Source organism: Chitinophagales bacterium (assembly GCA_020635995.1).
Taxonomy (GTDB): Bacteria; Bacteroidota; Bacteroidia; order Chitinophagales; family UBA8649; genus JAFMKE01.
Genome location: JACJYS010000008.1, coordinates 57,672 through 107,174, shown reverse-complemented (window position 1 = coordinate 107,174; position 49,503 = coordinate 57,672). Strand labels below are relative to the sequence as shown.

At 32.8% G+C, this 49,503-nt stretch carries 35 protein-coding genes, 1 tRNA gene and 1 other RNA gene (1 of these 37 cut by a window edge); 21 read left to right on the top strand and 16 right to left on the bottom strand.

Annotated elements, in window-relative coordinates; translation table 11 throughout:
* Positions 1–104 precede the first annotated feature (104 nt).
* The 8 genes from gcvT to H6578_11420 all read left to right on the top strand — a co-directional run bounded on the left by gcvT (position 105) and on the right by H6578_11420 (position 13,738).
* Positions 105–1,190 (top strand): glycine cleavage system aminomethyltransferase GcvT, encoded by a 1,086-nt coding sequence (gene gcvT, locus H6578_11455; GenBank protein ID MCB9227766.1) that lies wholly within the window; start codon positions 105–107, stop codon positions 1,188–1,190.
* Between the two features lie 123 nt (positions 1,191–1,313).
* A complete protein-coding gene (locus H6578_11450) occupies positions 1,314–1,703 on the top strand; it encodes a DUF4293 domain-containing protein (protein MCB9227765.1) in 390 nt (129 codons plus the stop codon).
* 183 nt (positions 1,704–1,886) lie between these two features.
* Positions 1,887–8,513 (top strand): choice-of-anchor D domain-containing protein, encoded by a 6,627-nt coding sequence (locus H6578_11445; protein ID MCB9227764.1) that lies wholly within the window; start codon positions 1,887–1,889, stop codon positions 8,511–8,513.
* A 133-nt stretch (positions 8,514–8,646) separates the two neighbouring features.
* Entirely contained in the window at positions 8,647–10,263 is a 1,617-nt protein-coding gene (locus H6578_11440) for a mucoidy inhibitor MuiA family protein (GenBank protein MCB9227763.1), read from the top strand.
* A gap of 6 nt (positions 10,264–10,269) precedes the next feature.
* On the top strand, positions 10,270–10,536 hold the full coding sequence (locus tag H6578_11435; protein MCB9227762.1) for a hypothetical protein: 267 nt from the start codon (positions 10,270–10,272) through the stop codon (positions 10,534–10,536).
* A gap of 75 nt (positions 10,537–10,611) precedes the next feature.
* Positions 10,612–10,685 (top strand) — tRNA-Arg (locus tag H6578_11430).
* Between the two features lie 66 nt (positions 10,686–10,751).
* Entirely contained in the window at positions 10,752–12,665 is a 1,914-nt protein-coding gene (locus H6578_11425; GenBank protein MCB9227761.1) for a RecQ family ATP-dependent DNA helicase, read from the top strand.
* Positions 12,647–13,738, top strand: a complete 1,092-nt coding sequence (locus tag H6578_11420; protein ID MCB9227760.1) for a glycosyltransferase — start codon at positions 12,647–12,649, stop codon at positions 13,736–13,738. The genes H6578_11425 and H6578_11420 overlap by 19 nt, the downstream gene beginning before the upstream one ends.
* Here the strand turns inward: H6578_11420 and H6578_11415 are convergent.
* Positions 13,725–14,078 carry a YraN family protein gene (locus tag H6578_11415; GenBank protein ID MCB9227759.1) on the bottom strand — a complete coding sequence of 118 codons (354 nt, stop codon included), beginning with the start codon at positions 14,076–14,078 and terminating at the stop codon, positions 13,725–13,727. The two genes, H6578_11420 and H6578_11415, sit on opposite strands and share 14 nt — an antisense overlap.
* A 59-nt stretch (positions 14,079–14,137) precedes the next feature.
* On the opposite strand from H6578_11415, the gene H6578_11410 reads away from it, so the two are divergent.
* The 4 genes from H6578_11410 to H6578_11395 are packed head-to-tail and all read left to right on the top strand — an operon-like array spanning position 14,138 to position 19,558.
* On the top strand, positions 14,138–15,115 hold the full coding sequence (locus H6578_11410; protein MCB9227758.1) for a bifunctional phosphoglucose/phosphomannose isomerase: 978 nt from the start codon (positions 14,138–14,140) through the stop codon (positions 15,113–15,115).
* Between the two features lie 7 nt (positions 15,116–15,122).
* A complete protein-coding gene (locus H6578_11405) occupies positions 15,123–16,181 on the top strand; it encodes an RluA family pseudouridine synthase (protein MCB9227757.1) in 1,059 nt (352 codons plus the stop codon).
* A gap of 23 nt (positions 16,182–16,204) precedes the next feature.
* A complete protein-coding gene (gene thrA / locus H6578_11400; GenBank protein ID MCB9227756.1) occupies positions 16,205–18,637 on the top strand; it encodes a bifunctional aspartate kinase/homoserine dehydrogenase I in 2,433 nt (810 codons plus the stop codon).
* Positions 18,638–19,558 (top strand): homoserine kinase, encoded by a 921-nt coding sequence (locus H6578_11395; protein MCB9227755.1) that lies wholly within the window; start codon positions 18,638–18,640, stop codon positions 19,556–19,558.
* Here the strand turns inward: H6578_11395 and H6578_11390 are convergent.
* From H6578_11390 to H6578_11350, 9 genes are all read right to left on the bottom strand, one after another.
* A complete protein-coding gene (locus H6578_11390; protein ID MCB9227754.1) occupies positions 19,555–20,598 on the bottom strand; it encodes a DNA cytosine methyltransferase in 1,044 nt (347 codons plus the stop codon). The genes H6578_11395 and H6578_11390 overlap by 4 nt on opposite strands.
* On the bottom strand, positions 20,568–22,007 hold the full coding sequence (locus H6578_11385; GenBank protein ID MCB9227753.1) for a DUF3883 domain-containing protein: 1,440 nt from the start codon (positions 22,005–22,007) through the stop codon (positions 20,568–20,570). Before H6578_11385 ends, H6578_11390 begins: the two co-directional genes overlap by 31 nt.
* On the bottom strand, positions 22,004–23,041 hold the full coding sequence (locus H6578_11380; GenBank protein MCB9227752.1) for a DNA cytosine methyltransferase: 1,038 nt from the start codon (positions 23,039–23,041) through the stop codon (positions 22,004–22,006). Before H6578_11380 ends, H6578_11385 begins: the two co-directional genes overlap by 4 nt.
* Positions 23,031–23,369 (bottom strand): helix-turn-helix transcriptional regulator, encoded by a 339-nt coding sequence (locus H6578_11375; protein MCB9227751.1) that lies wholly within the window; start codon positions 23,367–23,369, stop codon positions 23,031–23,033. Before H6578_11375 ends, H6578_11380 begins: the two co-directional genes overlap by 11 nt.
* A 144-nt stretch (positions 23,370–23,513) precedes the next feature.
* Positions 23,514–23,891: a transfer-messenger RNA gene (gene ssrA, locus H6578_11370) on the bottom strand.
* 73 nt (positions 23,892–23,964) lie between these two features.
* Positions 23,965–24,369 carry a YXWGXW repeat-containing protein gene (locus H6578_11365; GenBank protein ID MCB9227750.1) on the bottom strand — a complete coding sequence of 135 codons (405 nt, stop codon included), beginning with the start codon at positions 24,367–24,369 and terminating at the stop codon, positions 23,965–23,967.
* A 167-nt stretch (positions 24,370–24,536) separates the two neighbouring features.
* Entirely contained in the window at positions 24,537–25,265 is a 729-nt protein-coding gene (locus H6578_11360) for a shikimate dehydrogenase (protein ID MCB9227749.1), read from the bottom strand.
* Positions 25,258–26,193, bottom strand: a complete 936-nt coding sequence (locus H6578_11355; GenBank protein ID MCB9227748.1) for a DUF368 domain-containing protein — start codon at positions 26,191–26,193, stop codon at positions 25,258–25,260. Before H6578_11355 ends, H6578_11360 begins: the two co-directional genes overlap by 8 nt.
* A gap of 20 nt (positions 26,194–26,213) precedes the next feature.
* Complete coding sequence (locus H6578_11350) at positions 26,214–27,632, bottom strand: tetratricopeptide repeat protein (protein MCB9227747.1); 1,419 nt, start codon at positions 27,630–27,632, stop codon at positions 26,214–26,216.
* A gap of 176 nt (positions 27,633–27,808) precedes the next feature.
* On the opposite strand from H6578_11350, the gene H6578_11345 reads away from it, so the two are divergent.
* Positions 27,809–28,996: a hypothetical protein gene (locus H6578_11345; GenBank protein ID MCB9227746.1), complete on the top strand. Its 1,188-nt coding sequence runs from the start codon at positions 27,809–27,811 to the stop codon at positions 28,994–28,996.
* Positions 28,997–29,054: 58 nt separating this feature from the next.
* Here H6578_11345 and H6578_11340 read toward each other — a convergent pair whose 3' ends face one another.
* Complete coding sequence (locus H6578_11340; protein MCB9227745.1) at positions 29,055–30,341, bottom strand: citrate synthase; 1,287 nt, start codon at positions 30,339–30,341, stop codon at positions 29,055–29,057.
* Positions 30,342–30,505: 164 nt separating this feature from the next.
* Here H6578_11340 and H6578_11335 point away from each other — a divergent pair, with 164 nt between their 5' ends.
* The 3 genes from H6578_11335 (at position 30,506) to H6578_11325 (ending at position 32,446) form a co-directional block, all read left to right on the top strand.
* The gene (locus H6578_11335) at positions 30,506–31,072 is read left to right on the top strand and encodes a hypothetical protein (protein ID MCB9227744.1); all 567 of its coding nucleotides are present in this window, start codon (positions 30,506–30,508) and stop codon (positions 31,070–31,072) included.
* 123 nt (positions 31,073–31,195) lie between these two features.
* On the top strand, positions 31,196–31,630 hold the full coding sequence (locus tag H6578_11330) for an Hsp20 family protein (protein ID MCB9227743.1): 435 nt from the start codon (positions 31,196–31,198) through the stop codon (positions 31,628–31,630).
* A gap of 87 nt (positions 31,631–31,717) precedes the next feature.
* A complete protein-coding gene (locus H6578_11325; GenBank protein MCB9227742.1) occupies positions 31,718–32,446 on the top strand; it encodes a hypothetical protein in 729 nt (242 codons plus the stop codon).
* On the opposite strand, the gene corA is transcribed toward H6578_11325, so the two are convergent.
* The 5 genes from corA to H6578_11300 form a co-directional block, all read right to left on the bottom strand.
* The gene (gene corA / locus H6578_11320) at positions 32,447–33,517 is read right to left on the bottom strand and encodes a magnesium/cobalt transporter CorA (protein MCB9227741.1); all 1,071 of its coding nucleotides are present in this window, start codon (positions 33,515–33,517) and stop codon (positions 32,447–32,449) included. It lies immediately after the preceding gene.
* Positions 33,510–34,346 (bottom strand): mechanosensitive ion channel family protein, encoded by an 837-nt coding sequence (locus tag H6578_11315; GenBank protein MCB9227740.1) that lies wholly within the window; start codon positions 34,344–34,346, stop codon positions 33,510–33,512. Before H6578_11315 ends, corA begins: the two co-directional genes overlap by 8 nt.
* A 30-nt stretch (positions 34,347–34,376) precedes the next feature.
* Complete coding sequence (locus tag H6578_11310) at positions 34,377–36,128, bottom strand: long-chain fatty acid--CoA ligase (protein MCB9227739.1); 1,752 nt, start codon at positions 36,126–36,128, stop codon at positions 34,377–34,379.
* Between the two features lie 313 nt (positions 36,129–36,441).
* Entirely contained in the window at positions 36,442–36,669 is a 228-nt protein-coding gene (locus H6578_11305; GenBank protein ID MCB9227738.1) for a hypothetical protein, read from the bottom strand.
* Between the two features lie 156 nt (positions 36,670–36,825).
* Positions 36,826–38,199, bottom strand: a complete 1,374-nt coding sequence (locus H6578_11300; protein MCB9227737.1) for an MFS transporter — start codon at positions 38,197–38,199, stop codon at positions 36,826–36,828.
* Between the two features lie 72 nt (positions 38,200–38,271).
* Here H6578_11300 and H6578_11295 point away from each other — a divergent pair, with 72 nt between their 5' ends.
* The 5 genes from H6578_11295 to H6578_11275 all read left to right on the top strand — a co-directional run.
* Positions 38,272–41,808, top strand: a complete 3,537-nt coding sequence (locus tag H6578_11295) for a gliding motility-associated C-terminal domain-containing protein (protein MCB9227736.1) — start codon at positions 38,272–38,274, stop codon at positions 41,806–41,808.
* 35 nt (positions 41,809–41,843) lie between these two features.
* Positions 41,844–47,351: a PKD domain-containing protein gene (locus H6578_11290; GenBank protein ID MCB9227735.1), complete on the top strand. Its 5,508-nt coding sequence runs from the start codon at positions 41,844–41,846 to the stop codon at positions 47,349–47,351.
* Positions 47,352–48,491, top strand: a complete 1,140-nt coding sequence (locus tag H6578_11285) for a PorP/SprF family type IX secretion system membrane protein (protein MCB9227734.1) — start codon at positions 47,352–47,354, stop codon at positions 48,489–48,491. It begins immediately after the preceding gene.
* Positions 48,492–48,574: 83 nt separating this feature from the next.
* A complete protein-coding gene (locus H6578_11280; GenBank protein MCB9227733.1) occupies positions 48,575–49,207 on the top strand; it encodes a hypothetical protein in 633 nt (210 codons plus the stop codon).
* Between the two features lie 193 nt (positions 49,208–49,400).
* A protein-coding gene (locus H6578_11275) for a T9SS type A sorting domain-containing protein (GenBank protein MCB9227732.1) crosses the window boundary here: on the top strand, positions 49,401–49,503 show its 5' end (the start). 383 nt of this gene lie beyond the right edge of the window; the window shows 103 of its 486 coding nt (coding positions 1–103); the start codon lies at positions 49,401–49,403; the stop codon falls past the right edge of the window.

Genomic DNA, 49,503 nt, shown 5'->3' with positions numbered 1-49,503 from the left:
TCGTGGCACGAATATTACAACCTTATCACAACCTGACTGCTTATTAACAAATTGATATTCCTATTTTGTTTGAATTAGTCTTATTTTTGCAAAAAATAAAATAAATGAAAAGAACTCCTTTATATGCTAAACATACTGCTTTAGGTGCTAAAATGGTTGATTTTGCAGGTTTTGAAATGCCCGTTTCTTACAGTGGTATAAAAGATGAGCATTTAGCGGTGCGTAATGATGTGGGTATTTTTGATGTTAGCCACATGGGAGAGTTTTTAGTAAAAGGAGCAGATGCTACGGCTTTATTGCAATGGATTTGTAGTAATGATATTAGCAAAATGCAAGATATGCAGTGTCAATACAACTGTATGCCAAACAATGAAGGCGGTATAGTAGATGATTTAATTGTATATAAATGGGATGAAAACGAGTATAATTTGATAGTAAATGCCGCTAATATTGATAAAGATTTTAACTGGATAGCCAAGCAGATGAAAGAAAAAGGTTTTGATGTAGAACTGCAAGATATGTCGGACGATTTAGCATTAATAGCCGTGCAAGGTCCTAAGGCAAAAGATTTAGTGCAAGAATTAACGGAGTTAAATTTAGATGATATAGCATATTATTGGTTTGATGCTTGTGAATTAGCAGGAGTGGTAGATGTAGTTATTTCAAACACAGGCTATACAGGCAGTGGAGGTTTTGAAATATATGTATGGAATGAAGATGCTGAAAAAGTTTGGGAAGCCTTAATGGATAAAGGAGCAAAATATGGTTTAAAACCTTGTGGCTTGGCAGCCAGAGATACTTTGCGGTTAGAAAAGGGATTTTGTTTGTATGGCAATGATATAGACAATACTACTTCGCCAATAGAGGCAGGATTAGGCTGGATAACCAAGTTTACCAAAGAATTTGTAAATAGTAATTATCATAAAAATTTAAAAGAAAATGGAGTTTCTAAAAAGTTGGTGGGTTTTGAAATGATAGACAAAGGTATTCCAAGAAAAGATTATGAAATAGCAGATGAAAATGAGAGTGCAATAGGAGTGGTAACTTCTGGTACGCAATCGCCCAGTTTGGACAAAGCCATAGGTATGGGATATGTAAATGTAGAAAATGCAAAAGTGGGAAGTACTATTTATATAAAAAACAGAAACAAATTATTAAAAGCAACAGTGGTAAAAATGCCATTTTTGTAGTTGGATAGATGTAAGATATAAGATACAAGATGTAAGACATAAGACATAAGATGTAGGATATAAGTACAAAGTATTAAGTCTGACTACTGGCTACAGAAAACCGATAACCGATAACAAGAAAAAATGATACAAAGAATACAAACCATATATTTATTTTTAGCAGGCGTAATGGCGGCAGTATTTTCGTTTATAAGCGATTATGCTCTTACTCAACTCCAAAATCTTGATTTGCTTAAAGTGAGTTCCTCTTTGAGTTTAATAGTTAGTGCGATTATAGCCTTAGTAACTATTTTCTTATTTAAAAACAGATCCTTGCAAATAAAATTAATTTGGTTGAGTATTATTGTTGCGTTAGCGGGAGTAGTCTTGTATATTTATACTGACGGTGTGCAAAATTTTTATTTAGACTGGCAGTTTTACCTTATTCTTGTGGTAATTTTGTTTTTGTTTTTAGCCAAAAAAGGCGTTCAAAAAGATGAAAATTTAATCAAATCGTCTTATAGATTGAGATAGTTATCCAAAAGATAATAACATGATTTAATAGCTTATCAACATTTAGATGTATTTTATTCACATTTTATTATCATTTAATATAGTTAAATATAGATTTAACTATTTCTTAATCAAAAAATGAGTTTTTAGGTAAAAATTAGCACAGTAATTGTTAGTAATTTTGCAGAACAAAAATTTACTACCTTGAAAAAATTACTACTTTTTAGTTTAACTATTTTATTGTTTGGATTTGGGTTTGGGCAAACAACGGTTACTTACGTTTTTGACGACCATTATACCAATGCTACTGCTTTAGGATCTGGCAGTATAGATGCAAATATTTCATTTTCAACTGCAAAAAATTCTTCCAGTACAAATCCAACCTATTATACCTCAGGTTCTGCTGCCCGTTTTTATGGAGGTAGTGGTAATGGGGGGGCTATGACTTTAAGTGCAAATACCGGCATTACAATTACGGATGTTGTTATTACTGCAAATTCAAGTTCATATGACCCTACCATAGATTATAGCATAGATGGAGGAACAGCTATATCAATAAATGCAACTTCTCTAGTTTATAGCATTAATGGAATTTCAGCCAGTACTTTTAGTTTTTTAAATGCTGCCTCTGGAACAAGTCAACTTAGAATAGTAAGTGTGAAGATAACATATACAACTGGCTCAACTCCAACCATCACTGTTTCTCCTTCTACTTTAACCGGATTTACTTATGTGGCAGGTTCAGGCCCTTCGGCAGAACAAACATTTACGGCAAGTGGTAGCAATTTAACGGCTAATATTTCCTTAACTGCTCCTACAAACTACGAAATTTCAACTACTTCGGGTAGTGGTTTTAGTAGTTCTTTAAGCTTAACGCCAAGCGGTGATACAGTTACTAGTACTACAATTTATGTGCGTTTAAAAGCGGGCTTAAGTGCTGGTACATATAATAGTGAAAACATTGCTTGCTCATCAACTGGTGCAACAACTCAAAATGTTACTTGCAGCGGAACAGTTACCGCAGCCTGTACCACACCAAGTGCACAAGCTACGTCTTTGGCTTTTGCTAATATTACATCTTCATCTATAGATGTAAGCTACACCGCAGCTTCGCCTGCTGCCGATAATTATTTGGTAGTACAAAGTACTTCTGCTACATTAAGTGGAAATCTCGTAGATGCTACAACTTATACTGTTGGTACGTCTTTAGGTGGCGGTACGGTGGTTTACAATGGTAGTGGCACTTCATTTACGGCAAGTAGTTTATCTTCATCTACTACTTATTATTATTTTGTATTTGCTTATAATAATGCAGCTTGTAGCGGTGGTCCCAAATATTTAAGCCCTGCATTGAGTGGGAGTGAAACGACAACTACCGCTCCTTGGGAAGATTTTGAAGTAGGTTCTAAGGGTAGCTATGCCGCAGCAAATGTAACTTGCACAGCAGGTAGTTGGAATTTTGATAATGCACTAATAAGTAATTCCGGTAGTGATTTTTATTATGATACACAAGGGGCAAGAATACAAGGGGGCGGAAAAATTGAAATGAATTTTAACTTAACTACGGGTTTGGGAGTTGTTACGCTTAGTCATGGAATGTATGGTTCTGATGCAGATGGTACATGGCATTTAGAAGCATCAACAGATAATGGTGCTACTTGGACAGCATTTGTAAGTTCAACATATACAGCGACTAATACAACTTTTGCCACACAATCTATGACTGTTAATTTAGCAGGAAATGTCCGATTTAGAATAGTTAATTTATCTTCTTCGGGTAGAAGATTAAATATTGATGATATTTATATTACACCATATAATTCTCCAGAAATAAATATTCAAGGTAGTAGTGCAGATATTGTTAATGGAAGTACTATCCCATCAACTTCAAATCATACCGATTTTGGTTCCACCTCTGTAACAGGAGGAACTGTTACAAGAACATTTACCATTCAAAATACAGGTTCACAAAATTTAAACCTTACAGCCACCAGTCCTTATGTTACTATCTCAGGAACAAATGCTGCCGATTTTACGGTAACAGCAAATCCTTCTACACCTATTGCAGCATTGGGAAGCACTACGTTTTCTGTTACCTTTGATCCTTCTGCCGTGGGAACAAGAACAGCAACCATTAGCATAGCTAATGATGATAGCGATGAAAACCCTTATACTTTTGCTATTCAAGGCGAGGGCGTAAACAGTAATCAATCGGATATTATAGAAAATAGCACCTTTGGTTATACAAGTAATATTGATTATACGCTATATCAAAGTGCCGGTCCGTTTACAAATACGAGCGGAAACATTGGTGTTTTTAAATTTGATATTAGAGATGGAGGCGGTAGTGCAGATGCCGATGCTTTGGGTACGGAATTAACATCCATTACCTTTAGCTTAAATCCTACACACGCTGCCTATTTGCGTGCAGCAGCCTTGTTTGATGTAAATACAATGGTGGCAAATAACCCGACTATTAATGTAGGAGCAGGAACAATTACATTTACAGGCTTGAGCGGTGCAAATTTTACGGCAGCAGATGGTGGCGTTAAATCACTTACCTTGCGTGTTAGTTTTTTAACAGCGGTAGATGATAATGCACAGCTACAATTTACCGTTACTTCTGCAACAGCCAATACGGCAGGGTCTATTTTTGCTATGGCAAATGCAGGCGGAGCAGTATCAAGTATTGTAGGCGATAGAAATAGATTGGAAGTTACGGCTTCTGCTTTGGCTTTTGCTCAGCAACCAAGTGATGCCTTAATTAATATTGTAATGTCGCCTGCGGTACAAATAGAAGGAGTAGATGCTAATGGTAATAGAGATATAGAGTGGACGGATGATGTTTCAATAATTTCTACTGGTACTATGACAGGTTCTCCTTTATCTGCTACTACAGTTGCTGGTGTTGCCACGTTTTCATCAGTTATTCATACAGTTGCAGGTACAGGATTTACTTTAACTGCCAGTCATACATCTTTTACATCAGTTATTAGCAATACTTTTGATATTACAGATTTGCCAGTTACCAATGGAGATTATAGAACTGTGGGTTCAGGCACATGGTTAAGCAATAGTGCCTCACCTGCTATTTGGGAACGTTTTGATGGAACAGCATGGAATGCTTCAAATTCACCAACCTTTAATACAACTAATAAAATTTTTGTTCAAAGTGGAGATATAATAACAAGTGGAGGCTCGTTTGGTTCAAGTGTAAAAATGTATGTGTTGGGTGGAGGTTTGTTTAATTGCAATCATCCAGGTACTATTAATGAACTTTATATTTATGATGGAGGCGAAGTGCAAGTTAATGCTAATTTATCTATTTCATCTTCAGGAGGTATATTAGAGGTATATGATAATGGTAATTTAATTTTAAATAATGAATATAGTAATCCGGTAACTTCTATTTGGAGTGGAACTGAAATTTTTCATCCAAATTCTAATTTAATACTAAGAGACTGGGATGCTGCTAGCGATATTTTAATTCCCGATAATACTTCAATTAGTACAAACACATACAATGGCTATACAGCCACTTTTGGAAATATAATTTGTGATTTCCAATCAAATTTAGGGGCAAGTGATGATATGACCTTTTTAGCTTCAGGAGTTAATATAAATATGGCTCATAATGATTTAATTTTTAGGACTAACAATCCACCAGTAACTTGTTCCGGAGCCAATAAGTTTAGAATTTCTACAACAGGAACTGTTACTTCTGGTATAGGTGGCGATTTTATAGTAGAAGATGATTTTTCTTTTACAGGTTGTTATAATACTATTAATTTTAAAACATCTGGTACATTTAATTTTACTATAAAAGGCAATATGATATTAGATCAAGCCACAACTAGACTTGGGGCAGGCACAAATACTATAACAACACTCAATATAGAAGGAGATTTAGAAGTGTTAAGTGGTGCGTTTTTTGATATGCAAGGTGTTGTATCTGGAACAAGTTCTCAAACTATAAATTTATATGGAGATTTGTATGCAGCTTCAAGTGGACGATTAAGTTGTACAAGTTCCACAGTAGTTAATAATAACTTCAATTTTGTTGGTGTGGGAGATGGTTTAACACCCGAAACAACTCAAACTATTGATATTGCCTCTACTAGTTCTGCGGAAAATAGTGGTATTTCATTTAATGTAAAAAATGGTGCTTACGCTCAAATTATTAACAATGATTTTGAACTTGGTCAAAATTCAAAACTAACCGTGGAAGACGGAAGTGTTTTTGATTTTGGGTTTAATGGCACTACTGCTTTATTAGTAGCTATTTCTGGCTCTCAAACAGGAACACAATTTGCTTCATTACAAGGAAGTACTTTAAAAATAACATCGCCTGATGGTATTACAACCACCTCGGGTACTGGTATAGGCATAGGAAATGTTCAAGTTCCATCTTCTAATAGATCTTTTAATCAAGTAGCAACTTTCCATTATATTGGCAAAGAAAATCAAGTAACAGGAAATGCAATTACAACTGGATCAACGGGCAAAATTATTATTTGCGACTTGGTGGATAATAACACTCAATTAACTTTTACTAATTCTACAAGTATTACCAATAACACAGCTATAAGCTCTACTGGTGGTAAACTTGATATTAGAAAAGGACAAGTTATTGAAACTGCTACTGAATATATTACAGGTTCTACTGGCACTTTATATATGTCTTCGGGTACGCTTTATCAGATAGCAAAAGGAAGTTCCAGTTCTATTGACGCCTATGCAGATTTAATTCCAAGAATGAATGGTGGAAGTTTCCCTTATATACTTAATGGAGGTACTATTGAATTAATTGGAAGTGGTACAGATGCTTTTCAGGTTTTGAGAGGTTCTCAATCTAGACCAAATTATGTTAATGTAAAATATAGTGGAACCAATACTTATGGAACAGATTATAAAGCATTAAGTACAGCTACAGTAATAGATTCGGCTTTAATTCTAACAGGAGCAACAGTTGTTGATTGTATTAATTCAGTAAATCAAGCAGCATCATTTTCAGGTAGTGGTGCATTAGTTATGGATGGTGGAACACTTAGAATTAAAAAATTAAATGATGCCAATCCGGAGTTGGACGGAACAGCTACAGCCTATAACATTACCGGAGGAACAGTAGAGTGGTATGGCTCGGGAGCTACACAATCACAATTAATTAGAGGAACAGACGGAAATAGCAACACCATTTCTTACCATAATATTGAGTTAAATGCCGTAGCTGCCAATACGCCAACCTATAACGTTAGCCTTCAAGCAGGCATAGAAATAACAGGCGTTATGAATGTAAATAAACCTACGGTTTTTCAAACGGATGAAGCAGAACATATAGACGGAACAGGTACATTTAATGTATTGGATAGTGCTACCTATAAATATGGCAACCCCGATGGAATTACCTTAGGTACTTCAACCGTAGGGGCATTGCGAATGACTACAGCAAGAACTACGGCTAACTTCTCTGAAGATGCTTCTTACGGTTTTGTAGGCAATGGCGATATGGTAACAGGCGATGCACTGCCGCCTACCATGGTTAATATGTATGTAGATAAAGCAGCATCGGGAGATAAAGTAACATTAACAAACAGTGCGGAAGTGAAGCAAACACTTGAATTTGTAAGCAAAGGAATAGTTAAAACAGACGCTAACTTACTTTTTGTTTCAAATGATGAAACTACGGCTATAGTAAATGGGCAAACTTCGGGCGTAAACAATTATGTAGAAGGCAAACTACAATGGACTACCGATGGAACATCTGCTTACACATTTCCAATAGGGCATGCTACGCAAAACGCACAAGGATTTACTATTGACGTAACAGGAGCAAGTGGCTCAAATATATTGGGATATTTGGAAACAAATAGCACGGCTCCTATACAGCCTTATGCTTATTGCGATATGGAAACACCTAACGGTGGTACGGGACAAATAGGTACAGGAACAAGCACACCGGATGGTACACTTGACCAAATAGAGTTTAATATTCATTCGCCATTGCAGTGGGATATAACCAATCCTAACGGAGGTATAACTGCGTATGATTTGGTAGTATTAGCTAATGGCGGGCAAGATATTTCGCCTATACAATCAACAAACGGAACGGATATACGTTATTTAATGAAAAACGGACAGCCGGGCAATCCTACCGTAGCTACCACCAACGGAGCACCTGCATTTAATGCCACAGGGTTTGATGCTTGTCCTAATCAATATACATTAACAGGTTTAACTAGTTTCTCTAAATTTACCTTAGACGGTGCCACACAAAGCAACACAACACTGCCTGTAGAATTATTGTATTTTAATGCTAAAGCAGTAAATAATAAAACAGTTGCTTTAACTTGGGCTACAGCCACAGAAATAAACAACGATGGTTTTGAAGTACAAAGAAGTAAAAATGGCGTTGATTTTGAGAAAATAGCATGGGTGCAAGGAGCAGGAAGCACTACAGAAACCCAACATTATCAATTAACAGATAAAGAACCATTTAATGGCGTTTCCTATTACAGACTAAAACAAATAGACTTTGACGGGCAGTTTGAATATTCTAATATAGAAGCGGTTAATTTAAACCGAAATAATAGTGATGAAAATGTAGTTAATTTTATGGTTTACCCAAATCCATTTAAAGATAAAATAGAAGTAAAAGTTGAAGGAGAAAATAGCTTTATGGCTACTTTATATGATTTAGCTGGTAAGAAAATTTATACTAAAAACTTTGAAAAATACACTACTCTTAATTTAAGTGAATTAGCAAAAGGTACATACATTTTAAAACTTGTTTCTGATAATTTTAGTCAGAGTATTCAAGTGGTTAAAAAGTAAAAAAGATAAAAAACAACTTTAAAAAATCCGAATCTTATGAGGTTCGGATTTTTTATAGGGAATAATGGTATAATATTCGCTTATGTTTTATGGAATTTAAACCAAAATGTATCTTTACAATAAAGAATAAAAAATGAGAAATTTCATAAGCATATTGTTTGTGTTAATTGCAATGTCAATTTCGGCACAAAATCAATTAGAATCTAAAATAACTAAAGCTACAGTTTATAAAAATAATGCTAAACTAACCAGCGAAGCAGGAGGAAAACTACCTGCCGGAACATCAGAAATAGTTATAAGAAATATTCCAACTACAATAAATCCGTCAAGCTTGCAGGTGGCTTTAAAAACCATAGGGAAAGTTAGTTTGTTATCTGCTGTTTATGAAAATGATTACTTAAATCAAAACAGTTTAAACGATAAACAAAAACAACTTAAAGCGGAGTTAGATAAACTAAACGATGATTTAAACTGGATAAAAGAACAAAAACAAATATATACAGATTTAGAAAGTGTGCTTAATGATAATAAAAAATTAGGTGGAGCTAATGTAGGATTAGAACCCACAGATTTAAGTCAGCTTTTAGATGTATATAAAACAAAACAGTTTGAATATAATAAAGAATATTTAAGCTTGCAGAAGCAAGAAAAAGACTTAACAGAACAGAGAAATAACATTCAAAATCAGCTAAATGAAGAAAATGCTAAGTTTAACAAACCAAGTGGCGTTATTAAACTTCAAGTAAGTGCTTTATCGCCTGTTTATACCGATTTTAAGTTAGATTATCTTATATACAATGCAGGTTGGACACCAATTTATGATTTGCGTAGCGAAGGAACAGATAAACCCGTTGATTTGATTTATAAAGCCAATATTTATCAAAATTCTGGTTACGATTGGGAAAGAGTTGACTTAACTGTATCAACAGGCAATCCATCTCAAAACAATAACAGACCAGTGCTTAATCCTTTGTATGCTAATTATTATCAGCCGTATTATGGAAGTGGAAATGTGGAAATAAATGAAGTGCAAGTACGTGCTTATAAAGTAGAGAAAAACATGGCTTATGCCGATGCCGTAGAGCAAGAAGCTAGTTTTGATGAAGGATTTGCTTACAATGCACAAGAGCAAAATTCAACATTTAGCACGCAATATGAAGTAGCTTTGCCACAAAGTATTCCAAGTGATGGCAAGGAGCATTTAGTTGGCTTAACTACCTATCAACTTAATTCTGTTTATCAATATCACAGTGTTCCAAAATTAGATAAAGGAGTGTTTTTGTTGGCAAAAGTTAGCAATTGGGGACAGTATAATTTATTACCGGGAAAATCAAATATTTTCTTTGAAGGAGCTTACGTGGGAGAGTCCACTATTAATCCAAATGTAAGTAATGATACATTATTGCTATCTTTGGGGCGAGACGAGGGAATTAAAATAGAAAGAACAGAACTTAAAGACTTTACTAAAACAAAAATTTTAGGAGCTAATAAGGTTGAAACCTATACTTATGAAATTGAAATAAGAAACAATAAAAATAAAAGTGTAGAAATAGAAGTGTTAGACCAAATTCCTGTAAGTCAGCAAAAAGATATAGTTGTAACTTTAGACGAAGGAGGAGGAGCTACTTACAATAGTGAATATGGAAAATTAGAATGGAAAATAAATTTAGCAGCTAATCAAAGCAAAAAAGTTAGGTTTACATATTCTATAAAATACCCTAAAGACAAAGTAATATCAGGTAAAAAATAAGAAGAGATGAAAAAAATAGTAATTATAATTTTATTGATAGTAGGTTTAAATGCCTGCAAATCTACTCAAAGTGCCAGTACAAGTACAAGCGAGCAAAAGACAGTGCAAACCAATCAATTAAATAAATCTGAAGGCTTAGATATGAGTAAAAAGGTAGATTTACAGCCTAATAATAGTATAAAAGCTAAAGAACCAATGAAAGTAAATACAATGGATAAATCTCAAATCAGAAAAATTTCAATTGAAAAAACAAATAAAGTGGGCAATAATTAATTTATTTTAATTACTTTTGCACTCCATTTTTGAGGGGAAGGTAAAAATTTATTATGTTACTCTCAAAAAGAAAATGGTCCGGTAGCTCAGCTGGATAGAGCAACTGCCTTCTAAGCAGTAGGTCCTAGGTTCGAATCCTAGCCGGATCACTTGAAAGTCTCATGTAAAGCATGGGACTTTTTTGTTTCATATTACTTCGCTAACTTCGTATTTTAATGTCAACACCTTTAGAAGTACTAAAAAAATATTGGGGTTATCCTGCTTTTCGTCCTTTGCAAGAAGACATTATTAATAGTGCTTTAGCTAAAAAAGACACTTTAGCCTTATTGCCTACAGGTGGAGGAAAATCTATTTGTTTTCAAGTGCCTGCCATGTGCCAGCAAGGTATTTGTATTGTTATTTCGCCATTAATAGCTTTAATGAAAGACCAAGTGTATCATTTAAAACAAAAAGGCATAAAAGCAATAGCTATATACTCGGGAATGAGCAAAAGAGAAATAGATATAGCTTTAGATAATTGTATTTATGGTAATATAAAATTTTTATATGTTTCGCCCGAACGACTAAAAACCGATATTTTTATAGAGCGAGTGAAACAAATGAACGTGAATTTATGGGCAGTAGATGAAGCACATTGTATTTCCCAATGGGGCTACGATTTTCGTCCACCATATTTGCAAATAGCCGGAATAAGACAGTTTCATCCCACAGTACCCGTTTTGGCACTAACCGCCACAGCTACACCCAAAGTAGTAGTAGATATTCAAGAAAAGTTAGTTTTTAAAGAAAATAATGTATTTCAAAAAAGTTTTTCGCGAAGCAATTTAAGCTATTCAGTACTGTATGAAGATGCTAAACTAACAAAGTTGGTAGATATTCTTCAAAAAGTGAAAGGAACATCGGTAGTTTATGTGCGAAATAGAAGAAAAACCAAAGAAATAGCCGATTATTTAAAGCAATGTAAAATTAGTGCAACGTATTATCATGCGGGTTTAAAAAGCGAAGAAAGAGCAAGAAAACAGGAGGATTGGATACAAGGAAAAGTACGGGTTATGGTATCTACCAATGCTTTTGGTATGGGAATAGATAAAGCAGATGTTCGCACCGTAGTGCACATGGATTTGCCCGATAGTCCGGAAGCATATTTTCAAGAAGCAGGACGAGCCGGTAGAGATGAAAAAAAGGCTTATGCCGTACTTTTGTTTAATAATGCCGATAAGCACGAAGCTATAGAGAAATTAGAAGAAACTATGCCTACTATTCCCGAAATAAAGAAAGTGTATAACGCTTTAGGCAATTTTTTTCAGATAGCAGAAGGAGCGGGAATAGACATGGTTTTTGATTTTAATATTACAACTTTTAGCAAAAGATACAATTTTAGTGTGCTTAAAATTTATCAATCATTAAAGTTTTTAGAGCAAGAAGAATATTTATATCTCTCCGAAGGAATTTATCAGTCATCTAAACTTATGGTACTGTACAATAAACAAGAATTGTATAAATTTATGCTTGATAATTTGGAGCTTGAACCAATTATGAAATATATTTTGAGAGTTTATGGCGGAGTGTTTGACGGATACGTTAAAATAAAAGAACGACAATTAGCCCAGCACTTAAACTCAAATGTTAAAGACATTATTAAAACATTGCAAATATTAGATAGAGTGGGTGTAATAGCTTATGAAAAATATAAAGATGAACCTTTTATACAGTTTTTAAAACCAAGGTTGTCAGAACAAAATTTGTATTTGAATGTTGAGCAAATTAAAGAAAGAATTAAAGTATTTAAAGATAAATTAAATGCTATGATTAGCTATGCTACAGAAACAACAAGCTGTAGAAGCAAAGTGTTATTAGCTTATTTTGGCGAAAATAAATCTGAAAATTGTGGTGTTTGCGATGTTTGTTTGGGGCGAAATGAAAAAGAGGTAGATGAAAAAGAATATCAAGAAATATCTATTTTAGTAAAAAAATATATTAAAGACCAAGCTTTATCTTTAAATCAAATTAATAAAAAAATCCCCTATCAAAATAAAGAAAAGCTAAATAGAGTTTTAAAAATGCTATTAGATTATAATTTTTTACAAAAACAAGAAAACGATACCTATAGTTGGAACAACAAAGCATAATATTATTAAGTACAAGTGATATTTTGTATGACCAGCGTTTAATTAAAATAGCTACGGCTTTACAAAGTTTTGGAGCTAATGTTTCATTAATAGGTAGAAAATTAAGTGATAACCGACAAAATAATTCAAAAAAATATACTGAAAAACGAATTGCGTGTGTGTTTAATAAAGGCGTTTTATTTTATGCCGAAATAAATTTGCGTTTTTTCTTTTTGCTTTTGTTTTCAAAATATAACAAAGTTTGTGCAAATGATGCAGATACATTATTTGGAGCTTGGTTAGCCTCTTTTTTTAAGAAATTTGAATTATACTACGATGCTCACGAAATATTTACTGAAGTACCGGAATTAGAAGGAAAGTTTATAAAAAAACGAATTTGGGCGTGGGTTGAAAAAAAAGGAATGCGTAAAGCAAAAAAACTATATACTGTAAATGAAAGCGTAGCTGTTTTTCTTCAAGAAAAATATGGTAGAAAGTTTGACGTAATCATGAATGTTCCGGAATTAAAATATCAAAAAGAAACCAATGAAAATCAGTCTTTTATATTGTATCAAGGAGCATTAAATAAAGGGCGTGGCTTAAAGGAGTTAATAAAAGCTATGGGAAAAATTGACATGCCTTTAAAAATAGCTGGAAGTGGAGATATAGAAAATGAACTTAAAATTTTGGTAGCTGACTTAAATTTAACGGATAAAGTAACTTTTTTTGGGAAATTATTGCCTAAAGATTTAGAGCAGATAACACAAAAAGCATACTTGGGAGTAAATTTATTAGATAAAAGCAGTATGAATTATTACTATTCTTTAGCTAATAAATTTTTTGATTATGCCCACGCTGGCATTCCTCAAATTGGCATGAATTTTCCCGAATATGAAAGGATTAATAAGGAATTTGAGGTTAGTTTATTAATAAATACACTGAGTGTAAAAGAAATAGAAGAAACTATTAATAAATTAATAAAAAATAAAGAATTATATAACAATTTAAAGAATAATACATTAGCTTTAAGTAAAAATTACAATTGGGATAAAGAAAAAGAAAAGTTGAAGTTAATTTATCTTAGTCAATTATAAAAAAGGCATCTTTAATATGGTGCAATTCATTATGATGATTAATAGCTATAATATCAAAACGAATTTCATTTTGCCAATTATTTTCTTCTATAAAATGTTGGGCAGCTTTAGTAATTCTTTTTTGCTGAGCTATGCTCAAAAAATCTTCGGGATTGCCATAAAAATCAGTAGTTCTGGTTTTCACTTCCACAAAAATTAAAAGTTTATCGTTTTTTGCAATTATATCTATTTCGGCTCTATCAAACCGATAGTTTTTTTCAAGCACGCTATATCCATTTGATAATAAGAAGTTTGTAGCTAATTCTTCTCCATTTTCTCCTATGTCATTATGTTTAGCCAAATTATTTTTTAAAGTTATAATGATTATCTTTGAACCTCAAATTTAAGAGAAAAGTGAATATGTTACAACTGATTGAGAATTTTCCTAAACAGATAGACGAAGCTATAGAAATAGGGTTAAATTATGATTTTAAATTAAAAGAATTTGAACCTCAAAATATAGTAATTTGCGGTCTTGGTGGTTCTGGAATAGGAGCTAATTTTGTTAAAGATGTTGTTTATTCTAAAATTTCTATTCCTTTAGAAATAGTAAAAGGATATACTTTGCCGGCTTATGTAAGCGAAAAAACTTTGGTTATTATTTCGTCATATAGTGGAAATACAGAAGAAACGGTAGCTTGTTTTGAACAGTCCATAGACCGAAAAGCTATGATTGTGGCTATAAGTTCTAATGGGAAAGTTGAAAAAATAGCTAAAGAAAATAACTTGGATTTGATAGTAATTCCGGGAGGAATGCCACCACGGTCTTGCATGGGGTATTCAAGCACTCAAATTTTCTTTATTCTTAATCATTTTAAATTAATAGATAATAGTTTTATAAAACAACTTCAAGAAGCAAAACAATTAATACTTGACAATAAAGAATCTATTAAGCAAGAAGCAAAAGAATTAGCTGAAAAAATTTACAATAAAATACCAGTTTTATATTCTGAAAATACAATAGAGTCGGTAACAGTAAGGTGGAGACAACAGATTAATGAAAATGGTAAGCAACTGTGTTGGCATCATGTAGTGCCGGAAATGAACCATAATGAGTTAGTAGGTTGGAGGCAAAAAAATGAAGATTTAGCCGTTATTTTATTAAGAAAAGAAGATGATTATAAAAATAATCAAGTGCGTTTTGAGTTGAATAAAAAAGAGTACGAAAAATACACAAGCTCTATTTTTGAAGTTTGGAGTATGGGAAATTCATTAATAGAACAATGCATTTATTTGATAAACATAGGTGATTATTTATCTTATTATTTATCTCAATTGCGTGGGTTTGACACTACGGAAGTAGATGTAATAGACAGATTAAAGTCTAACTTAGCATAAAAAGCTAATGGGCAAAATAGATATTACTAATATTGATTTTGAAAGTCAAGAAGAAGATGATTTGTTTAATGTCATTGAGCTTGAGGCTGATAAAGGGCAAAATCCTTTGCGTATAGATAAATACGTAATGAATCAAAGCGATGTAGTGAGTCGCACCCGAGTTCAGCAGGCAGCAAAATTTGGTAATTTATACGTAAATGGTCAAACCGTTAAATCAAATTATAAGGTAAAACCTCACGATAAAATATTAATGGTTTATCCAAAATCTATTAATGAACCAGATTTAACACCCCAAAATATACCTTTAGATATAGTTTTTGAAGATAAGGATATTATTGTACTCAATAAAGAAGCAGGATTAGTAGTACACCCGGGCGTAGGCAATAGAAATGGAACTTTGGTAAATGGACTCCTTTATCACACCAAAAATTTGGGTGGAGCTATTGAAGAAAGAGCGGGAATAGTACACCGTATAGATAAAAATACTTCGGGATTATTAGTAATAGCTAAAACCGATGATGCTATGACACATTTAGCTAAGCAGTTTTTTGATAGAACCATAAAACGCAGATATTGGGCTTTAGTTTGGGGCGATGTGGAGCAAGATGAAGGAACTATTGAGGGAAATATTGGTAGAGATCAAAGAGACCCTAAAATATTTACAGTTTACCCTCGTGGCGATTTTGGAAAACATGCCATTACTCACTATAAAGTTATAGAACGTTTTGCTTATGTAACATTAGTAGAATGTAGATTAGAAACAGGTAGAACGCATCAAATTAGAGTACACATGAAACACATAGGGCATACCTTATTTAATGATGATACCTACGGAGGAGATAGAATACAAAAAGGGACTATTTACTCAAAGTACAAACAGTTTGTAGAAAATTGTTTTGAAATATGCCCGAGACAAGCTCTTCATGCTAAATCTTTAGGTTTTGTGCATCCCAAAACAGGAAAAGAAGTCTATTTTGAAAGTAATTTGCCGGAAGATATGTTGCAAGTAATAGAAAAATGGCGTATTTATGCTCAAGATATTTATAGAAAGAATGAAGATTTATAATAGCATAAATTTTTAGATAGCGTATGAAAGTTTTAAAATTTGGGGGAACATCAGTAGGTAGTGCCAAGGCGTTTCAGTTAGTGGCAAAAATTGTACAGCAGCAAAAAGAAGATGTTTGTGTGGTGGTTTCAGCTATGGGAGGCGTTACAAACTTATTAATACAAGCCGGAGAGCAAGCCAAAAATAAAGACGAAAAATATGTAGATACTTTTCTGTTAATTAAACAAAAACATATTGACGCAATCAATGCGCTGTTTGCATGGGAAAATAGAACGGCTATTTTAAGCGAAATAATTGTAAGGCTTAACGAGATAAATTCTTTTCTTGAAGGTATTTATTTGTTGGGCGATTTATCTGAAAAATCATTGGCACGTTTAAGTAGTTTTGGTGAATTGCTTTCCTCTTATATTTTAAGTGAATATTTAAAAATAGCTTACAATAAAGATGTTAGCCTGCTTGATGCTACGGCATTAATAAAAGTTGAAGGAAATTATTTAGGAGCAAAATTAAACCAAAATCTCAGCTATAAAAACATTAAGAAAGCCATAAAAACAGGTGTTCATATTATGCCCGGGTTTATTTGCAGCAATGAAGCCAATGAAATTTGCACTTTAGGTAGAGGAGGCTCAGATTATACGGCTGCTATTATTGCAGCAGCTTGCTCGGCTAAAGTGTTAGAAATTTGGACAGATGTTAGTGGTATGTACACCACCAATCCCAAGTTGGTATCGTCTGCTTTTCCTATAAAACACATTTCCTACCAAGAGGCAATGGAACTGTCTCATTTTGGGGCAAAAGTTATATATCCGCCCACTATTCAACCCGTTTTAGACCTTAAAATTCCTATTTTAATTAAAAATACTTTTGATGCAAGTGGAGCTTTTACAGAAATTTCACACAAGGTAAATAATCAAAGTGTAGTTTCGGGCATTAGCCATATAGAAGGCATAGCGTTGCTTACATTAGAGGGAGCCGGTATGGTAGGTGTTCCGGGTTTTTCTATGCGGTTATTTAAAACACTGGCAGAGCAAAAAATAAATGTCATTTTTATTACCCAAGCATCTTCGGAGCATTCTATTTGTTTTGGTATTTTGCAAGAAGAAACAGCCAAAGCCCAAAAGAGCATAGAGGAAGAATTTGCTTATGAATTATCCTTAGGCAAAATAAATCCATTAATTTTAGAAAATGATTTAGCCATAGTAGCTTTGGTAGGCGATAATATGAAAAATCATCAAGGGATAAGCGGCAAAATGTTTAATACCTTAGGTAAAAATAATATTAATATCAGAGCCATAGCACAAGGAGCTTCAGAACGTAATATTTCTACCGTAATACATAAAAAACATATTTCTAAGGCACTAAATGTTTTGCACGAAGCCTTTTTTGAAGACCACAGAACGCAACTTAATGTATTTGTAATAGGCGTAGGAAATGTAGGGGCAAAATTGCTTAATCAGTTTGAACAACAAAAAGAATATCTTTCTAAAAGCATGCACCTAAATTTAAACGTAGTTGGTTTGGCCAACTCAAAAACAATGTTTTTTGATGAAGAAAGCATTAATCTAACTAATTGGGAAAAACTGCTTAAACAAGGGAAAGACTTTGATGTAAAACGGTTTTTGAGTGAAATTAAAAAGCGAAATTTACCCAATTCAATAGTGGTAGATAATACGGCATCGGAGCAAATAAGCGATGCCTACGCATTATTTTTAAAGGAAAGTATAGCTTTAATAACCTGCAATAAAATAGCTTGTTCATCTTCATTGCATAATTACCAATATTTAAAAACATTAGCACGAAAATACAATGCTCCGTTTTTGTATGAAACTAATGTAGGAGCAGGTTTGCCTATTATAAACACCCTACAAAATCTTATAGCTTCGGGCGATAAAATTATAGAAATACAAGCCGTACTTTCGGGGAGTTTAAATTTTATTTTTAATAATTATAATGCTACTACTTCCTTTGCTCAAATAGTAGAAGAAGCCGGCAAGCAAGGCTATACGGAACCCGACCCACGTATAGATTTAAGTGGGGTAGATGTAATGCGTAAAATATTGATTTTGGCACGGGAAAGTGGTGCATCTATTGAAATGGACGATATAAAAAGTGTAAGTTTTTTGCCTGAAAAGGCGTTAAAATCAAAATCTGTTGCAGATTTTATGCAAACATTGCAAGAAGATGAAGTTTATTTTAAAAATTTATATACAAAAGCAGTAAATAAAAATGCACAGCTTAAAGTGGTGGCTAAATATACGGAGAAAGGTGCACAGCTTGCTTTAGAAGAAATATTGCCGGAAAATCCGTTTTACAATTTGAAGGGGAAAGACAATATGGTACTTTTTTATACAGAAAGATATAAAGAGCAGCCTTTGGTTATAAAAGGGGCAGGAGCGGGGGCAGACGTAACAGCCAGTGGCATTTTTGCAGATATTATAAAATTGGCAAATCAGTAAATGGAGCAGATTAAAATATTTTGTCCTGCCACGGTGGCTAATATTTCTTGCGGTTTTGATGTCTTGGGTTTAGCACTAAATAATGTGGGCGATGAAATGGTTTTTACTAAAAACAATTCAAATAAACTTAAAATTACTAAAATAACGGGAGCGGATTTATCTACTGATTTAAAAGAAAATATTGTAGGCATTGTGGCGGAAGCTATGGTGGAAAAACACAAAATAGATTTTGGTATAGATATAGAAATACACAAAAAGATAAAACCGGGAAGTGGTATAGGAAGCAGTGCTGCCAGTGCCGCAGGAACGGCTTTTGGGGTAAATGCACTAATGGGAAATGTGTTTTCTAAAAAGCAATTAATAGAATTTGCCATGCTGGGCGAAGCCTTTGTGGGAGGCAGTAAAGTGGCAGATAATGTAGCTCCGGCATTGTTGGGAGGTATTACGTTAATAAAATCGTATCAACCTTTTGCGTATTTTTCATTGCCTGTTCCGGCAGCATTATTTGTAGTGGTGGTGCATCCGCAAATAGAGTTAAAAACGCAAGATGCCCGAAAAATTTTGCCTAAGCAAGTGCCTATGAAAAACGCCATAGCTCAAAGTGCCCATTTAGCAAGTTTTGTGCATGCTTTGCATACTAATAATTATAAATTATTGGGTACTTCATTGCAAGATTTTTTAGTAGAACCCCACCGTAAAATCTTAATTCCTTTATTTGACGAAACGAAGCAAGAAGCACTAAAAAATGGAGCGTTAGGCGGTGGCATTTCGGGAGCGGGACCTTCACAGTTTTATTTGTGCAAGGGAAAAGAAACAGCCTTAAAAGTTGAGCAATCTATAGCTACACGCTACCAAAAACACAATATTCCTGCCCATGTCTTTCATTCAGAGGTTAATAGGGAAGGGATTTATAGTTTCTAATAATTTATATTTTTTTCTGTAGATTTTTTTAATTCCATTTTTGTCTGAATGAAATTTGGTAATGACGTGAATGATATAGCTATTTGCCACATTAAAACAGGTGGAACAGCATTTCCAATTGCTCGGTATTGTCTATTGTCCGATACACTTTCTAACTTAAATGTTGTAGGAAATGATTGAATACTCGCTGCTTCTCGTGGTGTAAACCTTCTGTATCGTTCATTTACCATTAAAACCGGGTCAGTTCCGTTTAAACTTACTTTTGCCAAGTGAGAACTAATAGTATTACAAGGTTGGTTTAGGTCTTGAACTCTGCCTTTGTTCATTTTTTCACGTACTCGCAACATTCCCTCAACAGCTCTTTGGCTGAAAAACCATTTTTCGTCTTTGTCCGCTTTTTTGTCAATGACTTGTTTCAACACAATTTTAGAGCCGTTTAGCGTGTTTGGTAATGGAAATTTGAAGTTGAAATAATCATCAAAATCTCTAAAGCCTATAATAAAAACACGTTCACGTTTTTGTGGAACGCCAAATTCAGACGCATTTAAGAGTTTATAATGGATGTGATAACCTGCTTTTTCAAACTCTTTCACAATCATTGGAAAGGCTTTTCTTTTGTTTGCAGAAAGTAAACCTTTTACGTTTTCGCCAATAAAAAAACGTGGTTGTTTTTCTTTCAAAACCTTTACCATTTCAAAAAATAGTTTTCCTCTATCGTCTTTGTAACCCAATCTTGGCGGATTTTGAGCAATAATTGAAAATGATTGGCAAGGAAAACCACCCAACAAAATATCGTGGTCGGGAACTTCGCTTGGGTTAATATCCCGAACATCTTTTGTTTCACATTGATGAGCGAAATTATCGTTGTAAATTTTAGTTGCGTAAGCGTCATTATCAACCGCATACACAACTTCAAATGGTAATTCTGCATAGTGCTTGTCAAGGAAATTAAAACCTCCTTGAATGCCTAAATCCATTCCTCCGCAACCACAAAAGAGCGAAGCAACTTTTAACTTGCTATTTCCAAAAGTCTGTGCCATTGTCCTGATGTTTTTGAAAATTCAACAACTAAATTTTTATCAATTTTTATGTTTCCTAACTCAAATTGTTTGATAGGATTTTGAATAACGAAAATGTTTTTCCCCTCGTCATTTATCACTAAATAGTAAACGAAATAATTATCACCTAATGTCTCGGCTGTATCCCATTCGTTTGGCGTGAGTTTAAAACGATTATTATTAATTGCTTTTCGTGATTTGGTAGTTTTCACTTCTATGTAGCGTTTCTTTTTTTCGATTTCTATACTTTGTAAGTCGTAGCCAACACCAAGTGGCGTTGGAATTTTATTTATCAAATGTTGACGATTTGAGCCGTCTTTTGTTCTTAAATATTCGTGAGCCAAAATTAAAGTTTCTCCATAATCCCCGAATATTTTTGTAGGTACTTTTCTGTCCTCTTTCATTCGAGAATAATACTCTTGAATGAGTGTAGAAATGTTTTCAACTTCTCGTTCTTCTAAATGCGGAGCAAATGCTTCGATGTTATCAAAGCTGTTTACAAAGTCAAACCAAACTTCTTCTAATGCTCCAATTTCAGGATTTGTGATTACATCTACATTGTAGAATTTATCGTATTCGTCAAACCAAACATCATTTAGCAAATGAAAGTTGATAGCTTCTTTGTTTTCTTCATTTAGGTAATAATAGTAACCTGTTCCTTTGTGTTGCAAAAGGTTAGCTAAAACCATATAATCCAAAATGTCTCCAGCATAACGATTGGTGTCTCCTTTAGAAGGAAATTCGCCTGTACGTTCGTTTCTTAATGCTTCGTAATCATACTCATATTCTACTTTTTCTTTTCTATTTTGTAGAATGAGTTTTGCAACTTCCTTTGCTTGTCTTTTTCCTGTAGTAACTCGCAGATCGAAATAAGCACATTGTGTAAGTTCTTCGGCTGTTATGCTAAATGGTTTTCCTGTTAATTTTTCGCCCTCTATAAGTAAATTAAGTATGAATTGACAAGGTTTAAATCTTACACCTGCTTCAATTTGTTTGATTACATTTTGAGATTTTATGTGTCCTGCTGGATATTGAAAAGAATACAAAAAGTAATTAAAAAACTCGTCCAAATATTGATTATTGGCAAGTCTTTTAGCCATTAATCCGGGTTGAGAATAGCCGTTTGTTTCTTGAATAAACCCAAATAAAGCGGAAATTTCTGTTCGCCAATTATCTATTGTTTTTTGTGTAGATGTTGCGTTCTTTTTAAAGCCAAATAATACTTTGTTTAGTTCGTTTTTGAAATCGTTGTTTGGTAAAACCGTCATTTCTGAAATGGAAGTTGTTACATACAACAAAACTTCTTCCACATCATTTTTAAAACGTGGTCTAACGTGGTGCAAACGAAAAAAATACTCGTCTGGTATTCTGTATGTTTTTATTTCGCTCATAGATATTTCTTAATTTCTGTTGCCAATACCTTTGCTAAAATTGGCGGAACAGCATTGCCAACTTGTTTGTATTGGCTTGTTTTACTTCCTAAAAAAATAAACGTGTCGGGGAACGACTGTATTCTCGCACTTTCTCTCACGGTCGGAACACGATTGTATTTATAATGAAAATGATGTCTGTGTCCTGTGTCAATCGTAAAACTCGGTTTTTTGCTGTTCAATCGTGTCCAAGCAATATTTACATTTCTTGTTTTTCGTAATTCTTCGGGTAAGTCTTTGTAATTTCCACCGTCAGGAACAAGCGAAATAATGCTTGTCGTTTGTTCGCTGTGGTTGGTTATTTCGTGGTTGTAAACTCCGACAGAATTTTCTCTAATTAGTTTTTGATAATCCGATTTTGGTTCTGTTTTGTATTTTGTTCCATCTTTTATTGAGTTTTCGGACAAATCCGAAATTGCTTCTTTTGCACTTATTGGCTTTTCGGTTGTCGGTTCGGGAAAAGCAAACTCTTTATTGTTTTTTGTACCAACAAAAAATGCTCTTCTTCTGTTTTGTGGAACACCAAAATCCGAAGCCAATAAAACTTTATAAACTACAGAGTAGCCGAGTTTTTTAAAATCTTCTATAATGCTATCTTTTATAATACCTTTTCCCATAGAAACAATGTTTGGCACATTTTCCATTAAAAAAACTTTTGGTTGAAAATATTTTACAAAGCTCACAAACGATTTATAAAGTTGGTTACGTTCATCATCAATTATTCTTTTTCCTGCAATGGAGAAACCTTGACAAGGTGGTCCTCCAATAATTAAATCGACATCCTTTATTCCCATCTGTTTAGAAATTTCTTTAGGTGTTTTCTTAAACAAATCTGCAACAATTCCTTTTGCATTTTTGTGTGTATTCTCAAATGTTACAATCGCATCTTTCCAATGGTCAATCCCCCAAAGCACGTCATAACCTGCTTCTATGAACCCATAAGAAAGTCCACCACAACCGCAAAACAAGTCTATTACTATTGGTTTATTTTTCATCCTCAAATCTTATTTTTGCTTGTTTTGCGTTTATATTTTTTAGATAATTAACCTTTTCTTCTGCTACAATTAGTGTTTCGGGAGAACAATTATACTGATACATTTTCTTTGCAAATTGGTCTGCAAAATACTCTGTTTTTAGTTGGTCAATGTCAAGATTGAAAGCAGTTGCTAATTTTTCTAACCGCTTTTCGTCAAATTCTCTTTTCCCGTTTTCTATTTTACTCAAATTTGCACTATCAAGGTCAAGCTGAAATGCAAGTTGAGTTAAGGTCAAACCGCTACCTGTTCTTAGTTGTTTAATATATTCTCCAAATGTTGCTTTCATGTACTTGTAAAATAAAACTTGTCAATAATTGACAAAGTTACCTAAATGCTTTACTTTTACAAGTTTTTTACTAAAAAAAGTGCTACAATGGATTTGGAAACTGTGAAATAAAATTTTAAATGTATGGTAGCAGTTTTCTAAGAAAAGTGGAGCTGCAGGGATTCGAACCCTGGTCCGGTCAAGTTGTACATATACTTTCTACAAGCTTAGTAAAATGTAAAATTTCAAAAAACAACTACACACTTTACAAAGCCATTGTTTTTCTAGTTCAATTTATTACAATTTATAACAGCAGCTGAACAAACTTCTGCTTAAAAGGACCCGATATTATGATGCCCAAAACTTCTTATCGGATGTCAAAAGAGTGGACAAAGGCTTACTAATCTCTTAGATTAGGCAGCCATGGCAAAGTTATTCTCGCCATTTAAAATAAAGATTATGCATTGGGATTTACGAGTGTAACGCACAACACTCGGCCTGCGGGTATATACCCAATTCCTGCCGTCAATTCCGGTCAGCCCCATAAAACAAAGAACGTGCTACAAAGGTAACACGTTCTTTTGAATTTTAGTTCTGTTCTGTATGTGAAAATAAACTATTTAGTAGCGTCAGATAGCATATTGTTATCAGCATACATTTCTACTGTACTTAAGTTTGTTATTACACCAGGAGCATAGGCTATGCCATTATGCATTATAACTCCCGCATCATTTTTCCAGTATCCGGAAGCATAATGATACATTTGAGTTTTGTTGTTAAATACCCATTCGCCATCTACCCAAGAGTGATTTTCTAAGCCTAATACATAAGCACCCTCTACCCAATAGTATTTTCCTGATTTATATTCGTAATGTCCTTTTACCCACACATGTTGAGAAGTAGGAGCTTCGGGTACAAATTCGCCAGTGGCGTGATCAGGTAATGGAAGTGGAGTTTCTTGAGCTGTTAAAGCCGAGAAAGAAAAAAATAAAATTGCTGTTAATAAGATAAAATTTTTCATTGCGTGTATGTTTTGATTTAGTATGTTTTACGGCAATGTTTTTTATATTGTTTCAAATAGTTTCATTTTTTTTTAAAATGTATTTACTAATTGTTATTTCATACAGATTAGGAATATATAATAACCTAAATTCTATTGACATTTACCATTGTAAAATACAAAATAGTTTAGTTATCCCATATCCTCCAGCTTTCTTCTGCTTGGAGTTCTAACATCTCTAATCCATTTTTTACCATAGCTCCCTTTTCTTGTGCCTTTTGTATCAATACAGTTTCAGCAGGGTTGTATATCAAATCGTAAAACAAAAATGAACTATTTATCTTATCAAAATTAATAACAGGACACTCAGTTATATTAGGATACATGCCCAGTGGTGTAGTATTTACCACTATATTAAAACCAGTAATTATTTTGTTCATTTCTTTATAACTAATGCTATCTTCACTTTTGTACCGTGAAACTAATTGAAAAGAAACTCCTAATTTTTTAAAAACATATTGCACAGCTTTAGCCGCTCCTCCTGTTCCTAAAATTAAAGCTTTATTTCTTCCATTTAATAAAGGAAATATTGATTGCTCAAAACCAAAAATATCGGTGTTATATCCTTTTGCTTTACCTTTTCTAAATCTTATGCAATTAACAGCATTAGCCATCTTAGCTTCTTCGTCTATTTCATCTAAATACTCAATAACAGCCTCTTTATAAGGTATAGTAACATTAAGTCCTTGTAAATTATTTTTATCAACTAAACTTCTAAAATCTTTAATATCTTTTAATGGGAAAATATCGTATTGAGCTAAAATGTTCTCTTTTTCAAACTTTTGCTTAAAATACGCAGGAGAAAATGAATGCGATAAGGGATATCCTATTAATCCGTATTTTTTTAATTTATTCAACTTTTTTATTGCTCATTTTATCCATGGCAAGTATAAGCACAAATCCCACAACCATCATAAGCACCGCCATAACTACCTGTGGTTCTCCGGCAAAACTTGAAGGCAATATACTTTTGGTTTGCACCGCTATTTCTTCTCCATGGCTGTTAATTCTTGTGGTAAGTACTTGTTTCCACGGCCATACTTTGTTTAAAGACCCAATTAAAAATCCTGTTAGAGCAGCTAAAGTAGGTGTTCTATAATTTTTAAATGTCCACGAAAGTACTCTTGAAAAAGTTAATACTCCGGCTAAACATCCTAAGCCAAAAACCAGTACTACTACTAACGATTCTGTATTAAAATTAGAAATTAGTGCTTTTACATTATCGGTAACTATGTATTGGTACATTCCCATTAATAATAGTAAAAAACTACCCGAAACACCCGGCAACATTAAAGCACAAATAGCTATAAAACCGGCTAAAAATACAAACCAAAGTTGTTGAGGTCCTTGGCTGGGTGATGCTATAGTAATATAATAAGAAAGTGCTGTGGTTAGTATCAACAATACTATTTCTGTTAAAGTCCATTTTTCTATTTGCCTTGCTACATAAATAACAGATGCGGCTATTAAACCAAAAAAGAACGACCACACTAAAATAGGTTGTGTTTCTAACAAATGAGAAATAACAAGCACACCCACTACTAAGCCCATTAACATTCCTGCAAATAAACCTAAAAGAAAATTGCCATTTATAGCTTTCCAAAACGAAGCAAATCCTTCATTTTTTAGCAATAAAAGTTTTTTAGGCGTAAGACCTTTTATTGTATTTAATAGTTCTTCATAAATACCTGTTATAAAAGCAATAGTACCTCCCGAAACGCCCGGTACTACTTCTGCCATACCCATAGCCATGCCTTTTAAGGCAAGTGTTACATATTTAATCATGCCTCAAAGATATAAATAGATTAGTTTTCTTTTTGGTAACTTTCAATTATTGACATTACAGCGTTGTCATTTTCCATTTCCGGAATAAGTTCAAACAGTTGGCTATAGTCTTCCGGATTGTTTTCTAATGCCTTTAACAAGGCTTCGTACATCTGATTTTTTTTGCCTAAATCGTACAAAAATGCTGTTTTTATATACAGCAAATCTGATTTATTATCATCAAACAAGGTAATAGCCAAATCAATTAATTCTACAGCATCTTGCACACTACCGTTTTCATACATTATGCTTATAATATTTAGATAGATTCGCTTATCTAAATTGTTAATTTCAAGCATTTTATAATAAATTTCTACAGCTTTATCTTTTGCTTCGTTTAAAAAATAAGCTGCTGCCATGCTATTTAAAAACTCATAATTTTTAGGTTCTAATTTTACAGCTTTTTCCAATGGAGAAAGTGCATTTTTAGGCAATTTACTTTCTAAATAATTTAAGCCCAAACTATGAAAAGCCTTAGCAAAATAGGGATCTAAATTTATAGCTCTTTTAAAATTTTCTCTTGCTTTTATGTATTTATTAGTACTTTGATACGCTTTAGCCAACTGGTAATAAATATCTTTAGATTCTTCGCCCAATTCAAGCAAATCTTCATATATAGCTATCCCTTTATCATATTTTTTAGTTTCGCAGTACAAACTTGCCGCATCTACAAATGCAGGAATATAATCCTCATCTATTACCATTGCAAATTCAAATGCTTCTATAGCTTTATCATAGTTGTTTAATGCCTGATAGGCATGAGCTATATTATACCACGCCAATAAATTGTATGGATGATGCTCTATTAATTGAGCATGTATTAATACACTTCTTTCGTAACTCTTAGTAAGCTCTACACTAAACCACATTCTATTTAGTGCCTCTTCGTTTTCTGGGTTAAGTTTTAAACATTCTTCTAAACAGTCTATTACTTCATAGTTTTTATCCCATTCTTCATATATATCTGCCAATTCTAAATACAAGTCTATTTTTTCCTCTTTATCTGCATTATGCATAGCATTTTCTACTAAATTTATGGCTTCCTTAAACTTTGATAATTGAAGCAAAGCATCTGCTTTAAGCAAAATAATACTAATTTCGTTTGGCGAAAAAACAAGAGCTGTTTCTATACTTTCTAAAGCATTTTCAGCTTGGTTTAAGTCTAAGTATATTTCAGCCTTCTTTACATGAAAAGTATCGGTATATTTAAAACCCTTTATGCATTCATTGGCTACAGACAAAGCTGCTTCATATTCCTTTTTAAAGGCATAATAGTCAATTATTTCTTCATATTCTTGTTCCGTAAAAAATACAACCTCACCTTTTTCTCGTGCAGATTCGTATTTTTTAGCTAAAGAAGCAGACTCATCATATTCATCTTCAAATTCATTGCTTAGCATAGCATTAATTTATAGTATAAAGTAAAGAAAAATAGTTCAAAAGTAAATTCAATCAATATTAGGCTTTATATTTGTTTTTGTTGAAAAATAGCTTTACACATAGAAAACTTAGATATTTTTGCTTCGCTTTATTGTGCATAACTTTAATAAATAGTAGTTTATATTCAAACGAAAATATGGATAGTTTAGTTTCCGTAAATAGTTCAAAAACAAAGTTTTTTAAATTAACAGCAAAAGAAAAGTTTGAACGCATAAAAATTCCTTTAGTTAAAAAGGAAAGCAAAAAAGTTTTTTGGCTATTGCCTGCTATAGCTTGGAATAATTACGACAAAACTCAAATTGGATTGCTATTAGGAGCAGATTTAGACAGCGTTTTTTCTATAAAAGCCATACCCATGTATGGTACAGGCAGCAAAAACTTAACAGGTGTTTTTAACAGCACTTTTTATATAGCTCCCAAAAGAAAATTTGCTACATCTATTTCTTTAAATGCCAAACGATTTAGCTATTTGCTTTTCCCCGAAGATTTAACGTACAATAAAATTGCTCCGGAAATTTCAGTTTTGGTATATAAAAATGACAAAGCTACCATACACGCCAATTTTAAGCACAGCTCTATATGGCAAGAATATTTATATAATGGAAGAAAAACAACTTATTCCTTTTTAAACGAACTTAGTGTAAAACATCAATGCAAAAGGGAATATTTGCAACTAAAAAACTCTTTGAGCTTTAAAAGTGGAAAGCAGTTTGGTATTTTGCAATTAGAAAATAAAACGCAATACAATTATAAAAAACTGAAAAGCAATAGTTTATACGCAGGATTTTTATTAGGAGGTTTTTTATACAACACCAAAGCCGGCAATAATATAGAAGCTCCCGCTCCGCTTTTATTACTAAGTGGTACTTCTAATTTTGGTATTCATTGGCTACAAAAAGATTACGGTTTCAATCAGTATTATTTTGACAGAAATGCCGAAGATAATTTTTTTAGAAGGCAAAGCAATACTTCTGATGGAGGTTTTAAAAGTATAACCAGTGCCGGAAATGCCAATAAATTTATGTTTGCTTTAAATTTAAAAAGTGATGTAGGTATTCCGTACAAAGTAAAGCGGTTTTTAAATGTGCAACCTTATTCTAACATTGCTTTTTCTAAAAATGGAAACTTAAAAGGAGCTTTTTATGCCGAAGCAGGAGTTTCATTATTATTTTTAGATGAAGTAATTGGTTTTCATTTTCCTTTTGCTACCACTAAAAATATACAAAATAACCAAGCCACTATTTTAGGCACTCAAAAAGGCGATTGGGCTAAAAAAATAAGTTTTAGCTTTGATTTAATGAGGCTTAGAGATAAACTGAAATAAGTGGGAGAAACAAAGAAGGAGGCAATTTGCCTCCTTTTTACTAATTTATCTATAAGAATTATCTCTTTTCTATATCTACATATTTTCTTTGAGGAGAACCTGTGTAAATTTGTCTTGGTCTGCCTATCGGTTGTCCTTCTTCTCTCATTTCTTTCCATTGTGCTATCCAGCCCGGCAAACGACCTAATGCAAACAATACGGTAAACATTTCTACAGGGAAGCCTAAAGCTCTGTATATTATACCTGAATAAAAATCTACATTAGGGAATAATTTTCTTTGTACAAAATATTCATCTTCTAATGCCGCTTTCTCTAATTTTTTAGCAATATCTAAAACTGGGTCGTCAATACCCATTTTATCTAAAATTTCATCAGCAGATTTTTTGATAATTTTAGCTCGCGGATCAAAGTTTTTATATACTCTGTGTCCAAAACCCATTAATCTAAATGGATCATCTTTATCTTTTGCTTTATTTATCCATTTTTCAGTATCGCCACCGTCATTTTTAATAGCTTCAAGCATTTCTAATACTTGTTGGTTAGCACCACCATGCAGTGGTCCCCAAAGTGCCGCTACACCGGCAGCTACTGAAGCATATAAATTAGCATGAGATGAACCTACTAATCTTACTGTAGATGCTGAACAGTTTTGCTCATGGTCGGCATGCAAAATCAATAGTTTGTTCATAGCCGAAATTATTACAGGATCTATTTCATACTCTTCTGTAACGTGCCCAAAAGTCATTTTCATAAAATTTTCTACATATCCTAAGCTGTTAGTAGGATATACCATAGGATGCCCGGCACGTTTTTTCATTATCATGGCAACTAATGTTGGCATTTTAGCTATTAATCTAATAATAGTTAATTTTCTATCCGTATCATTTCTATGAGGGTTTAAAGCATCTGGATAAAAAGAAGAAAACATACTTAACATAGTCATCAACTGCCCCATAGGATGTGCTCCATTAGGAAATGCTTCAAAAACATATTTTACATCTTCATGTACTAAAGTATGCCTTGTTATTTCTTTTTCAAAAGCGGCAAGTTGCTGTTTAGTAGGAAGTTCGCCTTCTAAAAGTAAATAAGCTACTTCTAAAAAACTGGCTTTATTGGCTAATTCTTCAATATCATAACCTCTGTAGCGCAATATTCCTTCTTCTCCACTTATGTATGTAATAGTACTTTCAGTAGCTCCGGTATTTTTATAGCCTACATCAAAAGTTACGTATCCCGATTTTCCTCTTAATGAACTAATATCAATCCCTTTTTCTTTTTCAGTACCTTCAATTACAGGAAACTCGTATGATTCCCCATTTAAAATAAACTTAGCAGTTTCAGACATATTTGTGTAAAATTTTGTTGATTTAGTAAAATGAGATGCAAAAATACAAAATAACTTATAGAAATTTTACTAAAATTTATTAAAGTACTATTGCTTTTATTCAGCTTTATTTTTCCAATAATTTATATAACTTTGTACTTTTACTAAAAGAATTAAACTTTAAAATGAAAAATAAAACCTTATTCTATTTATTAATAACAGCGATTATATTATTTAGTGTTTTTGCCCGATTTATTCCTCATTTCCCCAATTTTGCTCCTATGGGTGCCTTAGCTTTATTTGCTATAGCATTTTATAAAAGAAGCACTTGGGCAGTAGCTATTACAGCTTTAGTATGGTGGGCATCAGATTTTTATTTGAATAATTTTGTTTATCATTTGAATGACAGCTTAGTTTTCTTTACTCAATTTCAAGCTTTTACACTATTGTCTATATTGGCTATTGTAGCTTTGGGCAAATTATTGTTCAAAAAAATAACTATAGCTAAAGCCTTACTTGGCGGGGTGGCAGCTTCTTTAATTTTCTTTATTATAAGTAATTTTGGCGTGTGGCTACAAGGCACTATGTATCCAATGACTTTTAATGGTTTAGTAACTTGCTACCAAATGGCTATTCCTTTTTACAAGGCTACTTTTGCTTCCGATTTAATTTTTACCACTGTATTCTTTGGCTTAATGTTTTTAGTTCAAGCTAAAATTTCAGAAGAAAAACAAATTACTTTAGCTCAATAAGACTTTTTGTCATAATTTTTCTTTTTAAAATGTCATTTTGTCGCTAAAAATATAGTTTTTAGCCGTGGCATTGATATTGATTAGTATCTGTTAAACAATTAATCATCAAAAAAATAAACAGATATGATAACTTTAAAGAAAACAAACCCAAGAACAGTTTCTACATTTCCATCTTTATTTAACGACTTAATATTCAATGGTTTTGACAATAATTTAATTGCTCAAAGACCAGTTAGCGTTAATGTAAAAGAAAACGAAAACCAATTTAATTTAGAGCTTATAGTTCCCGGATTTAAAAAAGAAGATATTAACATTGAATTGAAAAACGATTTGTTAACTATATCTTCCGAAACCAGCAACTCTGCTGAAGAAACAGATAGTGAAACTTATTTGAGAAGAGAATATTCTAAATCAAGTTTTAGCAGAAGTTTTAATATTCCTGAAACTGTAGATGCAGAAAAAATAGATGCCGACTACAAAGACGGTGTTTTAAATATTATACTTCCTAAAAAAGAAGAAAGTGTAATAAACAAAACAAAATCAATAGAGATTAAGTAGTTTTTTTCATAGTTTAAAGAAGAAAAGAAGTCTCACTTTTGGAGACTTCTTTTTTGTTTCTATAAAAAAGCATCATAAATTTAAGGCATGGATAAAAAACTGTTAGACAATATTATTGACAATTACAGACAAATGGTTAATAATAGGTACGAATATGACTACCTTAAAAATAATTATGAGCTAGATAGTTCTATTACTAAAGAACTGACCGATGAGGTTAAATTATATTTTTTAAACTACGTTTATCCCGATGCCGACCAGCGAGATATGTTAAACAAAGCTTTTAGCGATTTAGATAAACACATTAAAAATCCGCTACACATACTTAAACTTGTAGGCGATGCTTCCGGGTTAATTTTAAAGTTTGGTTTTCAGTTTCCTAAAGCTTTAAAAGCGGGCTTGCAAACTTTAAACAGTTTTAAAACAGCACGAGAATTAGAAACTGAACTTTCTAAAAATGCAGAAAAACTCAAGTTGAAATATCCAATAGAAATAAAAGATGTAGAACATTTAATTTCTAAAATTGAGCCTAAAAAATTAGAAAATTTTATAGATAGTTTTGATGATTTATTAAGCTCCTTAACCGATACAAAGCTGCTAAAGAAAACTATAGAAATAATGGATGCTCTTACTGCAAAAATGAAACTTCAAAAAGATTTTTTTAGCCCCGATGAAATTAAAGCTATTGATTTAGGCAAAAACATTTTAGAAGCCGGATACAGCATTTTTAAAAATCTTGATGAAAACCAAAAGAAAATTATGATAGAATTAATTTTAACTAATGAAAGAAATTTTATCAGCAATTTACAAGACTAACTAAAACCATTTTTTTCTTTTAAAGTAGTACAGCATTATTAAAAAAATAAAAAACATAACTACTATAAGTATAGGGTAAGCGTACTTGTATTTTAGTTCGGGCATGTATTCAAAATTCATTCCGTATATGCCTGCTATAAATGTAAGCGGTATAAAAATAGTGGACATAATAGTTAGCACTTTCATAATATTGTTCATTTTATTACTTATGAAAGTCATGTGTAAATCCACTAAACTCATAGTTATTTCTCGGTAGCTTTCTACTGTTTCTATTATTTGAACGCTATGGTCTTGTATATCTCTTAAATAAGGTTTTACGGTTTCTGTAATTAAAGGATGCTCTGTTCTTGATAGTTGATTGGCAACATCTCTTAACGGAAATATAGCTTTTCTAATTAAAAAAACATCTTTTTTCAAATCTTGAATATTTCTAACAGACGATTCGTCATCTCCATCTTCAAAAATTACCTCTTCTATTTTTTCTATATTATCGCTTAAATTTTCAAAAACAATAAAATATTTATCTACCAATTCATCTATTAAAGCATAAAATAAATAATCTGCACCTCTTTCTCTTATCCTACTTTTTTCGTCTTTTAATCTTTCTCTTACACCATTAAATACATCTACCGGCACTTCTTGAAAGGTAATAACAAGATTTTCTTTTAAAATAAAGCTCACATGTTCTGCTACTAAATTTTCATCTTGATAGTACATCATTTTTAGCACCACAAAAATGTAGTTGTTGTTTGCTTCAAACTTTGGTCGGGAGGTGGTATTTAAAACATTTTCTAAAGTAAGTGGCTGAATATCAAATACTTTACCCACTTCTTCTATTTTATCAATATTATTTAACCCTACAACATTTAGCCATTGATATTTAGCTTGCCCTGCACTTAGTTTTTGAACATCTACATTAGCTGTTTCTATTAACTTATTTTCATTTGTCAATTCTATCAAATCGGCATGAAAAGGAATATCCTCATTGGTGCCTGTATATACTAAATATCCAGGTGGTTTCCCCGCTATTTTGTGGGATAGCTTTTTTCTTTTTGTTCTTTTTTTAGCCATTTTTCATAGCTTTTTGTACTATTGTTCTGTGTGGAAAAGGTATTTCTACGCCTTCTTTATCAAAACGTTTTTTTATACTTTCTAATAAATCGCATTTCATTTCAAAAGCCGAAGGTGTGTCTTTTGCCCACAACCATGCTTTTATATCTACCGAAGATTCATTTAAAGTTATTACTCTTGTATTTACCAATGGTTTTTTCTCTTTTTTATCTTCTGGTGTTCTTACGTCTAATAAGTTAGGATGTTTTACAGCTTCCTCAAAAATTATGGTTTTTGCTTTATCTATATTACTATCGTAACTTATGCCTATAACCAAATGTACACATACTTTTTCATCTACTAAATCATTATTGGTTATAATTTCTTTACTTACTATGGAATTAGGTAAAATTATTCTTTTGTTTTCAAGATTTCTAATAATAGTATGACGCAAAGTAATATCTTCAACCACACCAAATTTAGTTCCTATTTCTACTCTATCATTAATTTTAAATGGCTTAAAAAGTACTAAAAATATTCCCGAAACAACATTCCCTAATGCTTCTTGCGAAGCAAAACCCACTGCCACCGCTATAATACCAGCTCCTGCCAACATTGAATTGGCTAAAGTTTTTAACTCGGGCACACTGTGTATGGCAAAACCCAAACCTAAAAGTGTAACTATTGCTATTATTATATGACGCAAAAATTTGTACTTAGTTATATCGCCTCTTATAGAAACAACATTAGAATTTAATGCTCTTTTTATAAAAAAGTTAAATATATAAGCTATAATAAAAGTGCCAATAATATAAACTATTGGCACTATAAATTCTTTATAATATTCCATTTAAAATGGGTGTTTCAATTTATTCCAAAATTATACGTTATAAATATTTTCAATAACGTTTTTATACTTTTCTAATACTACTTTTCTCTTTACTTTAAGTGTAGGTGTAAGTTCGCCTGTATCTATAGACCATTCATCGGCAAGCAGTTCAAATTTCTTAATTTTTTCTACTTTACTAAAATGCTCGTTTATTCTTTCCACTTCTTTTTTCAGCAATGAAAGTACTTCCGGTGTTTTTATTATTTGCGATTTATCGCCATAATTTATAGCATTTTTCTGACACCATTCTTCTAAGTTTATAAAAGACGGAACTATTAAAGCACTTACAAATTTTTTGTTTTCGCCCAGTACTAATATTTGCTCTATAAAACGGCTTTCTTTCATTTTTTCTTCAATAACAGAAGGAGCTACATATTTTCCACCCGAAGTTTTGAATAATGATTTAACTCTGTCAGTTATTTTTAAGAATTTACCATCTATTATTTCTCCCACATCACCCGTGTGTAACCAGCCGTCTATTACCGTTTTATCCGTTTCTTCTTGATTTTTGTAATATCCCAACATTACATTAGGTCCTTTACACAATACTTCGCCATTTTCGGCTATTTTAATTTCTACTCCCGGAATGGTCATTCCCACTGTTCCAAATTTAAAACCACCTTGCTCAAATCTATTAACTGTAATAACCGGAGAAGATTCTGTTTGCCCATATCCTTCTCTAATAGCTATTCCTGCCGCACTAAATACTCGGGCTAATCTTTCTTGAAGTGCCGCTGCTCCTGTTACTATTCCTATTACATTGCCCCCTAAGGCTTCTCTCCATTTACTAAATATTAATTTATCGGCTATTTTAAATTTCAATCCCGGTTTAAAATCTTCTGTATAATCATCCGTTAAATCTAACGCCCAAAAGAATAATTTCTTTTTAAAGCCTGTTAATTCCATTCCTTTGCTCACAATTTTTTCATATACTTTTTCAAGCAATCGTGGTACTGTGCTAAAGAAATGTGGTTTTACGTCTTTTAAATCATCGCTTATGGTTTCTAAACTTTCAGCATAATAACATCCTACACCTGCTGTAAAATAGGAATAGGTAACGGTTCTTTCAAAAATATGGCACAACGGCAAAAAACTTAATGCTATATGTTGTTTTTCTACAGGTAAAAGAGATAAAACCGATTTTACATTACTCACTATATTATTGTGCGAAAGCATTACTCCTTTTGGTTTTCCCGTAGTTCCCGATGTATAAATAAGTGTAGCTAAATCGTTTGGCTGTATTTTTTTAGAAATGTTTTCAACTTCTACAAAGTCCACATTTTCGCCAAATTTTAAAAATTCTTCCCAATGTTCGCATTTGCTTATTTTATCAAAAGAATAAATTTTATCTAAAGTAGGCACGGCACTTTTTATATCGGCTATTTTATCGTACAAATTAGCATCTGCCACAAATGCCATTTTTATTTCGGCATTGTTAAATATGTATTCATATTCTTCTCTGGAAATAGTAGGGTAAATAGGCACATTTATAATACCTGCTTGCATCATTCCATTGTCTATAAAATTCCACTCAGGTCTATTGTTAGAAATTATAGCTACTTTATCGTTAGGTTTTATGCCTGTACCTATAAATGCTTTACTTACTTTGTCTATAATTTCATTAACTTCTTTAGTGCTGTAGTTTCTCCAAACACCATCGTATTTGTAGTTTAAACAATCGTGTCTTGGGTATTTTGATTCTTGAACCTTTAAAATGTCAAATAATCTGGTAAAGTCTTTCATATAATAAAACTGTTGGTTAAGGTTTTTTTAATTTGGTCTTAAAGATAATGTAATATAGTTTTTACGCAAAATAAATCACTTATACTTTAACTTTTCTTTTGAAAAATTAGAGTTATCTTAAAAATTTCTCCGTCTTTCTGAGCGAAACAAAATCTCTATTATAGACTTTTAGATTTTGAGAGAACAGACTTTTAGACTGACAAAATTCAGAATTATTTTCTACTCGTGGCACGACTTGGAGTGGTGGCACGAGTATATATTATTCACTAAATTTTTCGCAATTCTTTTTTTGCAAAGTCCGTCCAAAATATTTTTATTGCCATTGCTTAATTTCAGAAAGTAATTTACCAGATTCAGTAACTCTTTCATTTTCAGAATCTTTTAGTGATTCATCAATTCTTGTGTTAAATTCGTCAATGGAGAAAGGAGTAAATTCGTCCTCATTATTTTTTAATATTCTTTCAAGACGAGAAATTAATTCCTCACTTTGTATTTTCAAAAATTCTTTAATAAATTCTATTTTTCTAGTTTGGATATCCATCTTAAATTCATTTAAATCAAATGTACAAATTTATTTTCAAACTTCCATTTCACACTCCATCTTTATCGGCTTGCAGATAAACTATTAAATTTTGAGAGAACAGACTTTTAGACTATTTCTACTTGTGGTACGACTCCAAGTCGTACCACAAGTATATTATTCTATTTCAATTAAAGCTTCTTTGCTTTGTATAAAAGTTTCTTCTTTGTAATTTCTGTTTACTATAAAAAATAAAACTGCCGCTACAAGCATCAAAATAGTAAAAAACCAAAAATACGATGCTCCTTCTAACCACAGTGAACCATCTTCTTTTATCATAAATAAATTAACCAAAGCTGTAAATAAATTGCCTATAGCTACCGCTACCAACCAAAAACTCAAAATAAAAGATTTCATGCTATTAGGTGCCTGCGTATATGAAAACTCTAAAGAGGTAATAGAAACCATAATTTCTGCTGCTGTTAATAAAATATAGCCCAAAACTTGCCAAGAAATATTCATAGCTATTCCATTATCCATTTTTACTTGTACCCAAGCTATAACAGCAAAACTCAAAGCTCCAATAAACAATCCTATCCCTATTTTTTTGATGTAATTAAGCTTTATAAATTTACCTAAAAAAGGATACACAAAATAAGAAAATACAGGAATAAAAATTAAAATAAAAAGTGAGTTTAAAAATCCTAATTGCGAAGGATATACCGAAACGGTGGTAAAGAATAAATTTATGTCTTTTATCATTAAATCTGATTTGGCTTGTAGTACCCACGCCCCACTTGTTTGGTCAAACAAAGACCAAAAAACCGCTAAGAAAATGTATATGGGAAGTAATTTAACGACCATTTCGCCCCCTTTTTTGCTAAATAACTCCTTTTTATACAGTTGCCACCCGGCAGGTTTTATAGAAATATACTTATTTCGTCCCAACCAAAATACAAATAAAGCTATAGCCATTAACACGCCCGGCAAGCCAAATGCTACCGCCACATTTAATCCTTTAGAAATTAAAAATTCGTTTTTCAATAACGGCTCGGCAGATAAATAAGCAATTATAGCTCCTGCATTTATAGCAAAATAAAACCAACTATACATTTTCTCTATTAGGTGCGTATTGCTTTCGTCAAATTGGTCGCCTACATGAGCCGATACGCAGGGTTTTATGCCTCCCGCACCTATAGCTATTAGCGTACAACCCACAAAAAATCCCGTAACGGTTTCAAAAAATGCCAATACAAAATGCCCCATTACATACACTATGGATAATGTAATAATAGTTTTATATTTTCCCCAAAGCACATCAGACAATAAAGCTCCAGCAAAAGAAAAACCATAACTGGCAAACACAAACATGTGCAACCAAAATTTTGCTTTTTCATCAGAAAACAATTGAAGTTCTCCAGCAGCGTTATGTATAAAAGTAGTTAAAAAAACTACAAATATGGCTTTCATACCATAAAAGCTATATCTTTCGGCTGCCTCATTTCCTATTATGTATGGAATACCGGCTGGGAATTTGTTAGATTTTTGCATTAGTTAACTTAAATGAATTTTTAAGAAGCTAAATATATGTATATTTATTCTTGTTTTTACTAAAACAAACTTATGAATTATTTAAAACTCATTTTAATATTTGCTCTTACTCTTTGCTTAAACAATGGTTTACAAGCAAAAGATAGCAATATGCGTTTTATTGAAAACAAAGGTCAGTGGGATAAAACAATTAAATACAACACCATTTTAAACTTTGGCAATATCTATTTTGAAAACAATGCTTTTGCTTTTGATTTACACGACTTTCAAGATGGAGAACACAAGCATGAAAACGAACAGAAACAAGGACATTATTTTAGAATGGAATTTGAAAATGCCAATGAAAATATCTTTTTTACCTACTCGGGAAAAAGTAATCATTATTACAACTTCTTTTTAGGAAATGATAAAAGTAAGTGGCAGTCTAAAGTGCATGAATATGAATCTATAACTTACAGAAATTTATACAACGGCATAGACTTAAATGTAGAAGGTAGTGGAGAAAATATGAAATATACTTACTACGTAAAAGCTAATGCCAACCCAGATGAAATTTTGGTAAGATACAATGGTATAGAAAAACTAAATTTAAAGGACGGTTCTTTATATTATGAAACAGCTTTTTGCCCCATAATAGAAGAAAAACCTTATGCCTACCAAATTATAAAAGGACGAAAAGTAATAGTAAAATGCGAGTATAAAATAATTAATGGCAATCAACTTACCTTTGTTTTCCCTAAAGGTTATAATAAAAATTATGAACTAATAATTGACCCACAGTTAGTTTTTGCAAGGCTTACAGATTCTTCAAGTGATAATTTTGGATTTACAGCTACTTATGATGATGCCGGAAATTCTTATGCCGGAGGTATTGTATATGGCAGACAAGGAACTTACCCTACCACTACAGGTGCTTATGACAATACTTTTAATGGGGGCACTAATTCTGGATTTAACAATGCCGCTATAGATATAGGCATATCGTGTTATAATGGAAACACAGGAGCTTTACTTTATGGTACTTATGTGGGTGGAAGCAGCAATGAAATTCCTAATAGTATTATTGTAAACCATGCTGGCGAACTTGTAGTTTTAGGAACTTCTAGCTCAGGTAATTTCCCCATTTCTGCCAATGCTTATGACAATACTTTTGCCGGTGGAACATCTATTGACTTATCAACTAATGGTGTTTATTTTCCTTCCGGTAGCGATATTGTAGTTTTTAAACTAAGTAATGGCGGTTCTAACATAGTTAGTAGCACTTTTGTAGGAGGCACAGGAAATGACGGTATAAATGAAGATAACAGTGCCTTAGATATTTATGATGGCACCGACTTAAATTTTAACTATGGAGATCCTTTTAGAGGGGAAGTCATTGTAGATGAGTTTGATAATGTTTATGTTACATCATCTACCAATTCAGACAACTTTCCAAGCATAGGCGTAGCAAGTTCTTTAGGTGGCGAGCAAGATGCCGTAATTTTTAAGTTAAATTCCAGTTTAAGCACCATGCTTTTTTCAAGGTATGTAGGCGGAAGCAACGATGATGCAGGATATTCTATGAAATTAGATAATAACGGAAATTTATTTGCCGTAGGCGGAACTATAAGCTCTAATTTTCCTACAACTTCTAATACACTTTTTCCCTCGTACAGAGGAGGTAGTGCTGATGGTTATTTAATAAAATTGAGTAGTAATAACGGCAGTATAATTAGAGGAACATTTTTAGGTACAAACAACTACGACCAAGTTTATTTTGTAGATTTAGATGAAGAAAATAATGTTTATATAGTAGGGCATACTTTAGGAGACTACATTTCTACTACAAATGTTGGCTTTAACCAACCCAATGGAAAACAATTTATTCATAAACTAAACAACGATTTATCTCAAACATTTTACAGTATGAAATTTGGGACAGGAGGTAGTTTAGTAGATTTATCTCCTACAGCTTTTTTAGTAGATGTTTGCGAAAGAGTTTATGTTTCCGGCTGGGGAGGGCAAGTGGGCTTAAACAGAAATCCCAACAATCTTACGCCATACATAACTGGATTACCTACTACTTCCGATGCACTTCAAAGTTCAACAGACGGAAGCGATTTTTATTTCTTTATTTTAGATAAAAATGCTTCAGGGCAATTATACGGTTCTTATTTTGGAAGCAATGTTACAGAAGAACACGTAGATGGCGGCACCAGTAGGTTTGATGAAAGAGGCGTTATTCATCAAGCAATATGTGCAGCTTGCAGAGGTTCTTCTTTCCCTTCATCAGCAGGTTATAGTAATACTTCAGGTTCTCCAAATTGCAACTTGGGAATTTTAAAACTCAATATGGATTTACCTATTACCAGTGTTGATATAGATGCTTTCCCACGAGCAACAGGCTGCGTGCCTCTCACCGTTAATTTTGAAAGTATTTTGAATGATGTAGTTGATTTTAGCTGGGATTTAGGCGATGGAAATTCTGCTTCTGTTCAAAACCCTGTTCATACTTATACCGATACTGGAACTTATACCGTACAATTGATTGGTATAGACTCCAATTCTTGCAACATTAGCGATACGGCATACATAGATATTTGGGTAAGAGATGATAGCATTGTAGCAGATAAAATAGATACACTTTTTGTTGATTGCGATAGCTTAAATATATATGTAGCCACGCCTTTAGGTCCAAGTACACATACTTACAATTGGATAATGGGCGATGGAACGGTTTATAACAATGATACCAATTTTATTTATCATCACTACGACACCACAGGAACTTTCAATATTATACTTAATACCGTAGATACCACAAAATGCGATATAGAAGCTTTTGATACTATTTCTTTAGATTTTCCTCATCGCGTTAAAGCCGATATTGGCACCAATGCAGGCTGTATAAATATACCTTTACAAATGCAAAATTACAGCAACCCTAATGCCGAAACTTTTATATGGGATTTAGGAAATGGAGAAACATCTACTGAGTACGAACCATACACTATATATCCAAACGGAGGCGAATACACCGTATATTTAACCGTTATAGATTCGGGTACTTGTAATTATATTTCTAAAGACACCAATATTATTTCCATAATACCGCCTCCTGTAGCTAATTTTAGAACAGATTCAAATTATTATGTTTATCCCGATTCGGTACAATTTACCAATTATAGCTTTAATTATGATGCTTTTATATGGAAATTTGGCGATGGAGAAACCGACAGCATAGAAGTAGATCCTTATCATTTTTACCAAAGCTTATGGGAATTTACACCGTGCTTAGAAGTTGAAAACGAAGGCTGTAGAGATACTATTTGTAAAGAAATATACATTGATTTTATACCTTTAATAGGTGTGCCTAATGCTTTTTCGCCAAATGGAGATGGACACAACGACCGTATTTATGTAGAAGGTTTAGGTATAACAAAACTCAGTTTTAAAATATACAACCGCTGGGGCGAACTGGTGTATGAAGGTACAGACCAAAACGAAGGATGGGACGGTAAGTATAAAGGCGTTTTACAAGAAATGGAAGTATATACTTATGTAGTAAATGCCCTGCTCTTAGATGGTAGCAATCCTATTTTAAAAGGAAATATTACCCTACTAAAGTAAACCGAGTTTTATATTTTTACGTATATTTATATTTAATGAAAGCCCCTATAGCCATACAAGTTTTTTTATTAGCTATTTTATTGGAGTTTTGCACGCCTATTTTTGCCCAAGAAAACATACAATTTATACAAAACAAAGGGCAGTGGAATAATAATATTTCATACAGCACGCCATTACAGTTTGGCGATATTTATTTTGAAAAAGATAATTGGTCTTTTTTACTGCAAAGTACCAAGCACAGCCATACTGATGAGCATAATGAACACGAAGAAGAAGTACATGACAATGAAATAACAGGGCATTTTTATAAAATGATATTTCAAAATGCTACAACAGAAAATGTTTTGCCTTTAGGAAATGCAGCTACTAATTATTACAACTATTTTATAGGACGAGATAAAAACAAATGGGCTTCAAAAGTGCCGGTTTATACATCATTATTATATAAAAATATTTATCCTAATACTGATATTGTAGTAAAAGAAAATGGTGGTAATTTAAAATACGACATACATATTAAGCCCGGTGGAAATCCAAAAGATATAGCCATTCAATATGATGGAATAGAAAATCCACGTGTTGAAAATGGAAATTTTGTTTATGAAACATCATTAGCAAATATTACAGAACTTAAACCTTATGCTTATCAAATTATAAACGACAAAGAAGTAGAAATAGCTTGCGAATACAGCTTTAACAAAAAAACAAACACACTTAGCTTTAAAATAAATGAAAAATACGATACCAATATTGAATTAATTATAGACCCAACACTAATTTTTTCTCGTTTAACAGAGTCTTCAAATTCTAACTTTGGTTTTACAGCCACTTACGATAGTATTGGTAGAGCTTATGGCGGTGGTATTGTTTTTAATTCCGGAGGGCAATATCCTACTTCTGTAGGTGCTTATGATACCAGTTATAATGGAGGAATTATTGACATTGCTATTTCTTGCTACCACCAAACTACTGGAGCACAGATATACGGCACTTACATAGGCGGAAATGAAACAGAGTTGCCTAACAGTATGATAGTTAATAATGCAGGCGAACTGGTAGTGCTGGGTACAACAAGCTCGTCAGATTTTCCTGTAAGTACAAACGCTTACGATACTACTTTTTTAGGTGGAGATACTGCCGATTATCCTAACAATGGTGTGCATTTATACAGTGGCAGCGATATGGTTTTGTTTAAATTAAGCAATGACGGAAGCACGCTAAATGCCTCTACGCTATTTGGCGGCTCAGAAAATGACGGATTGAATGACGATACCATTTATCAAAGTAGTTACAACCTTAGCGATTTGAATTTTAACTACGGAGATGCTTTTAGAGGCGAAGTGATAATAGATAGTAGCGATAATATTTATGTGGCAAGTTCTACCAATTCTAATGATTTCCCTATAATTAATTCTACAAGCGTTTTTCAAGGAGCACAAGATGGAGTGGTTTTAAAATTTACTACAGATTTAGATTCTATAATTTTTAGTCATTATTTAGGTGGAAACGGAAATGACGGAGCTTACTCTATGAAAATTGACCATAATGGAAATTTATTTGTAGTAGGTGGAACAATGAGTAGTAACTTCCCAGCTACCAATGGTTATAATGGTGGCGTTGCAGATGGATTTTTAGCAAAATTAGATGGCAGTACGGGTACTATTCAAAATGCCATTTATATTGGAACAGATAGTTTTGACCAAGTTTATTTAATAGATGTAGATTTAAACGACAACGTATATATAGTAGGGCAAACTTTAGGAAATTATCCTATTGTAAATGCCACTTATGGCGTAGCTAATACCAAACAGTTTATCCATAAATTTTCAAATGATTTAAACTCCACATTTTATAGCACATGCTTTGGTTCAGATTCTGTTAAAGTAGAAATTTCTCCTACAGCTCTTTTAGTAGATATTTGCGAGCGAGTATTTGTATCGGGCTGGGGTGGATACACTAATTTTTTTAGAAACAGCTCTTACACCACTTATATGTTACAAAACCTACCTGTAACTTCCGATGCCGTTCAGCCTTTTTATAATAATTATGGCGATTTTTACTTTTTTGTGTTAGATAAAAATGCTGCCGGATTAGAATACGCTACCTTTTTTGGTGGCACAGCACAAGAGCATGTTGACGGAGGTACTTCTCGTTTTGATGAAAATGGAATTATTTATCAAGCAGTTTGTGCTGCATGTAGTGGCGGTACATTTAGAACCACTCCCGGATATACCAATTATGCTTCTACGCAGTGCAACTTAGGCACTATAAAATTTGATATGGAGCTACCTTCTACTAATGTAGAAGTAGATGCCTTTCCCCGAGCTACAGGATGTACACCACTTACGGTTAACTTTTTTGCCGATACCGTAAGTGTAAGTTCTGTTACGTGGGATTTTGGCGATGGTAATTCTTCTAACTTACTTTATCCTGTGCATACTTATATGGATACAGGTACTTATAATGTAGTATTGATAGGTATAGATTCCAACTCATGCAATTTAGCAGATACAGCCAGTTTGAGTGTAGTGGTTAGAGATGATTCTTTATCTGCCATTTTTTTAGATAATGCAGTAATAGATTGCCACAATCAATCTTTTAGTGCCAGCACTACAAATTATCCTACTACACAATATTATTGGGATATGGGCGATGGTACTTTTTATTATACCGATAGTGTTTATCACATTTACGATACAGCCGGAGATTATACCGTAAAATTAAACTTAGTAGATTCTACATCTTGCGAGCTTGAAGATTCTGCTCAAACAACCATACACATACCGCCACTTTTTAATGCCGAAGTTCAGCTAACCGATACTTTCGGTTGTATTCCGCTTTCGGTAGATTTTGAAAGTACCTATACTAATTTTAATTCTTTAGAATGGAATTTTGGCAATGGACAAACCGCTTCTAATAATTTAGATACCAATATTACTTATTCGCAAGTAGGAAATTTTCAAGTGCAATTAATTATTGTAGATTCTACTACTTGCAATATTTCCGATACCGCATACACTAATATTCAAACCATTAATGACAGCACAAGAGCCAATATAGCTTTAGATTCTGTTTATTTTGATTGCGATAGTATGCAACTCAACGCCACTTCTTTAAATGCCGGGGCAGATAGTTATACTTGGATTTTTGATAATGGAGATTTTTCTACCAATGCCAATGCTTCTACAATTTATACCGCAGGAGATTATAACGGTATGTATATGGTAACAGACAATAGTAATGTTTGCTACCCAACTGATACCGCTTATTTTGATATACATTTATTGCCACGCTTTGAAACGGCAATTTTAGCTTCTGATACTTTCGGTTGTATTCCACTTTCGGTAGATTTTGAAAGTACCTATACTAATTTTAATTCTTTAGAATGGAATTTTGGAAATGGACAAACCGCTTCTAATAATTTAGATACCAATATTACTTACTCGCAAGTAGGAAATTTTCAAGTGCAATTAATTATTGTAGATTCTTCTACTTGCAATATTTCCGATACTGCATACACTAATATTCAAACCATTAATGACAGTACAAGAGCCAATATAGCTTTAGATTCTGTTTATTTTGATTGCGATAGTATGCAACTCAATGCTACTTCTTTAAATGCCGGGGCAGATAGTTATACTTGGATTTTTGGTAATGGAGATTTTTCTACCAATGCCAATGCTTCTACAATTTATACCGCAGGAGATTATAACGGTATGTATATGGTAACGGACAATAATAATGTTTGTTATCCAACCGATACCGCTTATTTTGATATGCACTTATTGCCTAAATTAGAAGGTAGTTTTATAGTAGATACATTTGGTTGCTTGCCTTATACTTCTAATTTTAATGCAGAAAGCAACAGCGATAGTGCCACTTACTTTTGGAATTTTGGAACAGGCGATTTTTCTAATCAAGAAGATACAAGCTATACCTACAATAATGTAGCACATTATCCGGTTAGCGTTTTGATTACCGATTCTGCTACTTGCAATATTGATACACTTTTACAAACTACCGTAGTTGTAGAAGAAGGACAAGTTTATATAGATATACAAATAGATGAAATAAACTACGGTTGCGATTCTATTCAAGTTCACTTACAGGCATTTTATGTTGGTGGCATACATGAGTGGGATATGGGAAATGGAGATATTTTGTACGGAACAGATTTATACTATACTTACACTCAATTGGGTTCTTATACTATTCAATATAATATAAATGATGCTACGCAAGATTGTAAACCTACAGACACCACTTATTATGAAATAGAATTTTATAGAATTGATGCCATTTTAGAAGCATCAAATACTGCGGGATGTATTCCTCTTGAAGTGGAGTTTGAAAATTTAACACAAGGAAATAACACCTACTGGTGGACAAACGGCTTAAATAATGTAAGTACATCTCCAACCATTCCAAATTTTACCTATACCGCTGTAGGAAATTACACTTTCACTTTAGTAGCTATAGATACAAACTCTTGCAATATTAACGATACGGCTACAATAAACATTACTACAAATGATGATGCGGTTTTAGCTGATTTTGATGCTGTGATTTTAAGCCAATGCGATTCTAATTTGCTGATAACTGTAGATAATACCAGCCAAATGGCAACAGATTACTTTTGGGATTATGAAACAGGCACAAGCATTTTAGAAGAAATAGATACTGTTCAGTATAATTTGCCCGGCACATACACTATTACCTTAATAGCTACAAACGAAAATTTATGCCATCCTGCCGATACCGTTTCGCAACAATTTACCATGCTTCCAAATGTAAAAGCTTCTTTTAGTGCTACTGCCGGATGCGAAGGGAAACCAATTGAACTAAGCAATACAAGCGAACCTAATTTAGAATACGCTTGGAATTTTGGAGCTAATCAATTTTCTACAGATTTTGAACCAGAGCTTACTTATGAAAATGCAGGTTCTCACACTATACAATTAATTGTAACAGATTCTAATTCTTGTAATGTAACTGCTATTGCTTATCAAACGGTAAATGTAGCCAACTACCCTAATGTATATTTCACTACAGATTCTAATTACTACCTTTATCCCGATGCTGTTGATTTTCATAATCACACTACACAATATGAAGGTTTTAACTGGAAATTTGGAGATGGAGAAGAAGACAGCATTACTTACAGTCCTACACATAATTATGAAAGTATAGATGAATTTACCCCGTGCTTAATTGCTTGGAATGGAAACTGCATAGATACTTTTTGTAAAGAAATTGAAATAGATTTCATACCTTTAATTGGTGTTCCAAATGCGTTTTCGCCAAACAATGATGGCGTTAATGATATTATTTATGTGGAAGGAATAGGTATAGTAGAATTAAAGTTTTTAATTTACAACCGCTGGGGCGAATTGGTTTTTGAAGGTAATAGTCAAAACGAAGGCTGGGACGGAACATATAAAGGTGTAGCACAAGAAATGGAAGTATATACGTATGTAGTAAATGCAAAATTATTAGACGGAACATACCCGGTTTTAAAAGGAAATATAACTTTGCTGAGATAAATGAGAAAAAAGTTTTACATAGCAGACTTTAAAACAAAAAACATCATTCCCAACTTGATTGGGAATCTCAATATTGTTTTTCCATTTAAAATTTATAATAAATTTCAGTTAAATGGCATTTTAATTATTTGTTCAATATGCTTTTTTAACGCCACTTTAGCTCAAGACATCCATTTTTCTCAATATTTTGCTAATCCTATTTCTTACAATCCTGCTAATACAGGTTTTTACGATGGAAGTTATAGATTAGGCTTAAACCACAAACAGCAGTGGCCGTGGGCTATAAAAGGAAAAATGCTAAACTACAACACTACCGCAGTTTATGGCGATTTTTCTTTTTTAGATAAAAAAATAAATAACACCGATTGGGCAGGAATAGGCATAAATTATATAAACGATATAGCCGGAGACGGAAATTTGCAAGCTAATAAAGTGTATTTGTCTTTAGCATATCATAAAGGTTTAGATAAAAACCACAAGCATTTTTTATCGCTTGGTTTTGTGGCAGGCTTGGTACACCGCTCTGTAGATTTTAGCAAACTATATTTTAACAGTCAGTGGGTAGATAAAGTTGGTTTTGACCTTACTTTACCGCAGCAAGAAACTTATGCTAAACAAAATACGCTGTATTACGATTTAGGTTTTGGACTACAAGGCAGCAATAAAATAGGGGATAAAGTGAGATTAATGTATGGCTACTCAATGCTACATTTTAATAGACCTAAAGAATCTTTTTATCAGCAAGATAATAAAATAGGAGCAAGACACTTGCTACAAGCTGGTGTAAACTACCAAGTAAATGATAGAATAGACATAGATGCCAGTGCATATTTTACTTACCAGAAAAAAGCTATGGAAATTTTGTTTAGTGCCATTGGTGGTTTTAAGCTTAATAATAATCCGAAACAAAAAACTCAAAAACTATACGTAGGGGCAATGTATAGGTTAAACGATGCCGTTTCGCCACTTATGGGCTATCAGTTTAATAGAACAAGGCTACTAATTAACTATGATATTAATTTATCCAGCTTAACAAAAGCCAGCAAAGGAAATGGTGGTTTTGAAATAAGTTTAGTACAAATAGGTACATTTAAACGCAAGAAAAACTACAAGTACAAAACTCATTGTCCAAGTTTTTGAAAGTTACCTGTTTACTGAAATCTATTAACAGATAACTGACTACTGAAAAACTAAAATTCAAAAAAATCCGTTACTTTTATGTTATGAAAAAATATTTCTTCCTTTTTTTATTTTCATTGGGATTTGCCTTCATTTATGCACAAGGTGATTATGATAATGATTTACCTCCATCAAAAAATGATGAATTTGTTGGGTTTGCTAAAAAAGAGAAGTTAAAGAAAAATAATAAAAATGGAGACCTTAGTAGAATAAGAATAGGTGGCTCTGTAGGTTTAGGATTTTATGATGGCTTATTTAATGTAGGTTTATCTCCATTAATAGGATATCAAGTTGTAGAAAACAGATTAGAATTAGGCGGAGGATTTACGTATGATTATTTGCGTTATAGAAACAACACCTATACATACAACCAGCACACCATAGGTCCGGTAGCTTATATTAGAGGCTATGTGTGGAAAGGATTATTTGCACAATTAAGAGGCGTTTATCAAAAAAGCTACGCTAGTCAAGTAAACAGGCAAAGCAATATTAGACAAACAGCAGAAGATGGATTAGGAAATGTATATGCAGCCATAGGCTATTCTATCCCCATGGGCAGCAGAGCATATTTTAACGTAGGTTTAGAAATAAACCTAATTGCCTACGATTTAAGCAGAGTTAATGCCGGAGCACAAAGAGTAATTTCTCCGTTTATGAATATACAATTTTCTTTGTAAATATACTTCTGTATATTGAGCTTAAAGATTATGTATTTTTATATTTACTATATATGAAACAAAACAAGGGTGAGAGAGATTAAATCTTTACAAAATAAGTACTTGCTGTTTTAATAGGAAATACTTATATTTGAGATGGATAGTTAATATTCAACTGTTTTTTGGTGTACTTTAGTTTTTAATTTTGAAAAAAATGAAATACATATATTCACTTTTAAGTATATTTTTCTTATTTGTTATAGGATTATCAACAATTCAAGCACAAGAAAGTATAAGTACTACTGGTGGCGATGTTT

Coding starts and splice junctions, on each gene's coding strand:
- gcvT (MCB9227766.1), top strand. CDS start 105: ATGAAAAGAACTCCTTTATATGCTAAACATACTGCTTTAGGTGCTAAA.
- H6578_11450 (MCB9227765.1), top strand. CDS start 1,314: ATGATACAAAGAATACAAACCATATATTTATTTTTAGCAGGCGTAATG.
- H6578_11440 (MCB9227763.1), top strand. CDS start 8,647: ATGAGAAATTTCATAAGCATATTGTTTGTGTTAATTGCAATGTCAATT.
- H6578_11435 (MCB9227762.1), top strand. CDS start 10,270: ATGAAAAAAATAGTAATTATAATTTTATTGATAGTAGGTTTAAATGCC.
- H6578_11425 (MCB9227761.1), top strand. CDS start 10,752: ATGTCAACACCTTTAGAAGTACTAAAAAAATATTGGGGTTATCCTGCT.
- H6578_11410 (MCB9227758.1), top strand. CDS start 14,138: ATGTTACAACTGATTGAGAATTTTCCTAAACAGATAGACGAAGCTATA.
- H6578_11405 (MCB9227757.1), top strand. CDS start 15,123: ATGGGCAAAATAGATATTACTAATATTGATTTTGAAAGTCAAGAAGAA.
- thrA (MCB9227756.1), top strand. CDS start 16,205: ATGAAAGTTTTAAAATTTGGGGGAACATCAGTAGGTAGTGCCAAGGCG.
- H6578_11395 (MCB9227755.1), top strand. CDS start 18,638: ATGGAGCAGATTAAAATATTTTGTCCTGCCACGGTGGCTAATATTTCT.
- H6578_11390 (MCB9227754.1), bottom strand. CDS start 20,598: ATGGCACAGACTTTTGGAAATAGCAAGTTAAAAGTTGCTTCGCTCTTT.
- H6578_11385 (MCB9227753.1), bottom strand. CDS start 22,007: ATGAGCGAAATAAAAACATACAGAATACCAGACGAGTATTTTTTTCGT.
- H6578_11380 (MCB9227752.1), bottom strand. CDS start 23,041: ATGAAAAATAAACCAATAGTAATAGACTTGTTTTGCGGTTGTGGTGGA.
- H6578_11375 (MCB9227751.1), bottom strand. CDS start 23,369: ATGAAAGCAACATTTGGAGAATATATTAAACAACTAAGAACAGGTAGC.
- H6578_11365 (MCB9227750.1), bottom strand. CDS start 24,369: ATGAAAAATTTTATCTTATTAACAGCAATTTTATTTTTTTCTTTCTCG.
- H6578_11355 (MCB9227748.1), bottom strand. CDS start 26,193: ATGATTAAATATGTAACACTTGCCTTAAAAGGCATGGCTATGGGTATG.
- H6578_11350 (MCB9227747.1), bottom strand. CDS start 27,632: ATGCTAAGCAATGAATTTGAAGATGAATATGATGAGTCTGCTTCTTTA.
- H6578_11345 (MCB9227746.1), top strand. CDS start 27,809: ATGGATAGTTTAGTTTCCGTAAATAGTTCAAAAACAAAGTTTTTTAAA.
- H6578_11340 (MCB9227745.1), bottom strand. CDS start 30,341: ATGTCTGAAACTGCTAAGTTTATTTTAAATGGGGAATCATACGAGTTT.
- H6578_11335 (MCB9227744.1), top strand. CDS start 30,506: ATGAAAAATAAAACCTTATTCTATTTATTAATAACAGCGATTATATTA.
- H6578_11330 (MCB9227743.1), top strand. CDS start 31,196: ATGATAACTTTAAAGAAAACAAACCCAAGAACAGTTTCTACATTTCCA.
- H6578_11325 (MCB9227742.1), top strand. CDS start 31,718: ATGGATAAAAAACTGTTAGACAATATTATTGACAATTACAGACAAATG.
- corA (MCB9227741.1), bottom strand. CDS start 33,517: ATGGCTAAAAAAAGAACAAAAAGAAAAAAGCTATCCCACAAAATAGCG.
- H6578_11315 (MCB9227740.1), bottom strand. CDS start 34,346: ATGGAATATTATAAAGAATTTATAGTGCCAATAGTTTATATTATTGGC.
- H6578_11310 (MCB9227739.1), bottom strand. CDS start 36,128: ATGAAAGACTTTACCAGATTATTTGACATTTTAAAGGTTCAAGAATCA.
- H6578_11305 (MCB9227738.1), bottom strand. CDS start 36,669: ATGGATATCCAAACTAGAAAAATAGAATTTATTAAAGAATTTTTGAAA.
- H6578_11300 (MCB9227737.1), bottom strand. CDS start 38,199: ATGCAAAAATCTAACAAATTCCCAGCCGGTATTCCATACATAATAGGA.
- H6578_11295 (MCB9227736.1), top strand. CDS start 38,272: ATGAATTATTTAAAACTCATTTTAATATTTGCTCTTACTCTTTGCTTA.
- H6578_11290 (MCB9227735.1), top strand. CDS start 41,844: ATGAAAGCCCCTATAGCCATACAAGTTTTTTTATTAGCTATTTTATTG.
- H6578_11285 (MCB9227734.1), top strand. CDS start 47,352: ATGAGAAAAAAGTTTTACATAGCAGACTTTAAAACAAAAAACATCATT.
- H6578_11280 (MCB9227733.1), top strand. CDS start 48,575: ATGAAAAAATATTTCTTCCTTTTTTTATTTTCATTGGGATTTGCCTTC.